This is a genomic window from Brevundimonas sp. UYEF29 (assembly GCF_040546195.1).
Lineage (GTDB): Bacteria > Pseudomonadota > Alphaproteobacteria > Caulobacterales > Caulobacteraceae > Brevundimonas > Brevundimonas huaxiensis.
On the sequence record NZ_JBEPNH010000004.1, the window covers coordinates 1 to 56,901 of the forward strand.

Genomic DNA, 56,901 nt, shown 5'->3' on the forward strand with positions numbered 1-56,901 from the left:
CTGGTACGACGAAAGCAGCTCGCGCACTTCCATCTCGACCAGCTCGAGCAGCTCTTCGTCGTCGACCAGGTCGACCTTGTTCATGAAGACCACCAGGGCCGGCACGCCGACCTGACGGGCCAGCAGGATGTGCTCGCGGGTCTGCGGCATCGGGCCGTCAGCGGCCGACACCACCAGGATCGCGCCGTCCATCTGCGCGGCGCCGGTGATCATGTTCTTCACATAGTCGGCGTGGCCGGGGCAGTCGACGTGGGCGTAGTGACGGTTGGCCGTCTCATATTCCACGTGCGCGGTGTTGATCGTGATGCCGCGGGCCTTCTCTTCCGGCGCAGCGTCGATGTCGGCGTAGTTCATCGCCTTCGCGCCGCCGGCCTTCGCCAGCGTCATCGTGATCGCAGCCGTCAACGTCGTCTTGCCGTGGTCAACGTGACCAATCGTGCCGATGTTGCAGTGCGGCTTCGTCCGTTCGAACTTTTCCTTGGCCATTTTCTAGCTCCTAAGGTCCCCGAACCGGGGTTCCTGCAGTTTGGGGGTTAAGGACGCCCGGTCCTTACGGTCCGGGCGCATATAGGCGGGCTTTCCGAAAAGGGAAAGCTTAGGCGTACTTCTTGATCACTTCGTCGGCGACGTGTTGCGGCACCGGCTCGTAGTGGTCGTATTGCATGGTGAACTGGGCGCGGCCCTGCGACATGCCGCGCAGCGTGTTCACATAGCCGAACATGTTGGCCAGCGGCACGAAGGCGTTCACGACGGTGGCGTTGCCGCGCATGTCCTGACCCTGAATCATGCCGCGACGGCCGTTCAGGTCGCCGATGACCGAGCCGAGGTATTCCTCGGGGGTCACGACTTCCACCGCCATGATCGGCTCGAGCAGCTTGGGCGAACCCTTTTCCTTCAGCTCGCGGAAGGCGGCGCGGGCCGCGATTTCGAACGCCAGCACGCTGGAGTCGACGTCGTGGAACTTGCCGTCCGTCAAGGTCGCCTTGAAGTCGATCAGCGGGAAGCCGGCCAGCAGACCGTTGTCCTTGGCCGAGTTCAGGCCCTTTTCGACGCCGGGGATGTATTCCTTCGGCACCGCGCCGCCGACGATCGAGTTCTCGAACACGAAGCCCGAGCCCGGCTCGCCGGGTTCGAAGGTGATCATGACGCGGGCGAACTGGCCCGTACCGCCGGTCTGCTTCTTGTGCGTGTAGTCGATGTCGACCTTGCGGCCCAGCGATTCACGATAGGCGACCTGCGGCGCGCCGATGTTGGCCTCGACCTTGTAGGTGCGCTTCAGGATGTCGATCTTGATGTCCAGGTGCAGCTCGCCCATGCCCTTCAGGATCGTCTGGCCCGACTCGTGGTCGGTCGAGACGGTGAAGGAGGGATCCTCCGAGGCCAGCTTGGCCAGGGCGACGCCCAGCTTCTCCTGGTCGCCCTTGGTCTTGGGCTCGACCGAGATCTCGATGACCGGCGCCGGGAATTCCATCTTCTCCAGGATGACGGGCGACTTGATCGGATCGCACAGGGTGTCGCCCGTGCGTGTTTCCTTCAGGCCGGCCAGGGCGACGATGTCGCCGGCGTAGGCTTCCTTGACGTCTTCACGGTTGTTGGAGTGCATCTGCAGCATCCGGCCGACGCGCTCTTTCTTGTCGCGGCTGGAGTTCAGCAGGCTCATACCCGTTTCCATCTTGCCCGAGTACAGGCGGCAGAAGGTCAGCGAGCCGACGAAGGGGTCGTCCATGATCTTGAAGGCCAGGACCGACAGGGGCTCTTCGTCCGAGGCCTTACGCACGACGGGCTCTTCGGTCTTGAAGTCGATGCCCGGGGTCGGCGGGATGTCCAGCGGCGACGGCAGATAGTCGACGACGGCGTCCAGCAGCGTCTGCACGCCCTTGTTCTTGAAGGCCGAGCCGCACAGGATCGGATAGAAGGCGCCGGTCAGAACGGCCTTACGGATGCACTTCTTGATGGTGGCTTCGTCGGGCTCGTTGCCTTCGAGGTAGGCTTCCATCGCCTCGTCGTCCAGCTCGACGGCGTTGTCGATCAGGTACTGACGCGCGGCGACCGCCTTTTCCATCAGGTCGTCGGGGATCGGCACGTCCTTGTAGGAGGCGCCCAGGCCGTCGTTGTCCCAGACCACGCCGGTCATGCGGACCAGGTCGACCAGACCCGACAGCGAGGATTCGGCGCCGATCGGGAACTGGATCGGCACGGCCTTGGCGCCCAGGCGGTCGCGGATCGACTCGACCGAGGCGTCGAAGTCGGCGCCGATCTTGTCCATCTTGTTGACGAAGACGATGCGCGGAACCTTGTACTTGTCAGCCTGACGCCAGACGGTTTCGGTCTGCGGCTCGACGCCGGCGTTGCCGTCCAGCACCGTCACGGCGCCGTCGAGGACGCGCAAGGAACGCTCGACTTCGATGGTGAAGTCCACGTGGCCTGGGGTGTCGATGATGTTCAGACGCTTGTTCTGCCAGAAGGCGGTCGTCGCGGCGGACGTGATGGTGATGCCGCGCTCCTGCTCCTGGTCCATCCAGTCCATGGTGGCGGCGCCGTCGTGGACTTCGCCGATCTTGTGGGATTTGCCGGTGTAATACAGGATCCGCTCGGTCGTCGTCGTCTTGCCCGCGTCGATGTGGGCCATGATGCCGAAGTTGCGGTAGTCCTGGAGCGCGTGCGTACGTGCCATGGAAACGTGCCTTGAAAGTTTTCAGGACGCTTAAGGGCGCCCACGGAAGGATGTCGGTGTTCGGATAAGCGAGTGCGGGCGATTTAGCTCAAACCGCCCGCACCGGAAACCCTTAGATAGTCAGCGCAGATGACGCTTTGAAGGCGTTACCAGCGATAGTGGCTGAAGGCGCGGTTGGCTTCGGCCATCTTGTGGGTGTCTTCGCGCTTCTTGACCGCGGTGCCGCGGTTGTTCGAAGCGTCAAGCAGTTCGGCGGCCAGCTTTTCGGTCATGGTGTTTTCGCCACGCTTGCGCGCAGCGTTCACCAGCCAGCGGATGGCCAGGGCGCGGCGACGGTCCGGACGGACTTCGACGGGCACCTGATAGGTGGCGCCGCCGACGCGACGCGAGCGCACTTCGACCGACGGAGAGACGTTTTCCAGAGCGGCGTGGAAGGTCGCGACCGGCTCCTGGTCCTTCTTCTTCTCGGCCAGGATATCGAAGGCGCCGTACACGATGTTCTCGGCGACGGCCTTCTTACCTTCGTACATGACGTAGTTCATGAACTTGGTGACGACCAGATCCCCGAACTTGGGATCCGGCAGAACTTCACGTTTCTGGGCGCGGTGACGACGCGACATGGGGTATTCCTTGCAGTGCCCGACCAGCGCCGGGATGATCTCGAAAAGGCCTCCGGGCGCGACGGCCCGGAGAAGAATGGCTTACTTCGGACGCTTGGCGCCGTAGTGCGAACGACGCTGCTTACGGTCCTTGACGCCTTGGGTATCCAGAACGCCGCGCAGGATGTGGTAGCGAACGCCGGGCAAGTCCTTCACGCGGCCGCCGCGGATCAGAACAACCGAGTGTTCTTGCAGGTTGTGGCCTTCGCCGGGGATGTAGCACACGGCTTCGTAGCCGTTCTTGGCCAGACGGACCTTGGCGACCTTACGCAGAGCCGAGTTCGGCTTCTTCGGGGTCGTCGTGTAAACGCGGGTGCAGACGCCGCGACGCTGGGGCGAACCCTCCAGAGCCGGCACCTTGTTGCGGGTGGGCTTGGGCTTGCGCGGCTTGCGGATCAGCTGGTTGATCGTAGGCATTCGAAACTCGTCTCGACTTCTGATGGAGGCGTGTGTCTTTCGACCGAAGCGCCTCTCGCCTTCTTGTGAACGGGGGACCATCCCCTCGCCCGGGTGTCATCGAGACTGATCGCGCGACCACCCAAACAGAAAAACCGGAACGCGCGCTTTGGGCGTTCCGGCGGGCACAGCCCGTCCGTTCGATTGTCACGATCTCAGCGACCGGCGAACCGGCCACGCCTCGAAAGTGGGCGGCTTCTACGCGCGATGGGCGCGAAGGTCAAGGCGGAGACGTTAACGCTCCAGAATGCAGCCACTTCCATGAAGCCTAGCGGTCTTCAATAGAGCGACCTTTCGCCTGAAACCCGCCACGCTTCGCGCTCAGCTTGACGACACGACCAACCGGGGATGGGTCATGGCGGGGCTGGCCAGAACAGGGGCGATTGCGCTCTCGCTTGCGGTGAACGCAGGCCTGCTGACGCTGCTTGCGGTGGAGGACCGCCGCCCGCCGCCACGTCGGGTTCCGGGACACTCGCCTCTCTACATCGAGATCGAGCCCGTAGTCATAGGGGCCAAGGCCCGCAAAGCGCCGGCGGCCGCGGCGCAAGCGCAAGACCAGCGCCGGGCGCCAGTCCGTCCGCGCGATTCCGAGACTGCGGGACCGGCGCCGACCGTGACGCCGACATCGCATCGTCCGGCCGCGCCCGCTCATGATCCGCGCTGGACAGTCCGACCGAGCCACTTGGCCGACGCCTGGCCAACGGGGAACGCGGCGCGCAATGGCAAACCGGATTGCCGCCCCGAAACCGCGCGGTCCACGCAGGACCGGCATGCTTGCCGTGCTCTGGCGATCGCGGCCGATGGATCATCGCCGCCGATGGTGCGCTCCGGCGATGAGGAACGGACGGCGGGCTTTGCAAAAGAAGCCGCCGTCAAGAAACGCTGGCGCGACTACCGCGAGGGCGACGGCGCCTACCCCGGGCTGCGGTCCCTGTTCGGCATGAACTGAGGATGGCTGCCGTTGACATCGGACCTAGGACGATGACGCCGACAAAGCCGCCCCGCCGTCCTGACTGGCGCAAGGCGGGCTTTGCGGCCGCCGCCGTCGGGCTGAATGCAGGCGCCGTCATGCTTCTATCCATGACGGATCCGGGGCTGCGCGCGCGTTCGCTGCGACCTGCGCCGATGATCGTCTATCTTGAGGAGGCCTGGCCGTCCTTGGTCCGCGCGCGAAGAGCTCCGTCTGTCACGTCCTCTGACAGCGCCGTGGCCGCGACCCGACGCGCACAGGCGTCGCAAGGGGATGCGCCGAACAAAGGCGATCCTCCGATGTCGGCGACCCCGCCCCCGCCCTCGTCCTCGTCCATGAGCCAAGTGAACGCAGACGACGGGATCGACGCTCGCTGGCGGGTCGGCGGCGCTCTTGCCGAGCCGAGTTTGTCTTCCCTTTCGTGCAACGCCCCGCACCGCCTCGCGCCCGACGACCGCCGCCGCTGCGAGGAGCGCTGGAACGGCGGCGAAGCCGCCCCTGTCATCCGGGGAACGGGGAATGCCGAGCGCGACGCCGCCTTCGCGCGACAGGGAGCGCGTCGTCTGGCGGCCTGGGAAGCGCAGCGTGCCGATCCGCCACGCGGCGATCCTCAGTGCGTAACCCCACATCCGATGGCAGGATGCGAGGGCGTGAACATTCAGGTCGATCTCTTCTCCTCGCGAGATGGCTTCCTGCCCAATCTCAGAAAGCGTCGCGAATGACTGCCGCCTCCGCGCCCTCCCCTGGCCCATGGTCGCGACGCGCCCGCCCGAACTGGCGCAAGGTCGCCTTGGCGACAGCCTCGGTCGCCATAAACGCAGGGCTGATCGCCATCCTGTCCGTTACGGCGTTGGGAATTGACGCGCCGCCGAGCGCGCCCGATTCACGCCCCCTCTACATCGACATCAGCCCACGCCCTCTGCTGCCGAACGAGCGGCCCCGCCCTGCGATGCAGACGCCCGAGCCCGTCACCATGTCCGCATCGCGTGATGCTGGCGGCATCGACGCTGCTCCCACAAACAGGGTCGCGTCCGCGCCAGACAATCGCCCCGCCCCGATCCGTCCGCGGATCGCCGCGCCCACCCCCCAGGGCGCGCCCGCGTCGCCGGACGCCTGGACGGTCAATCCGAACGACCGCGCCGGCGCCATGTCCCGCGTCCTGCGTCAGGGCCTGATCGGCTGCACCACGCCCCAACAGCTCAACGCCGCCGAGCGCGCCCATTGCCGTGAGGACGCCATGCGACGCGGCATGAACGCCGCCCCGATCACCGGCACGGGCAACCCCGAACGTGACGCCGCCTTTGCGCGGGAGGGCGCACGGCGTCTGGCGGAATGGGAGGCGCGCCGTCGTCCTCTGTCCGGCGGCGTGGGCGTCGTGGGTCCGGCGGACTGCGTCGGCTCGAACTTCGGCACGGGCTGCGCCGGCGCCCTATTGCCTGACGTTCCCGGCGTTGACATGCGTCAAGGCGCAGAGACGACGATCAATCGAGGCGAACGCCGCCGCCAGGGTTTTTCTGCAAGCGTCGGAGGACTTCAAATCGGAGGTAGGGAAGACTGATCCTCAGTGATCCTGGCAATACGCGTCGTGCATGGCCGCGCCGAGGTTGATCATCATCGTCTTGGCTTCCACGACGACGAAGAGCGACAAAATCACGGCCGTTAGGCCCCACAGCACCTTGTCGGTTTTCGTCATGGCGGCCCTCCACACAACCCTGGCTTAGTTCAACCAATCCACGCAAGCGTCAAGTCATAGAAAAAGGGCGGCGCCGTCGCCGGCGCCGCCCTCTTCATGTCTTTGCTCGAGAAGCGGAAGATCAGCTCTCGCTGCTCTCCAGCTCCAGTTGCAGATCGGCCGGCAGCGGCTCGATCGCCTCTTCCAGGGCCGAGGTCAGTTCCGCATCACGCGCGTTGGCGATCTTCTGCAGGCTGCGCAGGTAGGCGCCGGTGCCGGCCGGGATCAGGCGGCCGACGATGACGTTTTCCTTCAGGCCTTCCAGCATGTCCTTCTTGCCGTGGACCGAGGCGTCGGTGAGGACGCGGGTGGTCTCCTGGAAGGACGCCGCCGAGATGAAGCTGCGGGTTTGCAGCGACGCCTTGGTGATGCCCAGCAGGACGGGCTGGGTGGTGGCCAGACGACCGCCACGCTTCTCGACCTTGGCGTTTTCCAAAACGGCTTCGGCGACCTCGACGGTGTCGCCGCGGATCAGGGTGGTTTCACCCGAATCCAGCACTTCCACCTTCTGCAGCATCTGACGCACGATGACTTCGATGTGCTTGTCGTTGATCGGCACGCCCTGCAGTCGATAGACCTCCTGCACTTCGTTCACCAGATACTCGGCCAGCGCCTCGACGCCCTGGATGCGCAGCAGATCGTGCGGATCCGGGTTGCCGTCGATGATGTAGTCGCCCTTCTGGATCAGATCGCCGTCGTGGACGGAGATATGCTTGCCCTTCGGGATCAGGAACTCGACCGGTTCGCCCTGCACGCCGTCGGCGTTGGGCTCGGGCGTGATCTTGATGCGACGCTTGTTCTTGTAGTCGCGACCGAATTCGACGCGACCATCCATCTCGGCGATGACCGCGCAGTCCTTCGGACGGCGAGCTTCGAACAGTTCGGCGACGCGCGGCAGACCGCCGGTGATGTCGCGGGTCTTGGCGCCTTCGGTCGGAACGCGCGCGATGATCTCGCCCGGCTTGACCTCATCGCCGTTCGACACGGACAGAACCGCGCCCACGGGCAGCAGATAGCGGGCGTCCGAACCGGACGACAGCTTGGCGTAGGCGTCGCCCAGGGTGACGCCCATGGCCGGACGCAGGTCCGAACCACGCGGGCTGGCGCGCCAGTCGCTGACGACGCGCTGGGCGATGCCCGTCGCTTCGTCGGTTTCTTCCTTGACCGACAGGCCTTCGACCAGGTCCTCGAAGCGCACGACGCCGCCGACTTCCGTCAGGATCGGGGTGGTGTAGGGGTCCCACTCCGCCAGGCGTTGGTTCTTCTTGACCTCGTCGCCGTCCTTGACGCGGATGCGGGCGCCGTAAGGAGCCTTGTGCGTCTCGCGGTCCTTGCCGTCCACGACCACGGTGACGATGACGTTACGGCTCATGGCCACCAGGTCGCCGTGGGCCGCGACGACGGTCGGGCCGGTGACCTTGGCCGTACCGGCGTTGGTCGCCTCCATGAAGGAGGTTTCCGCCACCTGGGCCGTACCGCCGATGTGGAACGTCCGCATCGTCAGCTGGGTGCCCGGCTCGCCGATCGACTGGGCCGCGATGACGCCGACCGCTTCGCCGATGTTGACGTTGGTGCCGCGCGCCAGGTCACGGCCGTAGCAGTGGGCGCAGATGCCGGCGTCCGCCTCGCAGGTCAGGGCCGAACGGACCTTGACCGACTGGACGCCCGCAGCCTCGACGGCCTCGGCGACTTCTTCCACCAGATAGGTGTCGGCGGGGAACAGGACGGTGTCTGTGCCCGGCTCCTTGATGTCCTCGGCCGCATAGCGACCCAGGATGCGCTGACCCAGCGAGACCAGCACGTCGCCGCCTTCCATCACCGCACGCAGGGTGATGCCGCGCGTCGAGCCGCAATCCTGCTCGGTGACGATGGAGTCCTGCGCCACGTCCACCAGACGACGGGTCAGATAACCCGAGTTGGCGGTCTTCAGCGCGGTGTCGGCCAGACCCTTGCGGGCGCCGTGGGTGGAGTTGAAGTATTCAAGGACGGTCAGGCCTTCCTTGAAGTTCGAGGTGATCGGCGTCTCGATGATCTCGCCGGACGGCTTGGCCATCAGGCCGCGCATGCCGCCCAGTTGCTTCATCTGCGCCTGCGAACCACGGGCGCCGGAGTTGGCCATCATGAAGACCGAGTTGATGTCGGGGTTTTCACCCTCGATCAGCACGCGCGGTTGCGCGATCTCGCCCATCATGGCGTCGGCGATCCGGTCCGTGGCCTTGGACCAGGCGTCGACCACCTTGTTGTACTTCTCGCCGCGCGTGATCAGGCCGTCGGCGTACTGTTGCTCGTACTCCTCGACCTGGGTGCGGGTCTCGGCGACCAGCTCGACCTTCTTGGCCGGGATCACGATGTCGTCCTTGCCGAACGAGATGCCGGCCTTGGCGGCTTCGCGGAAGCCCAGGCCCATCATCTGGTCGGCGAAGATGACCGTCGCCTTCTGACCGCAGTGGCGATAGACCACGTCGATCAGATTGCCGATTTCCTTCTTGGTCAGGTTCTTCTCAAGCAGGCGATAGCCGACGTTCGGGTTGCGCGGCAGCAGGGCGGCCAGCTTCATGCGACCCGGCGTGGTGTCGATGACCTTGGTCACCTCCTTGCCTTCGGCGTCCTGTTCCGTCCAGCGCGCCTTGATGCGCGTGTGCAGGGTGACGACCTTTGCGTCCAGCGCCGCATCGATCTCGCCGATGTTGGCGAACAGCTTGCCTTCACCCGGCTCGCCGTCCTTGACCAGCGACAGATAGTACAGGCCCAGGACGATGTCCTGCGACGGCACGATGATCGGCTTGCCGTTGGCGGGCGACAGGATGTTGTTGGTCGACATCATCAGGACGCGCGCTTCCAGCTGGGCCTCGAGGCTCAGCGGGACGTGAACGGCCATCTGGTCGCCGTCGAAGTCGGCGTTGAAGGCAGTGCAGACCAGCGGGTGCAGGCGGATGGCCTTGCCCTCGATCAGCTTGGGCTCGAACGCCTGGATGCCCAGACGGTGAAGCGTCGGCGCGCGGTTCAGCAGAACCGGGTGCTCGCGGATGACCTCGTCCAGGATGTCCCAGACGGCGGGCTGCTCGCGCTCGACCATGCGCTTGGATTGCTTGACGGTGCCCGACAGGCCCTTGGCGTCCAGGCGCGCATAGATGAACGGCTTGAACAGCTCCAGCGCCATCTTCTTGGGCAGGCCGCACTCGTGCAGCTTCAGTTCCGGACCCACGGTGATGACCGAACGGCCCGAATAGTCGACGCGCTTGCCCAGCAGGTTCTGACGGAAGCGACCCTGCTTGCCCTTCAGCATGTCGGCCAGCGACTTCAGCGGACGCTTGTTGGCGCCGGTGATCACGCGACCGCGACGGCCGTTGTCGAATAGGGCGTCGACGGACTCTTGCAGCATCCGCTTTTCGTTACGGATGATGATGTCCGGCGCGCGCAGTTCCATCAGGCGCTTCAGGCGGTTGTTGCGGTTGATGACGCGGCGATACAGGTCGTTCAGATCGGAGGTCGCGAAACGACCGCCGTCCAGCGGCACCAGCGGACGCAGTTCCGGCGGGATGACCGGCACGATCGTCAGGATCATCCACTCGGGCTTGTTGCCCGATTCCAGGAAGGCCTCGATCAGCTTAAGGCGCTTGGATGCCTTCTTGGCCTTCATTTCCGACGGGTTGTCGGCCAGCTCGGCGCGGTGCTTTTCGGCTTCCGCATTCAGGTCGATGCCCATCAGCAGGTTGCGGACGGCCTCGGCGCCGATTTCGGCGGTGAAGCCGTCATCGCCGAACTCTTCCTGGTAGCGATAGAACTCGTCTTCCGTCAGCAGTTGGTTCTGCTTCAGCGGGGTCAGGCCCGGCTCGGTGACGATGTAGTTCTCGAAGTACAGGACGCGCTCGACGTCCTTCAGCGCCATGTCCAGCATCAGCGAGATGCGGCTGGGCAGCGACTTCAGGAACCAGATGTGGGCGACCGGCGCAGCCAGGTCGATGTGACCCATGCGCTCGCGGCGAACGCGGGCCAGGGTGACTTCGACGCCGCACTTCTCGCAGATGATGCCCTTGTACTTCATGCGCTTGTACTTGCCGCACAGGCATTCGTAGTCCTTGGTCGGGCCAAAGATACGCGCGCAGAACAGGCCGTCACGCTCGGGCTTGAACGTGCGGTAGTTGATCGTTTCCGGCTTCTTGATCTCGCCGAACGACCACGAACGGATCTTCTCGGGCGAAGCCAGCGCGATCTTGATCTGGTCGAAGGTCGGGGTGACCGGGACCGGGTTGAAGATGTTCAGGACTTCCTGGTTCATCTTGGTTTCCTTCTGCAGCCCAAGGCTGCGTCAAATCTTTTCAGAGGGGGAACGGCGCCGTGATGAGTGAATCGTGAGTCGTGACGAGCATCGGCCCGGTCACGACTCACGCGTCACGCCTCACGAATTCCCCAGCTCCACGTTCAGACCCAGCGAACGCATTTCCTTGATGAGCACGTTGAAGCTCTCGGGAATGCCGGCCTCGAAGCTGTCGTCGCCACGGACGATGGCCTCGTAGACCTTGGTCCGGCCGGCCACGTCGTCGGACTTCACCGTCAGCATCTCCTGCAGGGTGTAGGCGGCGCCGTAAGCTTCCAGAGCCCAGACCTCCATTTCCCCGAAGCGCTGACCGCCGAACTGCGCCTTGCCGCCCAGCGGCTGCTGGGTGACCAGCGAGTACGGGCCGATGGAGCGGGCGTGGATCTTGTCGTCGACCAGGTGGTGCAGCTTCAGCATGTAGATGTAGCCGACCGTGACCGGACGCTTGAACTGCTCGCCGGTCTGGCCGTCGTACAGGATCGACTGGGCCGACTTGTTCAGCCCCGCCTCTTCCAGCAGACGCTCGATGTCGCTGATGTGGGCGCCGTCGAAGACCGGGGTCGCGAAGGGCACGCCCTTGGACAGGTTCTTCGCCAGTTCGACCAGTTCTTCCTCATCTTCCGGCAGCGGGGTTTCCGGCCCGTAGATTTCGGTCAAACGCTCGACCAGAGCCTGCTTCTGACCACCCCCTTGCCAGGCTTCCAGCAGACCGGAGATCTGCTTGCCCAGACCGGCGGCGGCCCAACCCAGGTGGGTCTCGAAGATCTGGCCGATGTTCATGCGCGACGGCACGCCCAGCGGGTTCAGAACGACGTCGACGTGCGTGCCGTCTTCCAGGTGCGGCATGTCCTCGATCGGCAGGATCTTGGAGATGACGCCCTTGTTGCCGTGACGGCCGGCCATCTTGTCGCCGGGCTGAAGCTTGCGCTTCACGGCCACGAAGACCTTGACCATCTTCATCACGCCGGGGGGCAGTTCGTCGCCGCGTTGCAGCTTCTCGACCTTGTCTTCGAAACGACGGTCCAGTTGCTTGCGAGCGTCCTCGAACTGGCGCTTCATCGCTTCCAGCTCGCCCATGGCCTTTTCGTCGTCCAGGGCGATCTGCCACCACAGACCGCGGCTGACCTCGGCCAGCTTCTCTTCGGTCAGTTCGCCGCGGCCGATGCCCTTGGGCCCCGACACGGCGTTCTTGCCGACGATCAGCGGCTTCAGGCGGCCATAGACGTTGCGCTCCAGGATCTTGAGCTCGTCGTCGCGGTCCTTGCCCAGACGTTCGATCTCGGCGCGCTCGATCGCCATGGCGCGCTCGTCCTTGTCGACGCCGTGACGGTTGAAGACGCGAACGTCCACGATCGTGCCGGCGACGCCGGGCGGCAGGCGCAGGGAGGTGTCGCGTACGTCCGAAGCCTTCTCGCCGAAGATGGCGCGCAGCAGCTTCTCTTCCGGCGTCATGGGCGACTCGCCCTTCGGCGTCACCTTGCCGACCAGGATGTCGCCCGGCTGAACCTCGGCGCCGATGGCCACGATGCCCGCTTCGTCGAGGTTCCGCAGGGCTTCCTCGCCGACGTTGGGGATGTCGCGCGTGATTTCCTCAGGGCCAAGCTTCGTATCGCGGGCGGCGACTTCGAACTCTTCCAGGTGGATCGAGGTGAAGACGTCGTCGCGCACGATGCGCTCGGAGATCAGGATGGAGTCTTCGAAGTTGTAGCCGTTCCAGGGCATGAAGGCGACCAGGGCGTTGCGGCCCAGAGCCAGTTCGCCCAGGTCCGTCGACGGGCCGTCGGCGATGACGTCGCCGCCCTTCACCTGATCGCCCACGCGCACGATCGGGCGCTGGTTGATGCAGGTCGACTGGTTCGAACGCTGGAACTTCGACAGGCGGTAGATGTCGACGCCCGAGCGAGCGGCGTCCACATCGCCGGTGGCGCGCACGACGATCCGGGTGCCGTCGATCTGTTCGACAACGCCGTCACGACGGGCGACCACGACGGCGCCGGAGTCCACGGCCACGACCGCTTCCATGCCGGTGCCGACCAGCGGCGCGTCCGACTGCACCAGAGGCACGGCCTGACGTTGCATGTTGGCGCCCATCAGCGCGCGGTTGGCGTCGTCGTTTTCCAGGAACGGGATCAGGGCGGCGGCGACCGAAACGACCTGTTTCGGCGACACGTCCATCATGTCCACGGCGTCCTTGTTCAGGAGCTGGGATTCACCGTTGATCCGGCCGGGGACCAGGTCCTCGACGATCTGACCGTTCTTCAGTTCGATGTTGGCCTGAGCGATCGTGTACTTCGACTCTTCCATGGCCGAGATGTAGACCACCTCGCCCTGGGCCTGGCCGTCCTTCACGCGACGGTACGGGCTCTCGATGAAGCCGTACTTGTTGACGCGCGCGTGGGTGGCCAGCGAGTTGATCAGGCCGATGTTCGGGCCTTCCGGCGTTTCGATCGGGCAGATGCGGCCGTAGTGGGTCGGGTGCACGTCGCGGACTTCGAAGCCCGCGCGCTCACGCGTCAGACCGCCCGGGCCGAGCGCCGACAGACGACGCTTGTGGGTGATTTCCGACAGCGGGTTCGTCTGGTCCATGAACTGCGACAGCTGCGACGAACCGAAGAACTCGCGAACCGCGGCGGCGGCCGGCTTGGCGTTGATCAGGTCGTGCGGCATGACCGTGTCGATATCGACCGAGGACATGCGCTCCTTGATGGCGCGCTCCATGCGCAGCAGACCGACGCGGTACTGGTTCTCCAGCAGCTCGCCGACCGAACGGACCCGACGGTTGCCCAGGTTGTCGATGTCGTCGATCTCGCCGCGGCCGTCCTTCAGGCCGACCAGGATCTGCAGCACCTTCAGCACGTCTTCCTTGCGCAGGACGCGGATCTCGTCGGAGACCTCGGGGCTTTCCAGACGCATGTTCATCTTGACCCGGCCGACGGCCGACAGGTCGTAGCGTTCGCTGTCGAAGAACAGCGAGTTGAACATGGCCTCGGCGGCTTCCGGGGTGGGCGGCTCGCCCGGACGCATCACGCGATAGACGTCGAACAGGGCGTCCTCGCGGTTGTCGTTCTTGTCCACGCGCAGGGTGTTGCGCATGTAGGCGCCGACCGTGACGTGGTCGATGTCCAGCACTTCGATGGTGGTGAAGCCGTTTTGCTCCAGCACTTCGATGGTCGGGGCGTCCAGTTCGTCGCCGGCCTCGGCGTAGATTTCGCCGGTCTCGAAGTTGACGGCGTCATTGGCCAGATATTTGGTGACTAGGGCGTCGGCGGCCAGCGACAGCGAGGTCGTCGTCTCGCCCAGCTTCTTGGCGGCGCGGGCGCTGATCTTCTGACCGGCCTGGGCGACCACTTCGCCGGTGTCGGCGTCGATCAGGTCGAACTCCGGCTTAACCCCGCGCCAGCGCTCGGCCTTGTAGGGCGTGACCCAGCCTTCGCCGCGCTTCTCGTAAGGCACGGTCTCGTAGAAGGTCTTTAGGATTTCCTCGCCGTCCATGCCCAGACCCATCAGGAAGGTCGTGGCGGGCAGCTTGCGGCGGCGGTCGATGCGCACATAGACCACGTCCTTGGCGTCGAACTCGAAGTCGAGCCACGAGCCGCGGTAGGGGATCACGCGGGCGGCGAACAGCAGCTTGCCCGAGCTGTGCGTCTTGCCCTTGTCGTGGTCGAAGAAGACGCCCGGCGAACGGTGCATCTGCGAGACGATCACGCGCTCGGTGCCGTTGACGATGAAGGTGCCCTTGTCCGTCATGAGCGGGATGTCGCCCATGTAGACGTCCTGCTCCTTGATGTCCTTGACCGAACGGGCTCCCGTTTCCTCGTCGGTTTCGAACACGATCAGGCGCAGCTTGACCTTCAGCGGCGCGGCATAGGTCATGTCGCGCTGAATGCACTCCTCGACGTCGTACTTCGGCTCTTCGAACTCGTACGAGACGTATTCCAGGATGGCGCGCTCGTTGAAGTCCTTGATCGGGAACACCGACTTGAAGACCGCCTCGATGCCCTGCTCCTTGCGCTGGCCCGGACGGACCTCGCGCTGCAGGAACTGTTCGTAGGAGGCGCGCTGAACCTCGATCAGGTTCGGCATCGCGATCGCTTCGGGGATACGCCCGAAGGATTTGCGGATGCGCTTCTTGCCGGTGAACGAGGTGGCGGAAGCGATCTGACCGTTGATGGCGAGATCGTGGGCGACGTCAGTCATTCAGTATTTCCCATGGCGCACGCCCCGGGGAAGACGTGCGTGAAATGCAGCAGCCACGGCGCGCGTTTCCGCGTCCGCAGCCAGGGTTTCGGCATCCACCCTCGGCCCGCTGCCGGGCCAGGACGCCTGAAATGGACCGGCTCCCTGGGAAGGAGCCGCGCCTTCGCTCGGTCGGAGGGCGACGGACCGGGCCTCGGCGCTTGCGCGCAGACTCATATGGAGTGTTGCGGAGCGCGCACATATACGCGCATTCGCGACGAAATAAAGGCCCCGGGAACCTTTTCGACAGAGCCGAGCAATCTCGTTGCGAGCGACGATGGGCTGATCTAGCGTCGCCTTATGACACGGATCGCCCTGCCCCTTCTCGCCGCTCTCGCCCTCTCCGCCTGCGCCACCCACCGCGAGCCGGTGACCTATGCCGAGACGGCTTCGGCCGCTGCGCGCGCCGCGGATCAGGTCAACGGCCAGGGCGCCTTGACGCCGCAGCAGGCCTGGGACGCCGGCAACACCGCCTACCTCGCCTGGAACGGCGCCCGACGCGGCTGGACCACCACCGAAAGCGGCCTGCAATATCGCCGCGTCGGCAAGGCCCACCCCGAGGGCGCTCAGCCCAAGGCGACCGACACGGTCAAGGTCCACTATCGCGGGACCTTCATCGACGGGCGCGAGTTCGACAGTTCCTACGCCCGCAACGAACCGGCCGAGTTTCCGCTGAACCGCGTCATCAAGGGCTGGACCGAGGGCGTGGCCCTGATGCGCGTCGGAGAGATCTACGAGTTCGTCATCCCCGCCTCGCTGGGCTACGGCTCGCGCTGGGTCGGCGGCGACGAACTGCCCCCCAATTCCACCCTGCGCTTCTCTGTCGAACTGCTGGACGTCAAGCCAAGCTGAAGACCGAAACAGGATGGCTGGCGCCCGCGCTCCATCCTATTTCGACATCCTGACCGCTGCCTATTCAACGGCTTATGCGCTCGAAGCGTCATTGTTCCGGCCATACCCGACGCCGCCCGCATCATGGGCGGCATGACCGATGACATCTCCGATCCCAATCCAAACTCGCCCGACTGGACCCGACGGTCCGCCGCAACCTGGGCCGCCGCCCGCAAAGACTATCTCGCCGGGGGGTTCGCCCAGGAGGTCTGCGCGCGCCACGGTCTCAGTCTGTCGACCTTCCGTTGGCGCGCTCGCACGGAGGGCTGGCGCCGATCGGACCAGCCGCACGGCGCGGTTTTCGAACCGCTCGACGCCTATGAGTTGGACGCCATCGACCAGCGCCTGCCCTGCAACGCCGCCGACATGGCGCGTCTGGCCTGGGCCAATGCTTCACGGGCGATGATCGACGGCAAGCTGATCGAGGCGCGGGGCTGGTCCCGGCTGCACAAGGATCTGGAGGCCATCGCCAAGATCGACGACCATGCTGTGCGCTACTACCGGGGCATGGCCAACGACCCGAAACGACAGCACAACCTGCCCACCACGCCGCCCCTGCGTCCGATGGAAGAAGACTGATCGAAATTGCACCTCCTTGCATTTTGCACGCGTTTTCGGGGTGCAGTGCAATTTCGGATCAGCGCTGACGCTTGACGCCCCGCCCCCTGCGTCGGACTGTCGCGGCTCCCCCAGTCGCCTGAAGAGTATTCGATGATCCGTTCTTGCCTGCGCGCCGCCCCTCTCGGCCTCGCTCTTCTGCTCGTCTCGACCGCCCCGGCCGCCCTGGCGCAGCAGGCCTCGACCACACCGCCCGCCCTGCCCGCGCCCCTGCCTGCGATTCCGGACGCGCGGGACGTCGCCTATCCCGGCGTCATCACCCTGGACGTCGATGTCACCAATCTGGCCCAGCACATCTTTGCGGTGAAGGAAACGATCCCGGTCGCCCAGGCGGGACCGATGACCCTGTTCTTCCCCGAATGGCTGCCGGGCAACCACGGCCCCGTCGGCCCCATCGCGCAGCTGGCCGGCATCGAGATCACCGCGAACGGCCAGCGCGTGCAGTGGGTCCGCGACACCCTGCATCCCTTCGCCTACCACGTGGTCGTCCCGGCCGGTGCGACGACGCTGGACATCACCCTGCAGCACCTGTCGCCGACGACCGGCAATCAGGGCCGCATCACGATGACGCCCGAGATGCTGAACATCCAGTGGGAGAAGATGCTGCTCTATCCCGCCGGCCACTGGTCGCGGAACATCACGGTCCAGCCCACGGTCAAATTCCCCGCTGGCTGGCAGTTCGGCACGGCGCTGGAGCCCGACAGCAAGGCCGGCGACGTCCAGACGTTCAAGCCCGTCAATCTGGAGGTGTTGATCGACAGCCCGGTCTTCGCCGGCGTCCACTATCGCCAGATCGACCTCGATCCCGGCGGCCGCTCGCCCGTTCGCGCCAACATCGTCGCCGACAAGGCCGACAGCCTGAACGCGACGGACGAGCAGATCCAGATCCTGCGCAATCTGGTCGCCCAGATGGACCGCCTGTATGGCGCGCGCCATTTCGACCACTACGACTTCCTGATCGCCATGACGGACAAGCTGGGCGGCATCGGGCTGGAGCATCACCGCAGTTCGGAAAACTCGGTCGATCCCGCCTTCTTCACCGGCTGGGATACCCATCTGTCCGACCGTGACCTGCTCAGCCACGAAATGAACCACTCCTGGGACGGCAAATGGCGCCGCCCCGCCGACCAGTATGTGCCCAACTTCAACAGCCCCCTGCAGAACAGCCTGCTGTGGGTCTATGAAGGCCAGACGCAGTACTATGGCCAAGTGATCGCCGCCCGCTCGGGCCTGCTCAGCAAGCAACAGGCGATGGACGCCCTGGCCATGACCGCCGCGACCTTCGACACGCGCGTCGGCCGCGAATGGCGCGCGATGCAGGACACGACCAACGACCCCATCATCAGCCAGCGCCAGCCCAAGGGCTGGCTGTCGTGGCAACGCGACGAGGACTACTATTCCGAGGGCCAGTTGATCTGGCTCGACGTCGACACGACGATCCGCGAAAAGACCGGCGGCAGGAAGTCGCTCGACGACTTCGCCCGCGCCTTCTACGGCGTCCAGGACGGCAGCTATACGCCCGCTCCCTATACGTTCGAGGATGTGGTCGCGGCCCTGAACGGCGTCGTCGCCAATGACTGGGCGACCTTCCTGCGTACCCGACTGGACGCCGACGGCCCCGAGGCCCGCGCCCCGCTGGACGGTCTGGCGCGCGGCGGCTGGCGGCTGGCCTATTCGGACAAGCCCACCGATTATATGAAGACCCTGTATGCCGAGCTGAAACGCAACGACTTCACCTATTCGCTGGGCTTCCAGACCGGCGAGGGCAACAGGATTCGCAGCGTCCAGTGGAACGGCCTGGCCTTCAAGTCGGGCCTGGCCGCCGGGATGGAGATCGTCGCCGTCAACGGGCAGGCCGCCAGCGCCGAACGCCTGACCGACGCCGTCACCGCAGCCAAGGATCCGTCGACGCCCGTCACCTTGATCGTCAAGGATGACGAGCAATACCGCACCGTCGTCTTCGACTACCACGACGGTCTGCGCTACCCCCGCCTGGAACGCATCCCCGGCACGCCCGACCGCCTAGGCGACATCCTGACGCCGCGTCGGCGCTGAGTTACTGCCCTTCTCCCGTTGGGAGAAGGTGGCCCCGAAGGGGTCGGATGAGGGTCGGATGGCGGGCCGACTCGCGCACCCGACCCTCACCCTTTCGCGCCAGAACGCCGGCTTCGCCGTCGTGCGCTCAAGCCCTCTCCCAACGGGAGAGGGGTCAGGGTCGCGGCCATCTGTCCCTTGACGCATCGCCCCTCGCCCCCGACGGTGCGGCTCCCCTGCCGATGTGGATGACCGAATGCCGCGCACCCGCCTGACCGCCTTCTGCCTCTCCGTCCTGATGACGGCCGCATCCGCTCCCGCGATAGCTCAGACCTTCCAGTCCACTCCGGTCGTCACCGAGGCGACCCAGGCGCCGCTGGCCCTGCCCCGCGCCCAGCCGGCCATCCCGGCGCCGCAGGACAAGCCATATCCGGGCGTGATCCAATACCGCGCCGACATCACCGACCTGGACCGCCGCATCATCCGCGTCAGCCAGACCATACCGGTCGCCGGTCCTGGCCCGCTGACGCTGCTCTATCCGAAGTTCCTGCCCGGCAACCACGCCGCCACCGGCCCGATCCAGCTGTTGGCCGGCCTGACCGTCACCGCCGACGGCCGACGCATCGAGTGGCTGCGCGACACGCTGGACCCTTACGCCTTCCACCTCGACATTCCGGCGGGCGTGACCAGCATCGAGGTGCAGTTCCAGCAGCTGACCCAACCCGACGCCTCCAACTGGCGCGTGCTGATGACCCCGGCCATGGTCAATCTGCAGTGGGAGAAGGCCATCCTCTATCCGGCCGGCTATTTCAGCCGCCAGATCCGGGTCGCCCCCTCGGTGGTCCTGCCCGCCGGCTGGAAATACGGCACGGCCCTGACCACGGCGTCTCAGGACGGCGACGTGGCGACCTTCGCCCCGACCGACCTCTACACCCTGATCGACAGCCCCATCTTCGCCGGCGCCCATTATCGCCGCGTGGACATCGACCCCAGCGGCGCCCCGTCTGAATCAAGGGTCCACCTGAACATCCTGGCCGACGAGGCCAAGGGTCTGGCCGCCACCGACGACCAGCTGAAACTGTTCGAGAACATGGTCCAGCAGGCCGACCGCCTGTTCGGCGCCCGCCACTTCGACAACTACGAATTCCTGTTCGCCCTGACGGATCAGATGGGCGGCATCGGGCTGGAGCATCATCGCTCGTCCGAGAACACCGGCGCGCCCGACTTCTTCACCAACTGGACCAAGAGCGCCGGCGACCGGGGCCTGCTGCCGCACGAATACACCCACTCCTGGAACGGCAAGTTCATGCGTCCGGCGGACGAGCTGACCGCCAACCACAACGTCCCGACTCAGAACACCCTGCTGTGGGTGTATGAGGGCCAAACCGAATATTGGGGCGACGTACTGGCCGCCCGTTCCGGCCTGCATTCCAAGGACGTGGCCCTGGCGACCCTCGCCAGCGTCGCCGCCTTCTATGACAACCAGCCGGGCCGCCAGTGGCGCGCCTTGCAGGACACCAACAATCACAATCTGCTGGGCTATCGCGTGCCGGGCCAGTTCACCTCATGGATGCGCGGCACCGGCGACTACTACCGCGAAAGCCTGCTGGTCTGGCTGGACGCCGACACCCTGATCCGCGAGGGCACCAACGGCCGTAAGTCGCTGGATGATTTCGCCAAGGGCTTCTTCGGTCACGACGACGGCGAATGGGCGCCTCAGGGCTACACCTTCGAAGATGTCGTCGCGGCCCTGAACGCCGTCTATCCGCACGCTTGGGCCGCCTTCCTGCGCACCCGCCTCGACGCCGTCGGCCCCGACGCCAGGGCGCCGCTGGCCGGGATCGAGCGTGGCGGCTGGCGACTGACCTACACCGACACGCCGTCGGTGGCGGAGAAGTCGGTCCAGAGCGGCTGGGCCAACGACTTCCAATATTCGCTGGGCTTCACCCTGTCGGGCGACAAGCTGACCAACATCCGCTGGGGCGGGCCCGCCTTCGAGCAAGGCCTCGGCGCCGGCTGGAGCTTGGTCGCCGTCAACGGCAAGGCCGGCTCGGCCGAGGTGTTGCGTGACGCCGTCACGGCGGCGAAAGGGACCGACGCCCCGATCGAACTGTTGCTGAAGTCCGGCGATCGCTTCCGCACGGTGGCCTTCGCCTATCACGACGGCCTGCGTTACCCCCGCCTGGAGCGGATCGAGGGCGCGCCGGATCGCCTGTCCGACATCCTCGCGCCTCGACGGCGCTGAAGGCGTCTCCTCCCCGCCTCGCGGGGAGGAGACACCCCCCTTACTTCAACAGCTTCAGCAGCGCCTCGGCCGCCGCGTGCGACGAGCCGGGGTTCTGCCCGGTCACCAGCTTGCCGTCGGTCAGCACATAGGAGCCCCAGTCCGGCCCCTTGGAGTAGTCGCCGCCGTTGGCGGTCAGCACGTTCTCGACCAGGAACGGCACCACGTCGGTCAGGCCCACGGCCTCCTCTTCAGAGTTGGTGAAGCCGGTCACCTTGCGGCCGTTGACCAGCGGCTTGCCGTCCGGCCCGTTCACGGACTTCAGCACGCCGGGCGCATGACAGACGAAGCCGGTCGGCTTGTCGGCCTTGGCGAAGGCCTCGATCAGGGCGATGGAGTCGGCGTCGTTCGCCAGGTCCCACAGCGGTCCGTGGCCGCCGGGATAGAAGACGGCGTCGAAATCCTCGGCCTTCACCGACGCCAGGACGACGGTCGAGGCCAGGGCGGCCTGGGCTTCGGGGTCGGCCTTGAACCGGCGCGTGTCGTCGGTCTGGGCGTCGGGGTCGTCGCTCTTGGGGTCCAGCGGCGGCTGACCGCCCTTGGGCGAGGCCAGCACGATCTCCGCGCCCGCATCCTTCAGCGCGTAATAGGGCGCCGCCAGTTCTTCCAGCCAGAAGCCGGTCTTCTTGCCCGTGTCGCCGAGTTGATCGTGCGACGTCAGCACCAACAGAATTTTCATAGGGGATGGCTCCGTCTTGGGGTGTCCACAGATGGGAAGCCGCACGGCGCCGCTCAAGACTGGCCTCGATGCCGAAAACACCCCAACCTGCCGGCTTCGATCAGCGGAGACGACGTCGCATGAAGCCTTGGTTCGGTCTGTTCGCCGCCCTGATGGGCCTGATGATCTTCAGCCCGTCCGCGCACGCGGCCGGCCCCTGCAACATCGGACAGGCGGGCGCGACCCAGGCCGTCGCCATCGGCCGCACTGGACGCACAATGCGGATCCACCTGCCTGATGGTTTCGACCCTGCAAAGCCGGCGCCTCTGGTCTTCCTGCTTCACGGCAGCGGCGGCACGGGAGAGAAGATGCTGGCGTCTTCCGGCCTGGCTGAGGCGGCGGATCGGCACGGCTTCATCGTCGCCGCGCCCGACGCCGGGATTCCGATCGATCAGGGTTTCGTCTGGAACATCCCCGGCGTGCCGACCGTCACCGGCGCCGTCCCCGGTCCCGGCGATGCGGACGATGTCGCCTATCTGACGGGAGCCATCGATTATCTGGCCGACCAGGGCTGCGTCGATGACGGCCGCGTCTATGCGACGGGCCTGTCGGGCGGCGGGCGGATGGCGTCCTGGCTGGGTTGTGTCGCCGCCGACCGTTTCGCAGCCATCGCCCCGGTCGTCGGCTTGCGCGCCGGCAATCCCAGAAAGGACCGCCCGCAGGAGCCGGATCCCGCCACCTGCCGCCCTTCGCGCCCCATGCCGGTCATCGCCTTCGCCGGTGACGCCGACACCACCAATCCGATCCAGGGCGGCGGCGCAGGCTACTGGAGCTACACCATGCATGCCGCCGAACAGCGCTGGGCCCAGTTGAACGGCTGCACCCAGGCACGCGACACCCGCTGGATCGCCGACAAGGTCTATGAAGAGGGCTACGCCGCCTGCCGCGACGGCGCCGACGTGGTGGGCCGCATCACCTCAGGCGGCGGCCACAGCTGGGTCGCCGACAACGACGCCCTGTGGGCCTTCTTCGCCGCCCGCACCCGCCCGCAGCGCTGAGGCCAGAGCCCCCAGACGCCTCGCCGCTGTCCAACGATAGCCAATCAATCGGCCTCAAGCAGCGCTCCGCGCGGTAGGCCCCAAAAGAAAAAGACCCGGCGGTTTCCCGCCGGGCCTTTCCGATCTTCAGCAAATGCCGAAAGTCAGATCTTACTTGATCTGGACCTTGGCGCCGGCTTCCGTCAGCTTCTTGGCGATTTCGTCGGCTTGTTGCTTGGAGACGTTCTCGACGACGTTCTGCGGAGCGCCTTCGACCAGGTCCTTGGCTTCCTTCAGACCCAGGTCCGAACGGACGCCGCGGACTTCCTTGATCACGTTGATCTTCTTGTCGCCGCCGTCGACCAGGACGACGGTGAATTCGGTTTGCTCTTCGGCAGCTTCAGCCGGAGCGCCGCCGCCGGCGGCCGGAGCAGCCATGGCGACCGGAGCAGCGGCGCTGACGCCCCACTTTTCTTCCAGCAGCTTGGAGAGTTCAGCAGCTTCGAGGACGGTCAGAGCGGACAGGTCTTCGACGATCTTGGCGAGGTCAGCCATTGTCAGTTTTCCTTCGGAGGATTGGTTTTAGAGAGTGATGCAGAGATGAAAGGCTGGGCCGCTTACGCGGCTTCCTTGGTGGCGTAGGCGTTGAACACGCGAGCCAGCTGACCGGCGGGTGCTTGCAGCACGCCGGCGATACGAGTCGCAGGCGCGTTGAGCAGGCCGATGAGTTGACCGCGAACCTCGTCGAGCGTCGGGAGCTTGGACAGTGCGTCCACGCCCTTCTGGTCGACGATGGTCGAGCCCATGAAGCCGCCGACGATCTTGAAACGATCGTTGCCCTTGGCGAACTCGGTGGCGACCTTGGCGGCCGTACCGGGGTTCTCGGAATAGGCGATGCCCACGGGACCCTTGAACAGGTTGTGGTAGTCGCTGCCTTCCTCGGCTTCGAGCGCCTTCAGCGCCAGGCGGTTCTTGACCACCTTGAACGCGCCGCCTTCTTTACGAAGACGGCCACGCAGATCTTCCATTTCCGCAACGGTCAGACCCAGGTTGTGGGTCACGACCACGCTGCCGGCGTCGGCGAAAACGCCCTTGAGCGATTCGATAGACTCGGCTTTTTGAGCGCGATCCATTGCGGTCTCCAGTCTTGGTATTCGCCGCCGGGCTTATTCCCGGCGCCGGATTGGCCAAAGCGCATCGCATCGCTGCGAAACGTCGGGCCGGTCTTATTGTCCGAAGGATGCGTCTGACGGCGTCCATCCCGGAATGCGGGCTGACAGCGCAAGGTCGCGTCCCCATCTCCCCACGGCGTCAGAGGGCTCTCTGACAGTTATGGCCTGGGTGACCCCCACGCCCCGAAGTTCTCGGACAGGACCGTCAGAAGATGAACCTCCGACGGGAAGCGGCGCTCTTACAGGCGCCGCCGCTGGAAATCAACCCGGCTTAACGCCGGCTGGGCTTGGCCCCGGTCTGCTCAGCCTCGCCGCAGTCGAACCGGGCGCAGTATTTGCTCTCGAACTCCTCCATAAGGTTCGTCATCGCTGCGGTCTCGACCTCCTGTGACGCCATGCTCAAGGATATCGTCTTGGCTGCGACAGAGCGACCTACTGCCGTGCGATAAAATGCGATCTGAGCGACGAGTTCTTCTTCGGTGAAGACGGAGCCGTAGACCGGGGCCAAGTCATCCATGAACCGCTCGATCATTCTGCTCGCCATGGACGGCATGTTGGTGCGGACCCAGATCGCTTCTTCGCCGCCCTTCTTATCCAGTTCACCCATCTGCGTGACCATGAAGCGCTCGAACTCCTTCATGAAGTTCGGGCCGACGGACAGGTCGATCAGTTCGCGCGCCAGGGCGCTGCGGCGCGCCAGGCCGGCATCCTGCGGCGCCGGCTCGACGCGCGTGACGACAACCGTTTCGGACTGAGCCTCCGCCTGCGCGTGCGCGCCTGTTGCGCTCAGACCCAGCGCCAGACCCAGCGACGCGGCCAGCGCCAGTTTGCGTGTGATGATCATGATGGCCTCCCCCGCCCTCTTATCGGGAGGCTCAGGCCCGCAGGCCAGTCGAATTCGACCGACGGTTGCTCAATCTTCCAGCGGCGTGGCGTCGAAGTCGCGGATCAGCGCGGCCAGGTCTGGCTCATGAACCAGATCCGCCGCCTCACTTAGGCTCATCCAGCGGCGCTCGCGCTGATGTGCTTCGGGCCAGGCGCCCATCTGGATCAGCACTTCCAGCGGATAGACCGACACCACGCACTGGCGCACGCCGCCGTCTTTCAAACCCTTGACGTAGCGGAACACGCCGATGGACTGGACGTCGATGTCGCCCTTGACCCCCGCCTCTTCCATCGCCTCCTGGGCGGCGGCCTCGGGGTCGCTCTTACCGACCATACGCCCGCCCTTGGGGATCACCCAGCGCCGCGTCTCGCGCGAGGTGATCATCAGGATGCGACGCTCGCCGTCCTCCAGCCGCCACGGCAGGGCCGCGACCTGCCGGGTCTCGGAGCGGGTGGTGCGTTTCGACCGGGCCTGAGCCACGCCTCAGCCCTCGCCCATCGCGTGAGCGGTCCTGACGATTCGTGCTGGCGCTCGCCCAATCTTCACGTCTGGTTCCAGGTCTGCCGGTCGCGGCCGCCCTCGAAACGGGATCGCGACGCCCGCGTCAAGTTGTCAGACCACGGACGGTCCCATTTATTTCTCGCCGGGCGCCTTGGCCTTGGGATCGCCCAGCACGTCCTGACGATACAGCATGGTGATCAGAGTGTGCAGCACCAGCGCCAGCGGCGTGGCGAACAGCACGCCCAGCGGCCCGAACAGGGTGCCGATGCCCACGACGGCGAAAATGCCCAGGACGACCGGCAGATTGGCCACATTCTTCTGCACCATCGGCGTGATGAAGTTGCTCTCCAGCTGGGACACAACGACATACAGCGCCAGCGTCATCAGGGCCGTTTGCCACCCTTGCGTGGCGCCGACCAGCACAGCCGGCACGGTGGAGACGATGGGGCCCACGATCGGCACGAACTGCGCCAGTCCCGTCAGCAGACCCAGCCCCAGCGCCGACGGCACGCCGATGATGGCCAAACCGACCCCGGTCAGCGTCCCGACCAGGACCATCGAGAACAGCTGCGCCTTCAGCCAACCCTTCAACGCCTTGCCACAGCTGTTCAGCACTTCGCGCATCCGCGGCCGCCGATCCATGGGCAGCATGGACAACAGCCCCTCGCGCGACTTGGCGGGTTCGATCGCCAGGAAGACGCCTGCGACCACGACCAGAACCAGGGTGGTGACGCCCGATGCGAGACCCAAGGCGAACTTCTGAGCGACCTGCAGCGCCTGACCGGCGCGGCCGCCCAGCCCTTGCAACTGTTCCAGCAGCTGCGCGGCATAGGGTTGGGCTTGGATCCACGACTGGACCTGCTCCCACCCTTGCGGCACCACGGCCGACAGGGCCACGACCTGTTCGGCGATCTGGGTTCCGAACAGGGTCAGCACGCCTGCCAGCACCGCAATCACGATCAGCAGCGACAGGAAGACGGCCAGCGGATCCGGCGCCTTCAGCCAGCGCACGATGGGATCGGCCAGGGCGCGCAGGATCACCGACACCACGATGGCTCCGAAGATCAGCAGCCACAACGTCTGCAAGGTCACGATCAGCTGGACCGCGAAATAGGCCGCCACCAGCACGATGGCGCCGAACGCGAGGCGCCCCTTCCACGGGTCGTGCCCGCCTGCACCGGGCTTGTCGCCCATCAGTTTTCCCAATCCGAACATGTCGCCCCCTTCAAGGTCGCGACAGGAACGCGGGTCGAGCGTGGCCGTTCGCCGCGCGCGATAAAAAAGTCAGTGGGCGTCGGAGGATCGCTGATCGTAGGCCGTTTGCGCGGCCGCGACTTCCGGCATCCGGGTCTCGGCCCAGTCGATGATCGACTGCATCGCCGCCATCAGGGTTCGGCCCAGCGGCGTGACCGCATAGGTCACCGACACCGGCACGGTGGCCACGACGGAGCGTGACACCAGCCCGTCGCGCTCCAGCGATTTCAGCGTCTGGCTCAGCATCTTCTGCGACACCCCATCGACCCGCTGCTTCAGGGCGTTGAACCGGATCGGCCCCTCGCCCAGCACGATCAGGATCAGGGTGCTCCATTTGTCGGCGATCCGGTCCAGCAGTTGCCGCGTCGGACAGTTCGCTGCGAACACATCGCCGCGCAGCCAGGTTTCTTGAAGGTGACCAGGTGTCTGAGAGGTGCCGTCTTGCATGGGCGCACTCCGTAGCGCACCTGGTATCCATTGGATACCCAAAGGAGCCTTCCATGAAAGTCGCAGTTCTCGGCGCCAGCGGTCGCGCCGGCTCGGAAATCACCAAGGAACTGGCCGCGCGCGGTCACACGGTCACCGCCATCGCCCGCAAGCCTGAGGCGATCCCGAGCGCCACCGGCGTCACGCCTGTCGCCGGCGACGCCTCGGACGCCGCCGCGCTCGCCGACCTGATCAAGGGTTCGGACGCGGTCATCAGCGCCCTGCACTTCGATGTTCCCGCCGCGACGATCCTGGGTGCGCTGAAGACCGCCGGCGTCCCGCGCCTGCTCGTCACCGGCGGCGCCGCCAGCCTGGAGGTCGCGCCTGGCGTCCTCCTGTTCGACACGCCGCAGTTTCCGGCCGAATGGAAGCCCATCGCCAAGGGCGGCATCACCTTCCTGGACGACCTGCGTCAGGAAACGGACATCGACTGGACTTTCTTCTCCCCCGCCGCCCTGATCGAGGAAACGCCGCGCCTGGGCCGCTATCGCACCGGGACCGACCAACTGGTCGTGGACGCCAACGGCGACAGCAAGATCGGCTTCTCCGACTACGCCATCGCCATGGTCGACGAGCTGGAGAACCCCAAGCAGAGCCGCGCCCGCTTCACCGCCGCCTACTGATCCGGGCAAGAAAAAACGGCGGGGATCGCTCCCCGCCGTTCTTCAGTGTGGCTTGTCTTTCGACTTAGGCGCCCAGCGAGGCCGGGTCGACCTTGAAGCCCGGGCCCATCGTCGAGGACAGGCTGATGCGCTTCACATAGGTGCCCTTGGCGCCCGACGGCTTGGAACGCACCAGGGCGTCCACGATGGCCTTCACGTTCGCTTCCAGGGCGTCCTGGGTGAACGAGACCTTGCCGATGCCGGCGTGGACGATGCCCGCCTTCTCGACGCGGAACTCCACGGCGCCGCCCTTGGCGTCCTTGACGGCCTGGGCCACGTTCGGGGTCACGGTGCCGACCTTGGGGTTCGGCATCAGGCCGCGCGGGCCCAGCACCTTACCGAGACGGCCAACCAGGGCCATCATGTCCGGCGACGCGATCACGCGGTCGAACTCCATGAAGCCGCCGGCGATCTTTTCGTACAGATCTTCGGCGCCGACGTGTTCGGCGCCGGCTGCGGTGGCTTCGGCGGCCTTGGCGTCCTTGGCGAAGACGGCGACGCGAACGTCACGACCGGTGCCCGACGGCAGGTTGACGACGCCACGGACCTGTTGGTCGGCGTGACGCGGGTCGACGCCCAGGTTGACCGAGATTTCCAGCGACTCGTCGAACTTGGCCTTGGCGTTTTCCTTGGCCAGCTTAATGGCGTCGGAGAACGGCAGCAGGTCCTGGGTCACGCCGGTGCGGGCCTTGAAGGCCTTGGTTTGCTTGGCCATGGTTTAGCCCTCCACCACTTCGAGGCCCATCGCGCGGGCGGAGCCTTCGATGATCTTGGCCGCCGCGTCGAGGTCGTTGGCGTTCAGATCCTTCATCTTCTTTTCGGCGATCTCGCGCAGTTGCGCCTGCGTGATCTTGCCGGCGACTTCACGGCCGACCAGCTTCGAACCCGACTTCAGGCCCGTGGCCTGCTTCAGGTACCAGGTCGCCGGCGGCGTCTTGGTGATGAAGGTGAACGACTTGTCCTGATAGACGGTGATCACGGTCGGAAGTGGGGTGCCCTTGGCTTCCTTCTCGGTGCGCGCGTTGAACTCCTTGCAGAAGCCCATGATGTTCACGCCGCGCTGACCCAGAGCCGGGCCGATCGGGGGCGAAGGCGTGGCCGAACCGGCCGGCACTTGCAGCTTGATATAGCCGAGAATCTTCTTGGCCATTGGTCTCTCCTATGAATGATCCCGGACGTGATCCGGGACCGGTGAGCCGTGGTGCGGCATGGCTGCCTCCCACGGATTTGACGCTCCACGAACCGAAGGCCCGCCGAGCGAAGGCGCGCGTGTAACAGAGGGGGGATGGAAAGGCAACGCACCGCCCCGCCCTCGCCGCAGAAACGAAAAAGCCGCGCCCTTTCGGACGCGGCTTAAATCTCGACAGGGGCGTGAGCCTCAGCCCGCGACCTTCTCCACCTGGGCGTATTCCAGTTCGACCGGCGTGGCGCGGCCGAAGATGGACACGGCGACGCGCAGGCGGGCGTGTTCTTCGTCCACGCTCTCGACCGAACCGTCGAAGCTGGCGAACGGGCCGTCGATGACCTTGACCTTCTCGCCGATGTCGAAGCGGATGGTGGGCTTGGGACGCTCGACGCCCTCTTCCACGGCGCCGATGATGTTCTGAACTTCACGCTCGGAGACCGGCAGCGGCTTGGTGCCGCCCGCGGCGCCCAGGAAGCCCGTGACCTTCGGCGTGTTCTTGACCAGGTGATAGGCCTGGTCGGTCATTTCCATCTTCACCAGCACATAGCCGGGGAAGAACTTGCGTTCCGAGTTCACCTTGCGGCCGCGACGGATCTCGACGACGTCCTCGGTCGGCACCAGAATTTCGGAGAAGGCGTCTTCCAGGCCCTGTTGCTTGGCCTGATCACGCAGCTGCTCGGCGACCTTCTTCTCGAAGTTCGAGTAGGCGTTGACGATGTACCACTTGTGGCGCGGATTGGCGGGCTTTGCGGGCGCTGCATCGGTCATGGGCACGTCTTTCTCAGGATCCGAGAGCGATGATGTAGCGGAAGGCGTAGCCCAGGCCAGTGTCCACGATCCAGAAGAAGATCGAGGCGATAATGACCATGATGAAGACCATCACCGAGGTGATCCAGGTCTCCTTGCGGCTGGGCCAGACGATCTTGCGGCCTTCGGCGCGCACCTGGCTCAGGAACTGGCCGGGGCTGGTGCGGGGCTTCTTGGGCTCGGGCGAATCGACCGTGATGGCGGCGGCGCCGGCCGCCTGAGGCTTGGCGCCCATCTGGGGCTTCGCGCTGCCTTGAGGCCGCTTGCCGGGAGTTTTGGCCTTGGCCATCAGTTGCTCTTCATACAATTGTTCCTGTCGCCCCAGATGGGAAGTCCCATCCGGAAGCGACAGGGGGGATTGGCAGGAGTTGGGGGACTCGAACCCACGACCCCCGGTTTTGGAGACCGGTGCTCTACCAGCTGAGCTAAACTCCTAGACTACCGCGCAAACCCGAGAGGTCCGTGCGTTCGCCAGAGGGGGGCGTATGCCCGACACCGCCCGCCATTTCAAGGGCGATGTGACACTTGCGATCAGTCTTCCAGATGCGCGGCGATGGCGTCCCGCTCGTCCTCGGCCTTCACCAGTTCCTTGAAGATCAGCTTGTCGATACGGCGGTCGTCCATATCCACGACCTCGACCTCGAATCGACCCACCTGCAGCACCTCGCCCTCGTCCGGGACGCGCGAGATCTGGTGCAGAATCAGGCCGGCGACGGTGTGGAAGCCTTCATGCTCGCCGAAGTCTTCGCCCAGGGTGTCGGCAAGGTCATCAAGGTCGGTCTGGCCGTCCACCAGCCAGGTGCCGTCCGCGCGTTGATGGATCCAGGCCTGCTCTTCGTCATGGCCCTCGTCGAAGTCGCCGGCGATCATCTCCAGAATGTCGGTCGCCGTCACCACGCCTTCGAAGGCGCCGTATTCGTCGACGATGAAGGCCATGTGGACCCGCGAGCCCTTCAGGATTTCCAGCGCCTTCAGCACCGATGTCGACTGAGGAATAAAGGCCGGCTCGGCGACCAGCGGCTCCACATCGATCTTGCCGGTCGTCAGAAGGGCGTCCAGCAGGTCCTTCTTGTGCACCAGGCCGAGCGGATTATCGACGTCGTTCTCGCGCGCCACGACGATGCGCGAATAAGGGCAGGTGCGGATTTCCTCGCGCACCACCTCCTCGGGGTCGTCCAGGGCGATCCAGAACACCTCGTGGCGCGGCGTCATGGCCACCCGCACCGGACGGTCGCCCAGGCGCATGATCTCCTCGATCATCTCCTGCTCTTCCGGTTCGATCAGACCGGCCGAGGTGCCCTCGGCCAGGATGGTCGCCACCTCTTCCTGGGTCACGTCCGATCCGTCGCGATCCTTGACGCCCAGCAGCTTCAGAATGCCCGAGGTCGAGGCGGTCAGCAGCAGGACGAAGGGCTTCAGCACGACCGCCAGCGTCGAGATGGGCTTGGCCATCTTGGACGCCACCGTCTCGGGGAAGATCAGCGCCAGGCGCTTGGGCACCAGTTCGCCGATGATCAGCGAGACATAGGTGATGCACACGACTACCACGGCGGTCGCGAAGAATTCGGTGTATTGCGCCAGCGCCGGGAAGGCGACTTCCAGAATGCGATCCAGCTCGCCCGCGATGGTCGCCTGACCATAGGCGCCCGCCAGAATGCCGATCAGGGTGATGCCCACCTGGACCGCGGACAGGAACTGAGTCGGTTCTTCCGACAGTTTCAGCGCCGCCCGGGCCCCCCGGTCGCCCCGTTCCGCCCTCGCCTGCAGCTTGGATTTCCGCGAGGAGACAACCGCCAATTCAGTCATGGCGAACAAGCCGTTGAGCACCACCAGGAGCAGAACGACAGCAATAGCGATGAGTAACATCTAGGGGGTTTTGGGGACCGACGCGGCGCGACAGACGGCGTCCGCAACGCTACATTAGGGCAGGATCGCGACCAGCGCCACGTTTTCCTTTGCGCTCAGCCCGTTCGCCCGGCTTCGACCGAGCCGTAAGCGCCCGAAACCGGCCGGCCGTTGGCGTCATACTGGGTCGCACAGGCGCTCATGCCCAGCACGGTGCCGATGAAGATACCCAGTCGAATGGCGCGTCGCATTTGGTTGCCGAAAGATTAACGTCCGATCCGAACGTAAATCCCGGTCAGCGGTTGCAGGCAATCGTGCTGGCCTTGGGCGCGAGCACAAAAAAGGGGGACGCCGCGAAGCGTCCCCCCTTTTCGTCTTTGATCAGACCTCGCCGATCACACCTTGATCGGCAGGGCCGTGCGGATGTGGACATCCTTCAGCTGGCGCTCCTCGGCCTCGGTCGGGGCGTTCATCAGCAGATCTTCGCCCTGCTGGTTCAGCGGGAAGGCGATGACCTCACGGATGGCCGTCTCGCCGGCCAGCAGCATGACGATCCGGTCGATGCCGGGGGCCAGGCCGCCGTGCGGCGGGGCGCCGAAGCGGAAGGCGTTCAACATGCCGCCGAACTGCTCCTCGACCACCGAAGCGTCGTAGCCGGCGATCTGGAACGCCTTCAGCATGATCTCGGCCTTGTGGTTCCGAATGGCGCCCGAGCACAGCTCATAGCCGTTGCAGACGATGTCGTACTGATAGGCGCGGATGGTCAGCGGATCCTGGTTCTCCAGAGCCTCCAGCCCGCCCTGCGGCATGGAGAAGGGATTGTGGCTGAAGTCGACCTTCTTCTCTTCTTCCGACCATTCGAACATGGGGAAGTCGACGATCCAGCAGAATTTGAACTGGTCTTCGTCCACCAGCTTCAGCTCGGCGCCCACGCGAGTGCGGGCCAGGCCGGCGAACTTGGCGAAGGTCGCAGGCAGGCCGGCGACGAAGAAGGCGGCGTCGCCCTGCCCCAGACCCAGCGACGACATCAGGGCCTCGGTCGGTTCCTGGCCCAGGTTCTTGGCGATCGGGCCGCCCCAGGCGCCCTGGTCCTCGGACCAGAAGATATAGCCCAAGCCCGGCTGGCCCTCGCCCTGCGCCCAACTGTTCATGCGATCGCAGAAGGCGCGCGAACCGCCCGTGGGGGCCGGAATGGCCCAGACGGCGTTCTTGTCGTCCGCGCCCAGGATCTTGGCGAACAGGCCGAAGCCGCCGTCGCGGAAGTGATCCGACACCACCTGCATCTTGATCGGGTTGCGCAGGTCCGGCTTGTCCGAACCGTACCACGCCATCGACTGGGCGTAGGTCAGGCGCTCGAAACCCTTGTGCTCGAACGTCTCGCCGAAGTCGTTCGTGAAGGTATGGACGCCGTCGATGGCCGAGACCGGCTTGCCCTCGCCGAACTCCTCGAACACGCCGTGCATCAGCGGCTCGATGGCGGCGAAGACATCTTCTTGGGTGACGAAGCTCATCTCGACGTCGAGCTGGTAGAACTCCAGCGACCGGTCGGCGCGCAGGTCCTCGTCACGGAAGCACGGCGCGATCTGGAAGTAGCGGTCGAAGCCCGACACCATCAGCAGCTGTTTGAACTGCTGCGGCGCCTGGGGCAGCGCATAGAACTTGCCCGGATGCAGTCGCGACGGCACCAGGAAGTCGCGCGCGCCTTCCGGCGACGAGGCCGTCAGGATCGGCGTCTGATACTCCAGGAAGCCCTGATCGACCATGCGACGGCGGATCGAGGAAATCACCTTGGAGCGCAGCACGATGTTCTTATGCAGTCGCTCGCGGCGCAGATCCAGGAAGCGGTTGGCCAGGCGGATATCCTCGGGATATTCCTGATCCCCAAAGACCGGCATCGGCAGTTCGGCGGCTTCCGACAGCACCTCGACGCCCTGGACGCGCACCTCGACCTCGCCGGTCGGCAGGTTGGGGTTCACCACGGACGCGTCGCGGGCGACCACTTCGCCATCGACCTTGATCACGCTCTCGGCGCGCAGACGCTCCACGGCGGCGAAGCCCGGCGTCTCGGGGTGCAGAACCAGCTGCGTCAGGCCGTAGTGATCGCGCAGGTCGATGAACAGCAGACCGCCGTGGTCGCGCTTGCGGTGAACCCAGCCCGACAGGCGAACAGCGGAACCAGCGTCAGAGGCGCGCAGGGCGCCGCAGGTGTGAGAGCGATAGGCGTGCATGAAACGAACCGTCTGGAGTCTCTGGGCGGTGGAATCCGACGCCGTCGGCGCCCGAAATCGAAGCGGCGTAGGGCGCATCATCGCCCCGGAAAGTCAAGGTTTCAGCCGTTGCAAAGCCTGCCGCCGCGCATGATATCTGACGCTTCATCCCGCCCGAGGCCCCCATGTTCATCGTCACCATCACCTACACCCAGCCCATCGAAGCCATCGAGGAGCGGACGGTCGAGCATCGCGCGTGGCTGGATCAGCATGTCGCCAGCGGCCTGATCATCGCCGCCGGGCCGATGGTCCCACGCACCGGCGGCATTCTGGTGGTGCGCAGCGGCGGGACCAAGCAAGAGCTGGAGACCCTGCTGAAGGACGATCCGTTCCAGGTCCACGGCCTGGCCGATTACACGGTGATCGAGTTCAAGGCCGGCAAGCTGAACCCCGCCCTGGTCGAATTCGCCTGATTTCATCCACAGGGGCGCGGTTCGCTCCCCGCAACCAACAGCGCGGGCCTGACGCGGTTAACGCCGGGCTCTGCTATGACAGGCGCATGTCCGCGCTGAGCGCCCTGCCCCCGACGACGACCGAACAGCTGCGTCTGCCGCTGGAGCGGCCGGTTGCGGGCGAGGCCTTCGTGACGTCCGACAGCAACGCCGAGGCCGTGCGCGTTCTGGCCCGCTGGCCCGACGGCGTGGGCGCGGTGCTGGCGCTGCACGGCCCCCCAGGATCGGGCAAGAGCCGCCTCGCCGCCGACTGGGCCGAGCGGGTCGGCGCCGTGCCGCTGAACGGCGCCGAGGCCGCGCTGATCGATCCGCTGGAACTGGAAGGCCGGCCGGTCCTGCTGGACCGGGCTGCGGACGCCGACGACGAAAGCCTGTTTCATCTGATCAACCTGGCCAACTCCGGCGGGGGCGCCCTGCTTTTGGTGTCGCGCTCGGCCCCGCGCCAGTGGTCGGTCGATCTGCCCGATCTGCGTTCGCGGCTGGACGCCGTGCGCGCCGTGGCCATCGCCGCGCCCGACGACGCGGTCCTGTCGGCCATCCTGCGCGCCCGCTTCGCCGAACGCAGCATCACCCCGTCCGACGAGGTGATCGACTATCTGGTGCGCCGCCTGGACCGCTCCGCCGAGACCGCCGCCGCCGTGGTCGAATGTCTGGACGCCCTTCACCGCCCGGTCACCCGCGTTCTGGCGCGTCAGGTGCTGGACGCCATGGACGCCGCCGCCGACTGACCCGCGACATTTTCTCGGCGCCCGCTTGCGGCCGTCACACACGCGCGCGAGAACCGGGTCATGACCGACGCCGCGATCCATGACGACACCCGAGGCGAAGAGGTTCCCGCCTCTCGCGCCCCCCAACTGGCGCTGAGCGAAGAGCTGATGGCCTCGCCCAGCCGGTTCTTCAATCGCGAAACCTCGTGGCTGGCGTTCAACGAACGCGTGCTGGAAGAAGCGGCCAACCCTAATCACCCGCTGCTGGAGCGGCTGCGGTTCCTGTCCATCTCGGCCAATAACTTGGACGAGTTCTTCATGACCCGCGTCGCCGGCCTGAAGGGCCAGTTGCGCGAACGGCTGCGCGTCCTGTCCGCCGACGGCCTGACCCCTGCCGAACAGCTGGAGCGGATCAACATCGCCGCTGGCGAACTGATGGCCGAACAGCAGCTGCGCTGGCGTCAGCTGAAGAAGGAGCTGACCGTCGCCGGCATCGAGATCGTCGATCGCCAGAAGATCACCAAAACCGAGCGCGAGCGTCTTGAACCCGAGTTCCTGAACCAGCTCTTCGCCGTCCTGACGCCGCTCGCCATCGACCCGGCCCACCCCTTCCCCTTCCTGCCCAACCTGGGCTTCTCCCTGGCGCTGAAGCTGAAGCGCAAGGGGGAGACCAAGACCTTCTACGCCCTGGTGCCGGTGCCGACCCAGGTGCGTCGGTTCTGGGAACTGCCGACCGACGGCCGTTCCACGCCGGGGCACAAGCGGTTCATCACGCTGGAAAACGTGCTGCTGCTGTTCATCGATCACCTGTTCCCCGGCTGCGAGGTGCAGGAAAAGGGCGTGCTGCGCCTGATCCGCGACTCGGACATCGAAATCGAGGAAGAGGCCGAAGACCTCGTGCTGGAGTTCGAGGAAGCGCTGAAGCAGCGTCGTCTGGGCTCGGTGGTGCGGGTCAAGATCGAGGCGTCCATGCCTGTCGATCTGCGCGACTTCATCGTCAGCGAGCTCGAGGCCGCGCCCCAGGACGTGGTTCTGGTCGACGGCATGCTTGGCCTGGCCCAACTGTCGGACCTGATCCCCGGCGGCCACCCAGACCTGAAGTTCAAGGGTTATGAGCCCCGCTATCCCGAACGTGTCCGCGACAACGGGGGCGATGTCTTCGCGGCCATTCGCGAGAAGGACCTGCTGATCCACCACCCGTTCGAGAGCTTCGACGTGGTGGTTCAGTTCCTGCGTCAGGCCGCGCGCGACCCCAATGTCATCGCCATCAAACAGACGCTGTATCGCACCTCCAAGGACAGCCCCATCGTCGCCGCCCTGATCGAGGCGGCCGAGAACGGCAAGAACGTCACCGCCCTGGTCGAACTGAAGGCCCGCTTCGACGAGGAGGCCAATCTGCGCTGGGCGCGGGCGATGGAGCGGGCCGGCGTCCACGTCGTCTTCGGCTTCGTCGAATACAAGACCCACGCCAAGGTCAGCGTCGTGGTCCGGCGCGAGGGCGAGGGCCTGCGCACCTACTGCCACTTCGGCACCGGCAACTATCACCCCGTGACGGCCAAGGTTTACACCGACCTGTCGCTGTTCTCCTGCGACCCCGTCCTGGGGCGCGATGCGACGCGGGTGTTCAACTACATCACCGGCTATGCGACGCCGGACCACCTCGAAGCCCTGGTCGTCTCGCCGCTGAACATGAAGGCCACGCTGATCGAACTGATCGGCAAGGAAATGTCGGCCGCCGCCATGGGCAAGCCCGCCGCCATTTGGGTCAAGCTGAACGCCCTGGTCGACGTCGAGATCATCGACGCCCTTTACCGGGCCAGCCAGTGGGGCGTGCGTATCGATCTGGTCGTGCGCGGCATCTGCTGCCTCCGTCCCGGCGTGCCAGGGCTGTCGGAGAATATCCGGGTCAAGTCGATCGTCGGCCGCTTCCTGGAACACAGCCGCATCGTCTGTTTCGCCAACGGCAAGGACCTGCCGCATGACAAGGCCAAGGTCTTCATCTCCTCGGCCGACTGGATGACCCGCAACTTGGATCGCCGGGTCGAGCTGATGACGCCGATCCGCAACGCCACCGTCCACGATCAGGTGCTGGACCAGATCATGGTCGCCAATCTGAAGGACGACGCACAAAGCTGGGTGCTGGACGCCGAAGGACGCTATACACGCGTCACCCCCGCCGATCCTGAGCGGCCCTTCTCGGCCCACAAATACTTCATGACCAATCCCAGCCTGTCCGGGCGCGGCCGCAAGGCCAAGAGCCTGCCCGCCGTCCTGCGTTACGAGCGTCCAGGCCGCTGATGCCCGACATCGCGCTTACCGACCGCGACATCGCCGCGATCGACATCGGTTCAAACTCGGTTCGCCTGGTCCTGTATCGGCTGGAAGGCCGCGCGATCTGGACCGTCTATAATGAGAAGGTTCTGGCCGGCCTGGGCCGCGACCTGCCGACGACGCGCAAGCTGTCGCCCGAGGGCGTGGTCATGGCGATGACGGCGCTGCGCCGTTTCGCCGCCGTTCTGGAAGGCGTGCGGCCTGACGCGACCCTGATCGCCGCCACCGCCGCCGTGCGCGAAGCCTTGGACGGGCCGGAGTTCTGCGAGCGGGTCGCCGCCGAGACCGGCCTCCAGATCCGCGTCCTGTCGGGTGAGGAAGAGGCCAAATATGCGGCCATGGGCGTATTGGCCGGCGCCCCCCTGGCTCACGGCGTCTCGGCCGACATGGGCGGCGCCAGTCTGGAGCTGACCCGGCTGAATGGAGACGGCGTCGAGAACGGCCTGACCCTGCCGCTGGGTCCGTTTGCGCTGGCTGACGGCAAGGCCTTCGACGCCGAGCGCATCAAGGGCCGTATCGATCAGGCCCTGAAACCGATCGCAGGCCAGTTCAAGAGCGAGCGCCTCTACGCCGTCGGCGGCGCCTGGCGCACCTTGGCCCAGGTCCATATGGGTTTGAAATCCTATCCGCTGAAAGTCGTGCATCAGTATCAGATGTTGGCGGATGAGGCTTTGGAGACCGCGCGTCTGGTCGCGCAGCAGTCGGCGGCCAGCCTGGCCAAACTGCCCGGCGTGTCGAAGAAGCGCGCCGAGACCCTGCCCTACGCTGGCCTGGTGCTCGAAGCGTTGATCAAACATCTCGGCCTCAGACAGATCGAGATGTCGGCCTGGGGCGTGCGCGAGGGCCTGCTGTTCGAGACGCTGGACGAGGCGACGCGCACGGCCGATCCGCTTCTGGCCGGCTGCACCGCCTTGGGCGGTCGTCAGGGGGTGGCTCCAGCCCTGCCCGGCGCGCTGAACGGCTGGATTTCCGAAATCGTCGCCGCCTTGCCCGAGGTGTTCGGCGAGAAACGCGACGCCGTGCTGGTCAGCGCCGCCTGCCGTCTGGCGGACCTGGGGGCCCGACTGCACCCCGATCACCGGCTGGAGCTTGTCTTCGACCAGGTGCTGCGCGCGCCCGTCGCCGGCATCAGCCACACCGAACGCGCCTTTTTGGCCAGCGCCATGAACGCCCGCTACGGCGGCGCGCCCGCCACGCCTCAGCCCGAAGTCATCGACCGCCTGCTCGACGCCGCCGCCGCCAAACGCGCCCGCGCCATCGGCCTGGCGATCCGTCTGGCCTGCGACCTGTCCGGGCGCTCACCCCAGTTGATGGCCAACGCCGCCGCCAAGGTCAAAGGCGGCGACCTGCGCCTGACCGCGACCGAAGGCTACGCCGACGTCCTGTTGGGCGAACAGACCAGGAAGCGCGCCAAGGCCCTCGCCGAGGCGATGGACCTGGGGCTGAAGATTTGATTTCGAAGTCTCCTCCCCACTTGGTGGGGAGGTGGCGCGGCGCTTCTTCAGCGCCGTGACGGAGGGGTTCTAAGCCGCATCGCAGGCGCCTGTGGGACTTCAACAGCCCCTACACCGCTCCGTGGTCCCCCTCCCCGCAAAGCGGGGAGGAGACCTGTAAACCCTACTCGATCTCGACGACTTCCACCCGCGCGCCGTTCAGCACAAGGGCGATCTCGCCGCGCTTCAGCTTCAGCGCGTCCTCGCCGAAGATCTGGCGGCGCCAGCCCTTCATGGCGTCGATGTCGGCGTCGTCGCTGATGGCGATCTTCTCCAGGTCCGACACGGTGGCGATCAGCTTGGAGGCCACGCCGGCGTTGTCGCTCTTGGCCTTCAGCAGCACCTTCAGCAGCTCTACGACGGACGGCGGCGCCGGCTGGCGGTGGGCGGGGCGCTCCATCTCGGGCGCAAAGGCTTCAGGATCGGCCAAAACCCGCTTCAGCTCCTCGGCCAGTTCCAGACCCAGCCGTGAACCGCCAAAACCCTTGGGCACCGAGCGCAGGCGATTGAAGGCCTCGACATCCGTCGGTGTCTGTTGGGCGATCTCGTCGATGCCCTCGTCCTTCAGGATGCGGCCGCGCGGCTGGTCGCGCTCCTGCGCCGCCCGCTCGCGCCAGACGGCGACGGCCTTGAACGCCGCCAGATATTTGGCCGAGAACTTCTTGGGCTTCAGCCGCTTCCAGGCGTTTTCAGGATTGGTGTCGTAGAGGGCCGGATCGGTCAGGCTCTCCATCTCCGACATGACCCACTCCAGCCGGCCTTCCTTCTGCAGCCGGTCGCGCAGCTTGGGATAAAGCGCCGCCAAATGGGTCACGTCCCCCAGCGCGTAGACCAGTTGGTTGTCCGACAACGGCCGGCGCGCCCAGTCGGTGAAGCGGCTGCCCTTGTCCACCTCGATACGCAGCATCTGCCGCACCAGCGAATCATAGGAGACCTGCTCGCCGAACCCGGCGGCCATGGCGGCGACCTGGGTGTCGAACATCGGCTTGGGCATGGCTCCCAGGCGCACGAAGATTTCCACGTCCTGTCGGCAGGCGTGGAAGACCTTCACGATCTTCTCGTCGCGCAACAGCTCCAGGAACGGCTCCAGATCCAGCCCCTCCGCCATCGGGTCGATAATGGCTGCGTGATCGGCAGAGGCCGCCTGGATCAGGCAGAGCTTCGGCCAATAGGTCGTTTCCCGCATGAACTCGGTGTCGACCGTGATGAAGGGAGCGTTGGCTACGCGGGCGCAAAAATCGGCCAGCGCCTCGGTGGTGGTGATCGGCGTCATTCCGATGCTATAGCCCCGCGCATCCTACCTGTGGCAAGAGCCGCGCTGCATTTCCGCCCCGATTCAGGCCCGAGATCCCATGAGCGACACCCAAAAGCCTCTCGAAAACGGTCTGACCTACGCCGATGCGGGCGTGGACATCGACGCGGGCGAAATGCTGGTCGAACATATCAAGCCGCTGGCGAAATCGACGGCGCGCCCCGGATCGGAGCCTTCGCTGGGCGGATTCGGCGCCCTGTTCGACCTCAAGGCCGCCGGCTTCCAAGACCCGCTGATCGTCACCACCACGGACGGCGTCGGCACCAAGTTGAAGATCGCGATCGAGACCGGCCGTCACGACGGCGTCGGCGTCGACCTGGTCGCCATGTGCGTCAATGACCTGTTGGCCCAGGGCGCCGAGCCCCTGCTGTTCCTCGACTATTACGCGACCGGCCGGCTTGAGATCGACGCCGCCCGCCGCGTGGTCGCCGGCATCGCCGAGGGCTGTCGCCAGGCCGGCTGCGCCCTGGTCGGCGGCGAGACCGCCGAAATGCCGGGCATGTATACCAAGGGCGACTACGACCTGGCCGGCTTCAGCCTGGGCGCCGTCGAGCGCGGCCACGCCCTGCCCTATCTGGATCGTCAGGCGGCCGGCGACGTCATCATCGGCCTGGCCTCCACCGGCCCGCACTCCAACGGCTATTCGCTGGTGCGCAAGGTGGTCGAGAAGTCGGGCCTCGGCTGGGGCGACGACGCCCCCTTCGCCAAGGACCGTTCGCTGGCCCAGGCCCTGATGGAGCCGACCCGCATCTATGTGAAGCCGGTCCTGCCGATCATGAAGGCGGGCCTGGTCAAGGGCGCGGCCCACATCACCGGCGGCGGCCTGATCGAAAACCCGCCCCGCTGCATCGCCGAGGGTCTGCAGGCCCGCTTCGACTGGAACGCCTGGCCCATGCCCGCCGTCTTCCAGTGGCTGGCCGAAACCGGCGGCATCAGCGACCACGAAATGCGCCGCACCTTCAACTGCGGCGTCGGCTTCATCCTGATCGTGGCGCCCGAGAACGCCGAGCCAGTTTTGGCCGCCCTGCTCAACGCCGGCGAAGTCGCCTTCGTCTGCGGACAACTGGAAGCGGCCTAAGCCGCTCCCAAGTTGCGCGGGGCTTACCGCGCCCCGCCGTTCGCCGTCTCGGCGTAGAAGCGCGACAGGTCGGCGTGCAGCTTCACCAAGGCGTCGTGGCTGAGGTACATCATGTGCCCGCCCTCATAGTAGGTGAACTCCAGGTTCGGCCGCAGGCTGGGCTCCAGCATCATTTGCGCCAAGTCGAACTCGGTCGAGAAGAAGGGCGTGGCGGCGTCGTAATAGCCGTTCAGCGACATGACCTTCAGATACGGATTGCGTCGCATCGCCGTGGCCAGATCGATGGCCGTATTCGGCGTGGTTTGCGGCCCTCCGACCGGCGGACGGTGGCTCCAGTTCCAGTTGAAGCCCGGCAGGCCCCGCGCCGACATTCGGTATTCGACGTCGGTCTTGTAGTTCAATTCATTGGCCACATAGTCGCGGAAGATGCCGAAATAGGCGCCCGTCACCGCCGAACTGGACGGATCATCCTCCGGCTCGCCGCCCGCCGCATCCTCATCCAGACCCATGTAGCGGGTGTCCAGCCGCCCGATCGTCTGGCGCCGGTCGCGCAGCAGTTCCTTGCGGAAGGCGCCGAGGTCCACGCGCATATTCGCGTTGTCGATGAAGGTGGTCGACAGGCCGGTCAGGTCGCTCATCTGACGCACGATGTCCGCGCGCTCGGCGTCAGAGATCATGTGCCCCTTGGCCAGGGCCGAGGCATACGGCCCCAATGCGAAGTCGCGTGCCCGCTGAACCTGTTCCTCGACCGTCGGGGCCGGGTTCGCCAGCTTGCAATGATACCAGGCCGTCGCCGCATGGGTCGGCAACAGGGTGACGAAGTTCTGCGGATAGCCTGGCTGACGCACGCCATAGTTCATGATCGACGACAGCAGCACCACGCCGTTCAGCGACATCCCGCGATCTTCAAGCTGGAACGCCACCGCACCGGTGCGCAGCGTGCCATAGGATTCGCCGATGATGTATTTCGGGCTGGACCAACGGCTGAACTTGGTCGTGTAGCGCATGATGGCGCGGGCGAAGGCGTCGGCGTCTCCGTCCACGCCCCAGAAGGTCGAACCCGGCGTCTCGCCCAACGGACGCGAGAAGCCCGCGCCTACCATGTCGATGAAAACCAGGTCCGTCTGATCCAGCAAGGTCATGTCGTTCGGACCAAAGGCGAAGGGCGCCGGCCGCACCACGGTCGGCTCATCGGTCTGGACCCGCATCGGCCCAAACGAGCCCATATGCAGCCACACGGTCGGCGAGCCTGGTCCGCCGTTGTAGAGATAGGTCACCGGCCGCGTTCCGACGGGCTGACCGTCCAGCGTATAGGCGGTGTAGAACAAGCTCGCGGTCGGCATCCCCGCATCGTCGCGGATCGTCAGCGTGCCCGCCGTCGCCTTGTATCGCAGGGTCTTTCCGTGGGCGTTGACCGAATGGGCCGTCGTGACCTCGGTCTCCTCGACCGGTGCGCGCGCCCAATCCTTTTCGATCGCCTCGGCGTTGGCGTTGCGGAACCGGTCGGTTGCGGATCGCATCGCGGCGCCCCCGCCATTGTTGCTGCTGCTGTTGGTCCCGCTTTCCTGGGCCAGCGCCGCCACGGGCGCGCCCAGCATCGCGGCGATGGCCGCGAGGCAGATCAGTCTGTTCATGCGATAGTCCCCTGTACGCGCCGACCCACGACCCCTCGCCATACGGTCGGCGTTACACGCTAACGCCCGAATCCAGCCGACAACAAGGGCGGATCGCGTTTGAAACTTGCCAAGCGTCGCCCGCGCCGTCATGCGAGGCGCCATGTCGCCCCAAGCCGCCCCGCCCGTCCGCGTCGCCGTCCTGATCTCGGGGGCGGGCTCCAACATGGCGGCTCTGATCGACGCCGGTCAGGCGCCGGACAGCGGCTATGAGGTCGTGCTGGTGCTGTCGAACATCGAGGGCGCAGGCGGTCTGGCGATTGCGGCGGCCAAGGGCGTGGCGACGGCGACCGTGGCGCATAAATCGTTCGGCAAGGACCGTGAGGCGCATGAGCGGGCGGTGGACGCCGCCCTGCGCGGCGCGGGCGTCGAGGTCGTTGCGCTGGCCGGCTATATGCGTGTTCTGACACCCTGGCTGGTCGGCGGCTGGCGCGAGCGGATGCTGAACATGCACCCCAGCCTGCTGCCCCTCTATCCCGGCTTGGACACCCACGCCCGTGCGATCGCCGCCGGCGACGCCGAGGCCGGCTGCACGGTCCATCTGGTGACCGAAGGCGTGGACGAAGGCCCGATCCTGGGCCAGGCGCGCGTGCCGATCGTCGAGGGCGACACGGCCGAGGCCCTGGCCGAACGGGTCAAGACGGCGGAGCATCAGCTTTACCCGAAGGTGCTGGCCGACTTCTGCCGAGACCTGCCCCGCCCTTAGCGGCGCGAAGATTACAAAAACGTCATGCGACAGACCGCCGCACCGGCGCAATGGTGCGCCCGACCTCAATCGGGACCCTCTCTATCCATGACTCGCATTCGTCTGATGGCCGCCTGCTCGGCCTGTATCGTCGTCGCTCTCACCGGCGGCGCGGCCTCGGCCCAGGACGCTTCGGCCCAGCATTCGCACGGCATGGCCGGCACGGCCCACAGCCCCTTCGGCGCCTGGGGCTTCGATCTGGCCGGTCGCGACACCTCGGTGAAGCCCGGCGACGACTTCAACGAATACGCCAACGGAACCTATCTGCGCACGACCGAAATCCCGGCCGACAAGTCGCGCTTCGGCCCGTTCGACGTCCTGTACGAGAACGCCCAGTCCCAGCTGAAGTCGATCATCGAGACCAGCGCCGCCAATCCCGCCAACGAGAACGCCCGCAAGGTCGGCGCCCTGTACGCCAGCTTCATGGACGAGGCGAAGATCGAGCAGCTGGGCGCGACGCCGCTGGCCGCCGACCTCGCCGCCGTCAAGGCGGTCACCGACCACGCCGGCATGGCGCGCCTGATGGGCGAGAGCCATTCGGGCTTCGGCGGCCCCTGTTCGGCATCGACGTGTTCGAGGATCTGAAGAACCCCAATCTGAACTCGGCCTATCTGGGTCAGGGATCGCTGGGCCTGCCGGACCGCGACTATTATCTGAAGCCCGACTTCGCCGCCCAGCGCGAGGCCTATCTGGCCTATCTGACGACCACCCTGACCGCCATCGGCTGGGCCGATCCGGCCAAGACCGCCGCGGACATCCTGGCCTTCGAAACCAAGGTCGCCGACAAGCAGTGGACGACGGTCGAGCGTCGCCAGATCGACAAGCTGTACAACCCGGCCAAGGCCTCGGACCTGGCGACGCTGGCTCCCGGCTTCGACTGGGCCGGCTTCCTGGCCGGCGCCCAGGTGTCGGACGTCGACACCCTGGTGCTGATGGAAAACACCGCCATCCCCGCCATCGCCCAGGTGTTCGCCGACACCCCCATCGAGACGCTGAAGGCCTGGCAGGCGTTCAACGTCGTTGATCAGGCCAGCCCCTATCTGTCCAAGGCCTTCGTCGACGCCCGCTTCGACTTCCGCGGCAAGACGCTGCGCGGTCAGCCTGAGAACCGTCCCCGCTGGAACCGGGGCGTGGCTCTGGTCGATGGTCAGCTGGGCGAGGTCCTGGCTCAGGAATACGTCCGCTTGCACTTCCCCGCCTCGTCCAAGGCCCAGATGGAAGCCCTGGTCGGCAACATCCGCGACGCCATGACCGAGCGACTGAAGACCCTGGACTGGATGAGCGAGCCCACGCGCGAGCAGGCCCTGTACAAGATGTCCAAGTTCGGGGTGAAGATCGGCTATCCCGACAAGTGGCGCTCGTATGACGGCCTGGAGCTGAAGGCCGACGACCTGTACGGCAACGTCGAGCGCTCCTCGGCCTTCGAATGGGCCTACAAGCGCGGCAAGATCGGCAAGCCGGTCGATCCGCTGGAATGGGGCATGACGCCCCAGACGGTGAACGCCTACTACAACCCGCCGCGCAACGAGATCGTCTTCCCGGCCGCCATCCTGCAGGCGCCCTTCTTCGATCCGAACGCGGACCCGGCCGTCAACTACGGCGGCATCGGCGCGGTCATCGGCCACGAGATCACCCACGGCTTTGACGATCAGGGCCGCAAATCGGACGGCGACGGCGTGCTGCGCGACTGGTGGACGCCGGAAGACGCCGCCCGCTTCGAGGCGCGCGCCAAGGTGCTGGGCGACATCTATGACAAGCTGGAGCCGATCCCCGGCGTGCACGTCAACGGCGACCTGACGATGGGCGAGAACATCGCCGACCTGGGCGGCCTGCTGCTGGCCCTGGACGCCTATCACAAGTCTCTGAACGGCCAGCCGGCGCCGGTCATCGACGGGCTGACGGGCGATCAGCGGGTCTTCCTGGGCTGGGCGCAGGTCTGGCGCGAGAAGTCACGCGAGGCGGCGCTGAAGGAGCAGCTGACCACCGACCCGCACTCGCCCGGCCCGGTGCGCGCAGCGACCTCGCCGCGCAACATCGACGCCTGGTATGCGGCCTTCGGCGTCTCTCCGGACCAGAAGGAATATATTGCGCCCGAGGCCCGCGCCCGCATCTGGTAAGGGCGCCGGACGTCAGACGTAGAAAAGGCCCGGAGCGAACGCTCCGGGCCTTTTTGTCATCCGGGCTTTCGCCGGGAAGACCTACTTGGATTTAGCGGGGCTTGGTCGCCGCGCCGGCGACGGCGCCGATGGCGGCGCCGGCCACGGTCGAACCCGTGTTGCCGCCGATGACCTGGCCGGCGACGGCGCCGCCCAGGGCGCCGGTGGCGGCGCGTTGTTCCATCGTCTGGCCGCAGGCGGCCAGCAGGGCCACGACGCCGATGACGGGGGCCAGTTTGATCATGGTCTTCATGGGTCTTCTCCGGGAGACGAACGAGATCATGACCACCAAACGACAAGGCCCGCGTCCGGTTCCGGGCGCGGGCCTATATAGTCACGCTATGCGAGAGCTGATGCTCGCGGATAGCTCTTCTTTTCTGCGCTACGCTCGGAACGCGGTCCCTCGCGACTTGAGCGCCTTGTGCTCGCGCTACGCTCGGAACGCGGTCCCTCGCGACTTGAGCGCTTAGCCGACGATCTGGTCGTCGGTGAAGAACTGGGCGATCTCGATCTTGGCGTTGTCCTGGCTGTCCGAACCGTGGACCGAGTTTTCACCGATCGACAGGGCGAACTGCTTGCGGATGGTGCCTTCGGCGGCCTGCTCCGGGTTGGTCGCGCCCATGACTTCACGATAGGCGGCGACAGCGTTGTCGCCTTCCAGCACCTGAACGACGACCGGCTCGGCCGTCATCTGCTCGACCAGCTCGCCGTAGAACGGGCGCTCGGCGTGCACTTCGTAGAATTTCTTGGCTTGTTCGGTCGTCAGCTTGACGCGGCGCTGGGCCACGATGCGCAGGCCGGCGCCTTCGATCACGGCGTTGATCGCGCCGGTCAGGTTGCGGCGCGTGGCGTCGGGCTTGATGATCGAGAAGGTACGTTCGGTCATGGGAATTGACTTCTTGTTGGGAGATTGAGTGTCGCGGGCTTATAGCGACCACCTCCCGCGTTTCCAACCGTCCCTTTTTGCATCCCTGACGCACCCCGCATGGCGACCTGCCGATTGAGGGACGCCGACCAACCGAAGAACCTTCGCCGCAATGCTTCAGATCACCGACCTGACCTTCAACGCCTGGGGCCGCAAGTTTCTCGTGGACGCCTCCGTCAGCCTGCCGCCCGGCTCCAAGGTCGGTCTGGTCGGCCGCAACGGCATCGGCAAGTCGACCCTGTTCAAGCTGATCTTGGGCGAGCTTCACGCCGCCGGCGACGAGATCAGCCTGCCCAAGACCGCCCGTATCGGCTCGGTCGATCAGGAGCATCCGGCGACCCCCGTCAGCGTCATCGACACCATCCTTGAGGCCGACGTCGAGCGCCACACCCTGCTGGGCCGGCTCGAGACTGCAGAACCGGAAGAGATGGGCGAGATCTGGTCGCGCCTGATCGAGATCGACGCCGACGCCGCGCCCGCGCGCGCCGCCGAAATCCTGGTCGGCCTGGGCTTCGATCAGGAGAACCAGGCCCGGCCGATGTCGGAGTTCTCGGGCGGCTGGCGAATGCGCGTCGCCCTGGCCGCCGCCCTGTTCGCCGAGCCGGACATGCTGCTGCTGGACGAACCGACCAACTACCTCGACCTGGAAGGCGCCCTGTGGCTTGAGGCGCGGCTGAAGAAATATCCGCACACGGCCCTGATCATCTCCCACGACCGCGAGATGCTGAACGAGGTCTGCACCCATATCCTGCACCTCGCGAACCACACCCTGACCCTCTACACCGGCAACTACGACGCCTTCGAAAAGGCCCGCGCCGAAAAGGCCCGGCTGCAACTGTCGGCCAAGGCCAAGCAGGACGCCGAGCGCGCCCACCTTCAGGCCTTCGTCGATCGCTTCAAGGCCAAGGCGTCCAAGGCCGCCCAGGCCCAGTCGCGCATGAAGCGGCTGGAGAAGATGCAGCCGGTCGCCACCACCATCGAGGAGCGCGTCGCTCCCTTCACCCTGCCCTCTCCGCCGCGCCCGCTGGCCCCGCCGCTGATCCGGCTGGAGCGGGCCAATGTCGGCTATGAGCCGGGCAAGCCGATCCTGCGCAATCTGAACCTGCGCATGGACCTTGACGACCGCATCGGCCTGCTCGGCGTCAACGGCGCCGGCAAGTCCACCTTCGCCAAGATGATCGCCGGCGCCCTGAACGTCTCCGAGGGCGAACTGCACCGCGACAGGAAGATGCGCGTGGGCTGGTTCCACCAGCACCAGATCGAGGCGATGGACCCGACCGACACGCCGCTGGAGATCATCCGCCGCGCCATGCCCGACGCGCCCGAAAGCGCCCGCCGCTCCAAACTGGCCCAGTTCGGCCTGTGTTACGAAAAGCAGGAGACCACGGTCGACAGCCTGTCGGGCGGCGAACGCGCGCGCCTGCTGCTGAACATGGTGGCGATGGATGCGCCCCACGTCCTGATCCTGGACGAACCGACCAACCACCTGGACATCGACAGCCGCCGCGCCTTGCTCGACGCGCTGAACGACTACAACGGCGCCGTCATCCTGATCACCCACGACCGCTCGCTGATGGAAATGGTGGCGGATCGCCTGTGGCTGGCCGCCGACGGCACGGTGAAACCCTTTGAAGGCGACATGGACGACTATGCCAAGTTCGTCCTCGACCGCGCGAAACAAGCCATCGCCAAGCCCAGCCAGATCAAGAAGGAAGAGGCCAAGGCCAACTCAGGCGCCTCGCAAGCAGAGAGCGCCAATTCTTCAAAAGGCGGGGGCGCGAACGATAGGGGCAACAAGAAGCGATCCGGCCCTTCGCCCTCGACCCTGCGTCACGCGGTCAAGAAGGCGGAGGAGACCATGACCCGCCTTGCGGCCGAGATCGCCCGTATCGACGACGACATGGCCACCGCCTCGGTCAGCAATCCCAAGGCCCTCGAAGGCCTGACCCGCGCCCGCGCCAAGACCGAAGCCGATCTGGCCGCCGCCGAAGCCGCCTGGATCGCCGCCGAAGAAGCCTTGGCCGAAGTCGCATGAAGCCGATCGAATTCTCTAAGGAAGAACGCGCGGCGATCACCGCCAAACTGCGCGACTACTTCGCCCGCGAACTGGATCAGGAACTCGGCCAGCTTCCGGCCGAGATGCTGCTGGACTTCATCGGCAAGGAGATCGGCGGCGCCTTCTACAATCGCGGCGTCCACGACGCCCAGCGACTGGTCCAGCAGAAGGCCGAGGACATCGTCGAGGCGCTGTACGGCCTCGAACGCGCGGCCCCCACGCGCTGAAACGAAAGCCGCCCGGCGCATTCACGCCGGGCGGTCGGATCGGTCGGCGGTTAGGCCGGAAGGTCTTCGGCCAGGATCGCCATTTCAAACATGAACGAGCCTTCCTCGTCCTCGTCCTCGAAGACGATGCCGATGAACTCGTCGCCGACATAGACCTCGGCCGAGTCATTCTGCTTGGGGCGGGCCTTCACGATGATGCCGCCGGTGTTGAAGGTGCGCTTGAGGTGCGCCTCGATGCGCTTCAGGTCGGTGTCTTTCACGGGGGGCCTCATGGTCTGAACGTTGGCGGCGGACCCTAGAGACATCGGCGGTTCAGGGAAACCGGCGTCGCGCATTTTCCCGTCTCAGAGATACTTCATCCACCATTGCGAACTGCGCCGCTTGACCCCGCCGAACCAGCGGCAGGCGAACCAGCAGGGCACGGCGACCAGGGCCGCCAGCAGCCACACCCAGCCAACGCCGGGCACGCCGAAGCCCTCGCCCTGATTGGCGCCGAACAGCATCACGGCCGCCAGGTTCAACAGATGCAGCCCGTAGAGGTGGATCAGATAGAAGAACAGCGGCGCTCCGCCAAAGACCGCCAGCACGCCGACCAACCGCTCCGGCGCTCTTTCCAGCCCTGCCAGGATCAGCGCGCCTATCCCCAGCGTCAGCAGCAGGAAGTCGGCCGACGGCGGATATTTGGTCAGGTTCAACACGCTCATCACCGTCTGGATCGGCGTCGCCTGCACGGCCCACGGCGCATCCCCATAGACATTGATCGCCCGCAGCACGACGAACAGGGCCAGCGCGCCCACCCCGATCAGCACCAGCCGCCTCAGCCGCGTCCTCTGCTCGCCTGCGAACCACGGCCCGATGGCATAGCCCAAGGCCGCCACGCCGATCCACGGCAGCAGCGGATAGGACGTCCGCGCCTGACCACCCCAAGGTAAGTCTATAAATCCGCGATCATGCAGCACCGCCCAGATCGCATAGCCCGGCTGCCCTGCCGCAATGGTGATCGGGTCCAGCAGATTGTGGCCCAGCACGATGACCAGCCCCACGGCGATCAGCATCGGACGCGGCAGATGCACCAAGGCCGCCAGCGCGATCATCGACAGGCCGATGGCCCAGATCACCTGCAGATAGATCAACTCGGGCGTAACCGAGAAGGTCCAGGCGAAGTTGACCACCGTCAGTTCCAGCACGACCAGAAACAGACCGCGTTTCAGCAGGAAGGCCGATGCCGCGCTGGCTCCGTTCCCGCCGCCCGCCTGCTTGTTTCCGTACAGCCAGGCCCCCAATCCCGTCAGGGCCACGAACACCGGCGCGCACAAATGGGCCGACAGCCGGGTGAAGAACAACGCCGGCGAGGTCGTCTCCACATTCATCGGGTCCGAGACCTGGGCGTGGATGAAGAAGAACTCCCGCGCGTGATCGACCAGCATCAGCAGGATGACCAGCCCGCGAAGGGCGTCGATGGATCGGATCCGACTGACCGCACGGCTTGGCGCGGCAGTCGAAGAAATGGAGGCGGGAACAAGCGTTGCAGCGGTTGACATCATCAGGCGGAAGCGGATAGCCGATACAGTATAACATTTCAAACGGAGCCTGCCTTGTCCCTCCTTCTGAGCTGCGCCGGCGCGTGCCTGCTGGTCGCCGCCAACGCCCCCGCCCCCGTCGCTGTCGCGGGGGTTGAGCCTGAAACGGTGGGGGAGATCGTCGTTCTGGGCCGCCGCTCGGCGCCGCGTGATCTGACGCTGGGTGCAGGATCGATCACCGAGGCCATGTCCCCGTCCAGCCGCTCTATCGAGAACGATCTGATCAAGGCCGTGGGCGCGACGCGCCTGGCCGACGCGCTGGAACTGGTCAGCGGCGTCAGCCAGCAGAACAATCGCGGCGGCGTCATGGACAACTTCGCCATTCGCGGCTTCCTGGGCACGCCCGACGGCGGCGCGGAATATTATGTCGACGGCTTCCTGGCCAATCGCGGCATGGCCCCGCCCCGCGATCCGGCGACATCCGAGCGGATAGAAGTGCTGAAGGGGCCGTCCGGCGCCCTGTTCGGCGACATCGACCCGGCCGGACGCATCAATATCGTCTCCAAGACCCCGCGCTTTGCGCCCGCCGCCACCTTTACCGCCACGGTGGGATCGTTCGGTCTGCGTCGCGGCGAACTGGACCTGACCGGCCCCATCAACGACACCCTGGCCGGACGGCTTGTGGTGGCGGGCGAGACTTCGAACGGCTGGCGCGACTATGTCGGCTTGGACCGCACTGTGGTGGCGCCGTCCCTGACCTGGCGTCCAAACGATGATCTGCGCCTGACCTATGTGGGCGAGTTCACCACCTTCACGACCTTGTTCGACCGAGGGATGCCGGCGATCAACGGCGACGCGCTGTTCCTGCCGCCCTCGAACTACTACGGCGAGCCCGGCGACGGCGTGACCCGCTTCCGCAACGAACGGCACCAGATCACCGGTGAATACCGGATCAATGACGACTGGAGCCTGAACGGCGGCGTCGCCTGGCGGGGCGGCTCGCTGAAGGGTCTGTCGAGCGACCATTCGCGTCTGGTGGGCGACCAGCTGTGGCGTCAGCGTCGCGGACGCGACTTCTCGGTCGAGGACCTGTCGGCCCGGCTGGAGCTGAACGGCGTGGTCCAGACGGGATTGGGCGTTCACAATCTCGGTTTCGGAGTGAAGGCCTATCAGCTGACCTATGGCGAGAAGTGGCTGCGCATCAATCCGACCGCCGCCAATCCCTATCCGATCAACGTCTTCAACCCCGTCTATGGCGCGGTCACGCCGCCGATACCCCTGCCCTTCACCGACAATCTGGAGACGCGCGATGTCGTCACCCTCTACGCCCAGGATCTGTGGGAGGTGAACGACCGTCTCAGCCTGCTGGCCGGGCTGCGGTTCGACGACTACGACCAGACCATCCGAAACAACCGCACCGGCGCCGTCGGTGAAGCCAGCGACACGCCCCTGAAATACCGCCTCGCCGCCCGCTATAGCCTGACCGAAAACCTGACCGCCCACGCCAGCTACGGTAAGTCGTTCGTGCTGAACTCGGGCACGGGCCGCGACGGCTCCGGCTTCGCGCCCGAGGATGGCAAGGGCTATGAGATCGGCCTGGCCGGCGCCTGGGACGGACTGGACCTCGCCGCCACCGTCTTCGATATTGAGAAGTCGAACATTCTGACGACCGATCCGGTCGATCCCAACTTCCTGGCCCCGGTCGGCAAGCTGACGACGCGCGGGATCGAGCTGGACGGCGCCTTGAAGATCGACGACGTCTGGCAGGTGGTCGCCAACTACGGCTGGACCGACGCCAGGGCCGACGACCGCGCCTTCGCCACCGACGCCGTGCTGAACGTGCCCGAACATTCCGGCTCGCTGTTCGTCATCGGTCGCTTCCCCACCATCCACGGCACGACCTGGTCGTTCATGACCGGCGCGGCCTACGTCGGCGACCGGGCCGGCGGCCTGGCGCTCGGCGCGCCCGAACTGCCCGCCTACTGGAAGGCCAAGGCGGCGCTGGACTACGGCCTGACGCCCCAGGTCACCGCCCGCGTCGAGGTCGACAACCTGTTCGACGCGCGTTACGCCGCCAGCTCCTACAGCGCCCTGTGGATCTACCCCGGCGCCCCGCGCAGCGTCCGCGCCTCGCTCAGGATCGCGCTATGAGGCGTCCGCTCAGATGACGAAGTCGTACACCACATCAGCCAGGGTGTGATCCATGGTGCGGGCCGGTTCGGCGTTGGTCGGACAGTTGACCAGCCGGGCCGGCACCCCCGCCACGGTGCAGCCGGACGGCACGGCCTTCAGCACCACCGAGCCGGACGCCACCTTGGCGTAGTCGCCGACGTGGATATTGCCCAGCACCTTGGCCCCGGCGCCCAGCAGGACGCCCTTGCCGATCTTGGGATGGCGGTCGCCGCGCTCGGCGCCCGTCCCGCCCAGGGTCACCCCATGCAGCATCGACACGTCGTCGCCGACCACCGCCGTCTCGCCGATGACGATGCCCGTGCCGTGATCCAGAAACAGCCCCTTGCCCAGTTGCGCGGCCGGATGGATGTCCAGCTGGAACAGTTCGGAAATCCGGCTCTGAAAGTGGAAGGCCAGCGTCTCGCGCCCCTGTCCCCACAGCCAATGCGCCACGCGCCAGCCCTGCAAGGCCTGGAAGCCTTTGAAATACAGGAAGGGCTGCAACAGGTTGCGGATCGCCGGGTCGCGTTCGGCCACAGCCTGAAGGTCCGCCTCCGCCGCCTCGACCATCGACGGATCGGCCTTGAACGCCGACAGGCAGACCTCGCGCACCGACATGGCGCTCATCTCGCCGTCCGCCAGCTTGCGCGCGATCTGGAAGCTCAGCGCGCCAGCCAGGTCGTCGTGCGACAGGATCACCGCATTCATCTGCGAGCCCAGCTGCGGCTCCTCGCGCGACGCCGCCTCGGCCGAGGCGCGCAGCTGACGCCACACGCTGTCGATTTCGGTTTCCGCAACGACTTCCAGCTTGGCCATGACCGGCTCCTTCGGCGACATCATACGCGCCCCAGCAAGGCGCGCGCCAGCGCCTCGGGCAGTTCGCCGTTCATCGCCATATGATAGGCCTTGTAGGCCGTCGCCACCGTCAGGCTGTCGCGCACCGTTCCCCGCCCGATCTCGTCCAGCAGATCGACGAACGGCACGCGCACCACGGCGATGATCTCGGTCGGATCGGGATCGGTCGGCGCAGGGCTCAGGCCCCAGGCGATCCAGGTCATGCCGATCTCGTCGGTGATGGAGTTCGACATCTCGACCTTCAGCGCCGGCAGCCAGTGTTCGGCCTGCAATCCGGCCTCCTCGGCCAGTTCGCGCCGGATGCCGTCGAACGGATCCTCGTCCAACGGCGCGCCGCCTTCGGGCATTTCCCAGCTGTAGTTGGCGTGGGCGAAGCGCTGCTGGCCCACCAGGGTCACCGTCCCGTCCTCGTGCACGGGCAGGACGCCGGTCCCGACGTTCTTGAACCGCACGACGGCATAGTCGGCCTTCATCCCCGTCGGCGCCGTCGCCGGATGCCGGGTCAGCGCCATCCAGGGGCTGTCGAACACCGTCTCGTTTCCGTCGCTGCGCCAGGCCGGCGGTTTCGCCAGCCCCTCGGCCCATTTCGGTTCTTCGGATTTGCGCATGGGCCACCTATGGCGAAGACGCGGATGAAAGCCTAGCTAGACGGCATGGTCGCCCTCAACGAACCCCTGCCCCCGCCCGTTCCGTCGAAAGATTTCCGCGACCGCCTGGCCCAGCGGCGCTCCGCCCCGGCCCAGGCCCTGGTCGCGCCCGGCCCGTCCGAGGCGGAGCTGGACGAGATCCTGACCCTGGGCGCCCGCACGCCCGACCACGGCAAGCTGTTCCCGTGGCGGTTCGTGGTCCTGGGTCCCCAATCGCGCACCGACATCGCCGCCCGCCTCGCCGTGCTGGTCGAACTCAGGAACGGCCCGGCCAAGGATCAGGCGGTCCTGGCCAAGCTGACCGCCGCGCCCGTCACCATCCTGGTCGTTTCGACGCCGGTCGAAGGATCCAAGCCGATCTGGGAGCAGCACCTGTCAGCGGGCGCAGTCTGCATGAACCTAGAACACGCCGCTTCCGGCTTCGGCTATTCGTCCAGCTGGATCACCGACTGGTACAGCTACGACCCGCAAGGCGTCGCCCTGTTCGGCCTGACCGAGGGCGAGAGCGTCGCCGGCTTCATCCACATCGGCACGCTGAACGAACCCGCCCTGGAACGTCCGCGTCCCGACCTGGCCGCCAAGGTCACACGCCTGCCGTAAGCGGGTGACATAAGGTCGCCCCACGTCGGTTTGACCTCGACCGACCCCGCCTTCCTCCCGCAAGGCCTTCGTATGGATTCCCTGTTGCAAGCCGTGGGCGATTTCATCGCCCGCAACCATATGTGGGCCGGCGTCATGTTGGGCCTGGTCGTGTTCGTCGAGTCGTTGGCCGTCGTCGGCGCCTTCGTGCCCGCCACCGGCCTGCTGGTCGCGGCGGGCGGCCTGATCGCGGCCGGCGTGCTGGATCCCGTCAACGTCATCGTCGGCTGCGTCATCGGCGCGGTGATCGGCGACGCCATCTCCTACTGGGCCGGACGTCGGCTGGGCGTGCGCTTCCTCCAGCGCCCGATGTTCAAGGCGCACCGTCGCCGCATCGCCTGGACGCGCCTGTATTGCCGTCGCTACGGCGTCATGTCGATCTTCGTGGGCCGCTTCTTCGGGCCCTTGCGCGCCTTCGTGCCGCTGACCCTGGGTATGCTCCGGATGCGTCAGCGGGCCTTCCAGTTCGGCAATGTCACATCCGGGATCGTCTGGGTGCTGGCCATGCTGGCGCCGGGCTATCTCGCCGCTCAAGGCCTGGCGAAGATGGAAGTCCTCAGCGAGGCTCATGGCCCCACCCTGCTGATCGGCGGCCTCGCCGTCACCATCCTGGTCGTCGCCGTGGTCTATCGCCTGGTTAAGGCCCGCATGAGCCGCAAGTCGGCCGTCATGCGCGGAGCGCTGCAGGGCCGTTAAAGGCCATCGTCATCCTCCGGCGCGCAGCGACCGGGGGACCCAGCGGCGCGCGAAAGCGCGAACCTGTCGCGGTTTACGACTTTCCACGTTGCGCTGGCGGACCCATCGCCTTCGGCGCCGCTGGGTCCCCCGGTCAGCGCCGCTAAAGCGGCTTGCCGGAGGATGACGAAAGATTTTGCTCCTGCTCCGGTCGGTGCACCAACGAGACCAGTACGACCGAGATGATCATCAGCAAAAACCAGCTGCCCAGCTTGGCCAGGGACACCATCTCCCATCCGTCGGCCTGCCCTGGATAAACCCAGGCCCGGCCCAGTGTGCCCAGGTTTTCGGCGAACCAGATGAACAGGGCCACCAAAAAATACCCCAGCAGCAGCGGCATCGACCGCCGCGTCCGGTCCGCCGTGAAATAGAACCATCCCCGCCCGAACAACACGGCGGTCGCGATGAACAGCGCGATGCGCACGTCCGGAAGCCAGTGATGGGCGAAGAAGTTGACGTAGATCGCCGCCGCCAGCACCCAGGTCGTCCACAGCGGCGGATACCCCCGCACAAGGATATGAAAGATGCGCTGCACCCGCGCGATATAGCTGCCGACTGCCGCATACATGAAGCCCGAGAATAGCGGCACCGCCCCGATCCGCAGCAGACTGTCCTCGGGATAGACCCACGACCCGTGCGCGGTCTTGAACAGCTCCATGATCGTCCCCGCCACATGGAACAGGAAGATCACCCGCGCCTCTTCCCAGCTCTCCAGCCGGAAGATCAGCATCGCCGCCTGGATCACCACCGCCCCGACCGCCAGGAAATCGTAACGGGACACCGGCGCCCCCTCCGGCCAAAGCACAAACGTCCCCAGGATCAGGGCCAGCATCAGCCCTCCGAACAGACACGCCCACCCCTGCTTCAGCCCGAACCACAGGAACTCATAGGCGTAGCGCCGCGCCCACGACCGATCCGCCCACGCCTCCGCCCGCATCATCAGACGGCGGCCCCAGGCTTCGAGGGGGAGGCGGGAGGATGGGGTCATGGAGTGGAAATCAGGTAGAAGGCTGCCACGCTGCGAGATTCGCAACGCGCGCTTGATCGACCTCAGTATTTATTGCTGTCCCTGAAAAGGTGAAGCCAAGCGTCACCAATTGGCCTCCATCGCCCGTAGGTACGACTGTACGGCGCAGGGAAGCAAAAATAGAACGCCTCGTATTTTTTGATCGATCCCAAGATGCGGGATCAGGGTCACTGGGATTAGACGACGATCCGTCGCTGCGCGACAGCAAGCCAAACACTCGAAAATTCTCGCCCAACGCAGGAAGCACAAAAGCTGCGCCACCGCTCATGCCTGAGAAGGTCGGCATACTGCCCTCTACGCAGGGAACGGTAACTCGCATAAAACCGCCTTGATGGACCTCCAGCGCCTTGCCGATCCGAATAAGCATTCTGCGCCTGAGAATGCCTTTGCTGATGTCGCCTTCGTCACGATTTGTTTCGAACTCAGCGTAACCTATCACGCCGATAATATCCCCGACACGAGGATCGCTTTCTGCGACATCAAGACGACTATCAAATAAGTCTATAACACTATCATCG

51 protein-coding genes, 1 tRNA gene and 1 pseudogene (1 of these 53 only partly in view) are annotated in these 56,901 nt (G+C 65.9%); 21 read left to right on the forward strand and 32 right to left on the reverse strand.

Translation table 11 applies throughout. The features are described from left to right. The 4 genes from ABIB58_RS07885 to rpsL form a co-directional block, all read right to left on the reverse strand. On the reverse strand, positions 1–486 hold a 486-nt coding region (locus tag ABIB58_RS07885), incomplete at its 3' end, for a GTP-binding protein (RefSeq protein ID WP_336977264.1). Between the two features lie 109 nt (positions 487–595). After that, positions 596–2,674 carry an elongation factor G gene (gene fusA / locus ABIB58_RS07890; protein ID WP_039248504.1) on the reverse strand — a complete coding sequence of 693 codons (2,079 nt, stop codon included), beginning with the start codon at positions 2,672–2,674 and terminating at the stop codon, positions 596–598. Between the two features lie 146 nt (positions 2,675–2,820). Continuing rightward, positions 2,821–3,294, reverse strand: coding sequence for a 30S ribosomal protein S7 (gene rpsG / locus ABIB58_RS07895; RefSeq protein ID WP_017506744.1), 474 nt, complete (start codon positions 3,292–3,294; stop codon positions 2,821–2,823). An 81-nt stretch (positions 3,295–3,375) separates the two neighbouring features. Beyond that, positions 3,376–3,750 carry a 30S ribosomal protein S12 gene (gene rpsL, locus ABIB58_RS07900; RefSeq protein WP_008260482.1) on the reverse strand — a complete coding sequence of 125 codons (375 nt, stop codon included), beginning with the start codon at positions 3,748–3,750 and terminating at the stop codon, positions 3,376–3,378. Positions 3,751–4,144: 394 nt separating this feature from the next. On the opposite strand from rpsL, the gene ABIB58_RS07905 reads away from it, so the two are divergent. Genes ABIB58_RS07905 through ABIB58_RS07915 form a run of 3 tightly spaced genes read left to right on the forward strand, consistent with a single transcriptional unit; the run spans position 4,145 to position 6,317 of the window. Then, positions 4,145–4,738, forward strand: a complete 594-nt coding sequence (locus tag ABIB58_RS07905; protein WP_354040164.1) for a hypothetical protein — start codon at positions 4,145–4,147, stop codon at positions 4,736–4,738. A gap of 32 nt (positions 4,739–4,770) precedes the next feature. Then, positions 4,771–5,481 carry a hypothetical protein gene (locus ABIB58_RS07910; RefSeq protein ID WP_354040166.1) on the forward strand — a complete coding sequence of 237 codons (711 nt, stop codon included), beginning with the start codon at positions 4,771–4,773 and terminating at the stop codon, positions 5,479–5,481. Then, on the forward strand, positions 5,478–6,317 hold the full coding sequence (locus ABIB58_RS07915; protein WP_354040168.1) for a hypothetical protein: 840 nt from the start codon (positions 5,478–5,480) through the stop codon (positions 6,315–6,317). The genes ABIB58_RS07910 and ABIB58_RS07915 overlap by 4 nt, the downstream gene beginning before the upstream one ends. Positions 6,318–6,320: 3 nt before the next feature. Here the strand turns inward: ABIB58_RS07915 and ABIB58_RS07920 are convergent, their stop codons facing one another. The 3 genes from ABIB58_RS07920 to rpoB all read right to left on the reverse strand — a co-directional run bounded on the left by ABIB58_RS07920 (position 6,321) and on the right by rpoB (position 15,006). Next, a complete protein-coding gene (locus ABIB58_RS07920) occupies positions 6,321–6,452 on the reverse strand; it encodes a hypothetical protein (protein WP_354040170.1) in 132 nt (43 codons plus the stop codon). Positions 6,453–6,573: 121 nt separating this feature from the next. Further along, entirely contained in the window at positions 6,574–10,770 is a 4,197-nt protein-coding gene (gene rpoC / locus ABIB58_RS07925) for a DNA-directed RNA polymerase subunit beta' (RefSeq protein WP_161640102.1), read from the reverse strand. Between the two features lie 120 nt (positions 10,771–10,890). Next, entirely contained in the window at positions 10,891–15,006 is a 4,116-nt protein-coding gene (rpoB, locus tag ABIB58_RS07930) for a DNA-directed RNA polymerase subunit beta (protein ID WP_045810718.1), read from the reverse strand. Positions 15,007–15,345: 339 nt separating this feature from the next. On the opposite strand from rpoB, the gene ABIB58_RS07935 reads away from it, so the two are divergent. The 4 genes from ABIB58_RS07935 to ABIB58_RS07950 all read left to right on the forward strand — a co-directional run bounded on the left by ABIB58_RS07935 (position 15,346) and on the right by ABIB58_RS07950 (position 20,833). Then, positions 15,346–15,897: an FKBP-type peptidyl-prolyl cis-trans isomerase gene (locus ABIB58_RS07935; protein WP_045810717.1), complete on the forward strand. Its 552-nt coding sequence runs from the start codon at positions 15,346–15,348 to the stop codon at positions 15,895–15,897. A 132-nt stretch (positions 15,898–16,029) separates the two neighbouring features. Beyond that, positions 16,030–16,515 (forward strand): hypothetical protein, encoded by a 486-nt coding sequence (locus ABIB58_RS07940; protein ID WP_137721394.1) that lies wholly within the window; start codon positions 16,030–16,032, stop codon positions 16,513–16,515. A gap of 132 nt (positions 16,516–16,647) precedes the next feature. Further along, a complete protein-coding gene (locus ABIB58_RS07945) occupies positions 16,648–18,609 on the forward strand; it encodes a M61 family metallopeptidase (protein ID WP_354040174.1) in 1,962 nt (653 codons plus the stop codon). Positions 18,610–18,844: 235 nt separating this feature from the next. Beyond that, positions 18,845–20,833, forward strand: coding sequence for a M61 family metallopeptidase (locus tag ABIB58_RS07950; RefSeq protein WP_185223957.1), 1,989 nt, complete (start codon positions 18,845–18,847; stop codon positions 20,831–20,833). A gap of 40 nt (positions 20,834–20,873) precedes the next feature. Here the strand turns inward: ABIB58_RS07950 and ABIB58_RS07955 are convergent, their stop codons facing one another. Then, on the reverse strand, positions 20,874–21,551 hold the full coding sequence (locus ABIB58_RS07955; protein ID WP_045810714.1) for a type 1 glutamine amidotransferase domain-containing protein: 678 nt from the start codon (positions 21,549–21,551) through the stop codon (positions 20,874–20,876). Positions 21,552–21,670: 119 nt separating this feature from the next. Here ABIB58_RS07955 and ABIB58_RS07960 point away from each other — a divergent pair, with 119 nt between their 5' ends. Further along, on the forward strand, positions 21,671–22,588 hold the full coding sequence (locus tag ABIB58_RS07960) for a CE1 family esterase (protein ID WP_045810713.1): 918 nt from the start codon (positions 21,671–21,673) through the stop codon (positions 22,586–22,588). Between the two features lie 150 nt (positions 22,589–22,738). Here the strand turns inward: ABIB58_RS07960 and rplL are convergent, their stop codons facing one another. The 6 genes from rplL to ABIB58_RS07990 all read right to left on the reverse strand — a co-directional run bounded on the left by rplL (position 22,739) and on the right by ABIB58_RS07990 (position 26,827). Next, positions 22,739–23,122, reverse strand: coding sequence for a 50S ribosomal protein L7/L12 (gene rplL, locus ABIB58_RS07965; RefSeq protein WP_039248437.1), 384 nt, complete (start codon positions 23,120–23,122; stop codon positions 22,739–22,741). Positions 23,123–23,184: 62 nt separating this feature from the next. Further along, on the reverse strand, positions 23,185–23,700 hold the full coding sequence (gene rplJ / locus ABIB58_RS07970; RefSeq protein ID WP_045810712.1) for a 50S ribosomal protein L10: 516 nt from the start codon (positions 23,698–23,700) through the stop codon (positions 23,185–23,187). Positions 23,701–24,010: 310 nt separating this feature from the next. Beyond that, positions 24,011–24,583 (reverse strand): DUF2059 domain-containing protein, encoded by a 573-nt coding sequence (locus ABIB58_RS07975; protein WP_045810711.1) that lies wholly within the window; start codon positions 24,581–24,583, stop codon positions 24,011–24,013. A 69-nt stretch (positions 24,584–24,652) separates the two neighbouring features. After that, the gene (locus ABIB58_RS07980) at positions 24,653–25,105 is read right to left on the reverse strand and encodes an NUDIX hydrolase (protein WP_045810710.1); all 453 of its coding nucleotides are present in this window, start codon (positions 25,103–25,105) and stop codon (positions 24,653–24,655) included. Positions 25,106–25,258: 153 nt separating this feature from the next. Beyond that, positions 25,259–26,320 (reverse strand): AI-2E family transporter, encoded by a 1,062-nt coding sequence (locus tag ABIB58_RS07985; RefSeq protein ID WP_197071021.1) that lies wholly within the window; start codon positions 26,318–26,320, stop codon positions 25,259–25,261. A 90-nt stretch (positions 26,321–26,410) separates the two neighbouring features. Further along, complete coding sequence (locus ABIB58_RS07990; RefSeq protein ID WP_045810709.1) at positions 26,411–26,827, reverse strand: winged helix-turn-helix transcriptional regulator; 417 nt, start codon at positions 26,825–26,827, stop codon at positions 26,411–26,413. Between the two features lie 53 nt (positions 26,828–26,880). On the opposite strand from ABIB58_RS07990, the gene ABIB58_RS07995 reads away from it, so the two are divergent. Continuing rightward, complete coding sequence (locus tag ABIB58_RS07995; protein WP_045810708.1) at positions 26,881–27,489, forward strand: NAD(P)-dependent oxidoreductase; 609 nt, start codon at positions 26,881–26,883, stop codon at positions 27,487–27,489. Between the two features lie 64 nt (positions 27,490–27,553). Here ABIB58_RS07995 and rplA read toward each other — a convergent pair whose 3' ends face one another. The 8 genes from rplA to aspS form a co-directional block, all read right to left on the reverse strand. Beyond that, on the reverse strand, positions 27,554–28,243 hold the full coding sequence (gene rplA / locus ABIB58_RS08000; protein WP_017506695.1) for a 50S ribosomal protein L1: 690 nt from the start codon (positions 28,241–28,243) through the stop codon (positions 27,554–27,556). 3 nt (positions 28,244–28,246) lie between these two features. Then, positions 28,247–28,678, reverse strand: a complete 432-nt coding sequence (gene rplK / locus ABIB58_RS08005) for a 50S ribosomal protein L11 (RefSeq protein WP_008259841.1) — start codon at positions 28,676–28,678, stop codon at positions 28,247–28,249. Between the two features lie 228 nt (positions 28,679–28,906). Next, on the reverse strand, positions 28,907–29,482 hold the full coding sequence (gene nusG / locus ABIB58_RS08010) for a transcription termination/antitermination protein NusG (protein ID WP_017506694.1): 576 nt from the start codon (positions 29,480–29,482) through the stop codon (positions 28,907–28,909). A gap of 13 nt (positions 29,483–29,495) precedes the next feature. Then, positions 29,496–29,810, reverse strand: a complete 315-nt coding sequence (gene secE, locus ABIB58_RS08015; protein WP_017506693.1) for a preprotein translocase subunit SecE — start codon at positions 29,808–29,810, stop codon at positions 29,496–29,498. 70 nt (positions 29,811–29,880) lie between these two features. After that, positions 29,881–29,956: transfer RNA gene (locus ABIB58_RS08020), tRNA-Trp, on the reverse strand. Positions 29,957–30,052: 96 nt separating this feature from the next. After that, complete coding sequence (locus tag ABIB58_RS08025) at positions 30,053–31,387, reverse strand: hemolysin family protein (RefSeq protein ID WP_185223951.1); 1,335 nt, start codon at positions 31,385–31,387, stop codon at positions 30,053–30,055. Positions 31,388–31,482: 95 nt separating this feature from the next. Further along, on the reverse strand, positions 31,483–31,617 hold the full coding sequence (locus ABIB58_RS08030; RefSeq protein ID WP_255360388.1) for a hypothetical protein: 135 nt from the start codon (positions 31,615–31,617) through the stop codon (positions 31,483–31,485). Between the two features lie 144 nt (positions 31,618–31,761). Beyond that, complete coding sequence (aspS, locus tag ABIB58_RS08035; RefSeq protein WP_045810056.1) at positions 31,762–33,594, reverse strand: aspartate--tRNA ligase; 1,833 nt, start codon at positions 33,592–33,594, stop codon at positions 31,762–31,764. A gap of 164 nt (positions 33,595–33,758) precedes the next feature. Between aspS and ABIB58_RS08040 the strand changes: the two genes are divergently transcribed. From ABIB58_RS08040 to ABIB58_RS08055, 4 genes are all read left to right on the forward strand, one after another. Next, positions 33,759–34,046 (forward strand): YciI family protein, encoded by a 288-nt coding sequence (locus tag ABIB58_RS08040; protein WP_045810057.1) that lies wholly within the window; start codon positions 33,759–33,761, stop codon positions 34,044–34,046. A gap of 86 nt (positions 34,047–34,132) precedes the next feature. Continuing rightward, entirely contained in the window at positions 34,133–34,813 is a 681-nt protein-coding gene (locus ABIB58_RS08045; protein WP_045810058.1) for a P-loop NTPase family protein, read from the forward strand. 60 nt (positions 34,814–34,873) lie between these two features. Then, a complete protein-coding gene (locus ABIB58_RS08050; RefSeq protein WP_039243735.1) occupies positions 34,874–37,090 on the forward strand; it encodes an RNA degradosome polyphosphate kinase in 2,217 nt (738 codons plus the stop codon). Continuing rightward, positions 37,090–38,577 (forward strand): Ppx/GppA phosphatase family protein, encoded by a 1,488-nt coding sequence (locus ABIB58_RS08055; RefSeq protein ID WP_354040183.1) that lies wholly within the window; start codon positions 37,090–37,092, stop codon positions 38,575–38,577. Before ABIB58_RS08050 ends, ABIB58_RS08055 begins: the two co-directional genes overlap by 1 nt. A 163-nt stretch (positions 38,578–38,740) precedes the next feature. Here ABIB58_RS08055 and rnd read toward each other — a convergent pair whose 3' ends face one another. After that, positions 38,741–39,889: a ribonuclease D gene (rnd, locus tag ABIB58_RS08060; RefSeq protein WP_354040185.1), complete on the reverse strand. Its 1,149-nt coding sequence runs from the start codon at positions 39,887–39,889 to the stop codon at positions 38,741–38,743. A gap of 79 nt (positions 39,890–39,968) precedes the next feature. On the opposite strand from rnd, the gene purM reads away from it, so the two are divergent. Continuing rightward, positions 39,969–41,006, forward strand: a complete 1,038-nt coding sequence (purM, locus tag ABIB58_RS08065; protein WP_354040187.1) for a phosphoribosylformylglycinamidine cyclo-ligase — start codon at positions 39,969–39,971, stop codon at positions 41,004–41,006. A 23-nt stretch (positions 41,007–41,029) separates the two neighbouring features. On the opposite strand, the gene ABIB58_RS08070 is transcribed toward purM, so the two are convergent. Further along, positions 41,030–42,640, reverse strand: coding sequence for a S10 family peptidase (locus tag ABIB58_RS08070; protein ID WP_354040189.1), 1,611 nt, complete (start codon positions 42,638–42,640; stop codon positions 41,030–41,032). A gap of 142 nt (positions 42,641–42,782) precedes the next feature. Between ABIB58_RS08070 and purN the strand changes: the two genes are divergently transcribed. Next, positions 42,783–43,385: a phosphoribosylglycinamide formyltransferase gene (gene purN, locus ABIB58_RS08075; protein ID WP_045810139.1), complete on the forward strand. Its 603-nt coding sequence runs from the start codon at positions 42,783–42,785 to the stop codon at positions 43,383–43,385. Between the two features lie 87 nt (positions 43,386–43,472). Then, positions 43,473–45,541 (forward strand): annotated as a pseudogene (locus ABIB58_RS16410) (M13 family metallopeptidase). A 91-nt stretch (positions 45,542–45,632) separates the two neighbouring features. On the opposite strand, the gene ABIB58_RS08090 reads toward ABIB58_RS16410, so the two are convergent. Together ABIB58_RS08090 and ndk are read right to left on the reverse strand one after the other, a co-directional pair. Beyond that, a complete protein-coding gene (locus tag ABIB58_RS08090; RefSeq protein WP_017504673.1) occupies positions 45,633–45,833 on the reverse strand; it encodes a YMGG-like glycine zipper-containing protein in 201 nt (66 codons plus the stop codon). Between the two features lie 213 nt (positions 45,834–46,046). Next, positions 46,047–46,466 carry a nucleoside-diphosphate kinase gene (gene ndk, locus ABIB58_RS08095; protein ID WP_017504672.1) on the reverse strand — a complete coding sequence of 140 codons (420 nt, stop codon included), beginning with the start codon at positions 46,464–46,466 and terminating at the stop codon, positions 46,047–46,049. Positions 46,467–46,617: 151 nt separating this feature from the next. On the opposite strand from ndk, the gene abc-f reads away from it, so the two are divergent. Next, the gene (gene abc-f, locus ABIB58_RS08100; protein WP_354040192.1) at positions 46,618–48,540 is read left to right on the forward strand and encodes a ribosomal protection-like ABC-F family protein; all 1,923 of its coding nucleotides are present in this window, start codon (positions 46,618–46,620) and stop codon (positions 48,538–48,540) included. Next, entirely contained in the window at positions 48,537–48,788 is a 252-nt protein-coding gene (locus ABIB58_RS08105; protein WP_045810064.1) for a DUF2164 domain-containing protein, read from the forward strand. The genes abc-f and ABIB58_RS08105 overlap by 4 nt, the downstream gene beginning before the upstream one ends. Positions 48,789–48,838: 50 nt before the next feature. On the opposite strand, the gene ABIB58_RS08110 is transcribed toward ABIB58_RS08105, so the two are convergent. Together ABIB58_RS08110 and ABIB58_RS08115 are read right to left on the reverse strand one after the other, a co-directional pair. Then, the gene (locus ABIB58_RS08110) at positions 48,839–49,048 is read right to left on the reverse strand and encodes a DUF3126 family protein (protein WP_017504669.1); all 210 of its coding nucleotides are present in this window, start codon (positions 49,046–49,048) and stop codon (positions 48,839–48,841) included. A gap of 84 nt (positions 49,049–49,132) precedes the next feature. Continuing rightward, entirely contained in the window at positions 49,133–50,332 is a 1,200-nt protein-coding gene (locus ABIB58_RS08115) for an acetyltransferase domain-containing protein (RefSeq protein WP_045810065.1), read from the reverse strand. Between the two features lie 51 nt (positions 50,333–50,383). Between ABIB58_RS08115 and ABIB58_RS08120 the strand changes: the two genes are divergently transcribed. Next, a complete protein-coding gene (locus ABIB58_RS08120) occupies positions 50,384–52,459 on the forward strand; it encodes a TonB-dependent siderophore receptor (RefSeq protein ID WP_354040195.1) in 2,076 nt (691 codons plus the stop codon). A 9-nt stretch (positions 52,460–52,468) separates the two neighbouring features. Here the strand turns inward: ABIB58_RS08120 and cysE are convergent, their stop codons facing one another. Both cysE and ABIB58_RS08130 read right to left on the reverse strand, forming a co-directional pair. Next, positions 52,469–53,296, reverse strand: a complete 828-nt coding sequence (cysE, locus tag ABIB58_RS08125; RefSeq protein ID WP_045810141.1) for a serine O-acetyltransferase — start codon at positions 53,294–53,296, stop codon at positions 52,469–52,471. Between the two features lie 20 nt (positions 53,297–53,316). Next, positions 53,317–53,943, reverse strand: a complete 627-nt coding sequence (locus ABIB58_RS08130; protein ID WP_354040197.1) for an NUDIX domain-containing protein — start codon at positions 53,941–53,943, stop codon at positions 53,317–53,319. Positions 53,944–53,988: 45 nt separating this feature from the next. On the opposite strand from ABIB58_RS08130, the gene ABIB58_RS08135 reads away from it, so the two are divergent. Further along, the gene (locus ABIB58_RS08135) at positions 53,989–54,582 is read left to right on the forward strand and encodes a nitroreductase family protein (RefSeq protein ID WP_354040199.1); all 594 of its coding nucleotides are present in this window, start codon (positions 53,989–53,991) and stop codon (positions 54,580–54,582) included. A gap of 72 nt (positions 54,583–54,654) precedes the next feature. Further along, positions 54,655–55,317, forward strand: a complete 663-nt coding sequence (locus ABIB58_RS08140) for a DedA family protein (protein WP_137721369.1) — start codon at positions 54,655–54,657, stop codon at positions 55,315–55,317. Between the two features lie 142 nt (positions 55,318–55,459). On the opposite strand, the gene ABIB58_RS08145 is transcribed toward ABIB58_RS08140, so the two are convergent. Together ABIB58_RS08145 and ABIB58_RS08150 are read right to left on the reverse strand one after the other, a co-directional pair. After that, entirely contained in the window at positions 55,460–56,344 is an 885-nt protein-coding gene (locus ABIB58_RS08145; RefSeq protein WP_502909736.1) for a DUF817 domain-containing protein, read from the reverse strand. Between the two features lie 10 nt (positions 56,345–56,354). Continuing rightward, positions 56,355–56,901, reverse strand: the 3' portion of a protein-coding gene (locus tag ABIB58_RS08150) for a S1 family peptidase (RefSeq protein ID WP_354040202.1). Its footprint extends 404 nt past the window's final position; the window shows 547 of its 951 coding nt (coding positions 405–951); its start codon lies off the right edge, out of view; it ends in the stop codon at positions 56,355–56,357.

Coding starts and splice junctions, on each gene's coding strand:
- fusA (WP_039248504.1), bottom strand. CDS start 2,674: ATGGCACGTACGCACGCGCTCCAGGACTACCGCAACTTCGGCATCATG.
- rpsG (WP_017506744.1), bottom strand. CDS start 3,294: ATGTCGCGTCGTCACCGCGCCCAGAAACGTGAAGTTCTGCCGGATCCC.
- rpsL (WP_008260482.1), bottom strand. CDS start 3,750: ATGCCTACGATCAACCAGCTGATCCGCAAGCCGCGCAAGCCCAAGCCC.
- ABIB58_RS07905 (WP_354040164.1), top strand. CDS start 4,145: ATGGCGGGGCTGGCCAGAACAGGGGCGATTGCGCTCTCGCTTGCGGTG.
- ABIB58_RS07910 (WP_354040166.1), top strand. CDS start 4,771: ATGACGCCGACAAAGCCGCCCCGCCGTCCTGACTGGCGCAAGGCGGGC.
- ABIB58_RS07915 (WP_354040168.1), top strand. CDS start 5,478: ATGACTGCCGCCTCCGCGCCCTCCCCTGGCCCATGGTCGCGACGCGCC.
- ABIB58_RS07920 (WP_354040170.1), bottom strand. CDS start 6,452: ATGACGAAAACCGACAAGGTGCTGTGGGGCCTAACGGCCGTGATTTTG.
- rpoC (WP_161640102.1), bottom strand. CDS start 10,770: ATGAACCAGGAAGTCCTGAACATCTTCAACCCGGTCCCGGTCACCCCG.
- rpoB (WP_045810718.1), bottom strand. CDS start 15,006: ATGACTGACGTCGCCCACGATCTCGCCATCAACGGTCAGATCGCTTCC.
- ABIB58_RS07935 (WP_045810717.1), top strand. CDS start 15,346: ATGACACGGATCGCCCTGCCCCTTCTCGCCGCTCTCGCCCTCTCCGCC.
- ABIB58_RS07940 (WP_137721394.1), top strand. CDS start 16,030: ATGACCGATGACATCTCCGATCCCAATCCAAACTCGCCCGACTGGACC.
- ABIB58_RS07945 (WP_354040174.1), top strand. CDS start 16,648: ATGATCCGTTCTTGCCTGCGCGCCGCCCCTCTCGGCCTCGCTCTTCTG.
- ABIB58_RS07950 (WP_185223957.1), top strand. CDS start 18,845: ATGCCGCGCACCCGCCTGACCGCCTTCTGCCTCTCCGTCCTGATGACG.
- ABIB58_RS07955 (WP_045810714.1), bottom strand. CDS start 21,551: ATGAAAATTCTGTTGGTGCTGACGTCGCACGATCAACTCGGCGACACG.
- ABIB58_RS07960 (WP_045810713.1), top strand. CDS start 21,671: ATGAAGCCTTGGTTCGGTCTGTTCGCCGCCCTGATGGGCCTGATGATC.
- rplL (WP_039248437.1), bottom strand. CDS start 23,122: ATGGCTGACCTCGCCAAGATCGTCGAAGACCTGTCCGCTCTGACCGTC.
- rplJ (WP_045810712.1), bottom strand. CDS start 23,700: ATGGATCGCGCTCAAAAAGCCGAGTCTATCGAATCGCTCAAGGGCGTT.
- ABIB58_RS07975 (WP_045810711.1), bottom strand. CDS start 24,583: ATGATCATCACACGCAAACTGGCGCTGGCCGCGTCGCTGGGTCTGGCG.
- ABIB58_RS07985 (WP_197071021.1), bottom strand. CDS start 26,320: ATGGGCGACAAGCCCGGTGCAGGCGGGCACGACCCGTGGAAGGGGCGC.
- ABIB58_RS07990 (WP_045810709.1), bottom strand. CDS start 26,827: ATGCAAGACGGCACCTCTCAGACACCTGGTCACCTTCAAGAAACCTGG.
- ABIB58_RS07995 (WP_045810708.1), top strand. CDS start 26,881: ATGAAAGTCGCAGTTCTCGGCGCCAGCGGTCGCGCCGGCTCGGAAATC.
- rplA (WP_017506695.1), bottom strand. CDS start 28,243: ATGGCCAAGCAAACCAAGGCCTTCAAGGCCCGCACCGGCGTGACCCAG.
- rplK (WP_008259841.1), bottom strand. CDS start 28,678: ATGGCCAAGAAGATTCTCGGCTATATCAAGCTGCAAGTGCCGGCCGGT.
- nusG (WP_017506694.1), bottom strand. CDS start 29,482: ATGACCGATGCAGCGCCCGCAAAGCCCGCCAATCCGCGCCACAAGTGG.
- secE (WP_017506693.1), bottom strand. CDS start 29,810: ATGGCCAAGGCCAAAACTCCCGGCAAGCGGCCTCAAGGCAGCGCGAAG.
- ABIB58_RS08025 (WP_185223951.1), bottom strand. CDS start 31,387: ATGTTACTCATCGCTATTGCTGTCGTTCTGCTCCTGGTGGTGCTCAAC.
- ABIB58_RS08030 (WP_255360388.1), bottom strand. CDS start 31,617: ATGCGACGCGCCATTCGACTGGGTATCTTCATCGGCACCGTGCTGGGC.
- aspS (WP_045810056.1), bottom strand. CDS start 33,594: ATGCACGCCTATCGCTCTCACACCTGCGGCGCCCTGCGCGCCTCTGAC.
- ABIB58_RS08040 (WP_045810057.1), top strand. CDS start 33,759: ATGTTCATCGTCACCATCACCTACACCCAGCCCATCGAAGCCATCGAG.
- ABIB58_RS08045 (WP_045810058.1), top strand. CDS start 34,133: ATGTCCGCGCTGAGCGCCCTGCCCCCGACGACGACCGAACAGCTGCGT.
- ABIB58_RS08050 (WP_039243735.1), top strand. CDS start 34,874: ATGACCGACGCCGCGATCCATGACGACACCCGAGGCGAAGAGGTTCCC.
- ABIB58_RS08055 (WP_354040183.1), top strand. CDS start 37,090: ATGCCCGACATCGCGCTTACCGACCGCGACATCGCCGCGATCGACATC.
- rnd (WP_354040185.1), bottom strand. CDS start 39,889: ATGACGCCGATCACCACCACCGAGGCGCTGGCCGATTTTTGCGCCCGC.
- purM (WP_354040187.1), top strand. CDS start 39,969: ATGAGCGACACCCAAAAGCCTCTCGAAAACGGTCTGACCTACGCCGAT.
- ABIB58_RS08070 (WP_354040189.1), bottom strand. CDS start 42,640: ATGAACAGACTGATCTGCCTCGCGGCCATCGCCGCGATGCTGGGCGCG.
- purN (WP_045810139.1), top strand. CDS start 42,783: ATGTCGCCCCAAGCCGCCCCGCCCGTCCGCGTCGCCGTCCTGATCTCG.
- ABIB58_RS08090 (WP_017504673.1), bottom strand. CDS start 45,833: ATGAAGACCATGATCAAACTGGCCCCCGTCATCGGCGTCGTGGCCCTG.
- ndk (WP_017504672.1), bottom strand. CDS start 46,466: ATGACCGAACGTACCTTCTCGATCATCAAGCCCGACGCCACGCGCCGC.
- abc-f (WP_354040192.1), top strand. CDS start 46,618: ATGCTTCAGATCACCGACCTGACCTTCAACGCCTGGGGCCGCAAGTTT.
- ABIB58_RS08105 (WP_045810064.1), top strand. CDS start 48,537: ATGAAGCCGATCGAATTCTCTAAGGAAGAACGCGCGGCGATCACCGCC.
- ABIB58_RS08115 (WP_045810065.1), bottom strand. CDS start 50,332: ATGATGTCAACCGCTGCAACGCTTGTTCCCGCCTCCATTTCTTCGACT.
- cysE (WP_045810141.1), bottom strand. CDS start 53,296: ATGGCCAAGCTGGAAGTCGTTGCGGAAACCGAAATCGACAGCGTGTGG.
- ABIB58_RS08130 (WP_354040197.1), bottom strand. CDS start 53,943: ATGCGCAAATCCGAAGAACCGAAATGGGCCGAGGGGCTGGCGAAACCG.
- ABIB58_RS08135 (WP_354040199.1), top strand. CDS start 53,989: ATGGTCGCCCTCAACGAACCCCTGCCCCCGCCCGTTCCGTCGAAAGAT.
- ABIB58_RS08140 (WP_137721369.1), top strand. CDS start 54,655: ATGGATTCCCTGTTGCAAGCCGTGGGCGATTTCATCGCCCGCAACCAT.
- ABIB58_RS08145 (WP_502909736.1), bottom strand. CDS start 56,344: ATGACCCCATCCTCCCGCCTCCCCCTCGAAGCCTGGGGCCGCCGTCTG.